General features: G+C 68.6%; 55 protein-coding genes and 2 pseudogenes (1 of these 57 only partly in view). 29 read left to right on the forward strand and 28 right to left on the reverse strand.

Annotation, left to right across the window (positions count from 1 at the left end):
• On the forward strand, nt 1-1,055 hold a 1,055-nt coding region (locus E1294_RS16745; protein WP_246083063.1), incomplete at its 5' end, for a TFIIB-type zinc ribbon-containing protein.
• Between the two features lie 9 nt (nt 1,056-1,064).
• Nucleotides 1,065-2,024, forward strand: a complete 960-nt coding sequence (locus tag E1294_RS16750; protein WP_132509450.1) for a lysylphosphatidylglycerol synthase transmembrane domain-containing protein — start codon at nt 1,065-1,067, stop codon at nt 2,022-2,024.
• Here the strand turns inward: E1294_RS16750 and E1294_RS16755 are convergent.
• The 3 genes from E1294_RS16755 to E1294_RS16765 are packed head-to-tail and all read right to left on the reverse strand — an operon-like array spanning nt 1,925 to nt 5,974.
• Nucleotides 1,925-2,986 carry a glycosyltransferase family 4 protein gene (locus tag E1294_RS16755; protein ID WP_132509451.1) on the reverse strand — a complete coding sequence of 354 codons (1,062 nt, stop codon included), beginning with the start codon at nt 2,984-2,986 and terminating at the stop codon, nt 1,925-1,927. The two genes, E1294_RS16750 and E1294_RS16755, sit on opposite strands and share 100 nt — an antisense overlap.
• A gap of 2 nt (nt 2,987-2,988) precedes the next feature.
• Complete coding sequence (locus E1294_RS16760) at nt 2,989-3,918, reverse strand: glycosyltransferase family 2 protein (protein WP_181958508.1); 930 nt, start codon at nt 3,916-3,918, stop codon at nt 2,989-2,991.
• 55 nt (nt 3,919-3,973) lie between these two features.
• On the reverse strand, nt 3,974-5,974 hold the full coding sequence (locus E1294_RS16765) for a glycosyltransferase family 39 protein (RefSeq protein WP_132509452.1): 2,001 nt from the start codon (nt 5,972-5,974) through the stop codon (nt 3,974-3,976).
• 273 nt (nt 5,975-6,247) lie between these two features.
• Here E1294_RS16765 and E1294_RS16770 point away from each other — a divergent pair, with 273 nt between their 5' ends.
• The 4 genes from E1294_RS16770 to E1294_RS16785 all read left to right on the forward strand — a co-directional run bounded on the left by E1294_RS16770 (nt 6,248) and on the right by E1294_RS16785 (nt 12,029).
• Nucleotides 6,248-7,771, forward strand: a complete 1,524-nt coding sequence (locus E1294_RS16770) for a hypothetical protein (protein WP_181958509.1) — start codon at nt 6,248-6,250, stop codon at nt 7,769-7,771.
• A 169-nt stretch (nt 7,772-7,940) separates the two neighbouring features.
• Nucleotides 7,941-9,587, forward strand: coding sequence for an LCP family protein (locus E1294_RS16775; RefSeq protein WP_132509453.1), 1,647 nt, complete (start codon nt 7,941-7,943; stop codon nt 9,585-9,587).
• A 175-nt stretch (nt 9,588-9,762) separates the two neighbouring features.
• Nucleotides 9,763-11,010, forward strand: coding sequence for an acyltransferase family protein (locus tag E1294_RS16780; protein WP_165977326.1), 1,248 nt, complete (start codon nt 9,763-9,765; stop codon nt 11,008-11,010).
• A 56-nt stretch (nt 11,011-11,066) separates the two neighbouring features.
• A complete protein-coding gene (locus E1294_RS16785) occupies nt 11,067-12,029 on the forward strand; it encodes a glycosyltransferase (RefSeq protein ID WP_132509455.1) in 963 nt (320 codons plus the stop codon).
• A 21-nt stretch (nt 12,030-12,050) separates the two neighbouring features.
• On the opposite strand, the gene E1294_RS16790 is transcribed toward E1294_RS16785, so the two are convergent.
• Nucleotides 12,051-12,968 carry a hypothetical protein gene (locus E1294_RS16790; RefSeq protein ID WP_132509456.1) on the reverse strand — a complete coding sequence of 306 codons (918 nt, stop codon included), beginning with the start codon at nt 12,966-12,968 and terminating at the stop codon, nt 12,051-12,053.
• Nucleotides 12,969-12,985: 17 nt separating this feature from the next.
• On the reverse strand, nt 12,986-13,441 hold the full coding sequence (locus E1294_RS54560) for an RNA polymerase sigma factor (protein WP_342775058.1): 456 nt from the start codon (nt 13,439-13,441) through the stop codon (nt 12,986-12,988).
• A gap of 94 nt (nt 13,442-13,535) precedes the next feature.
• Between E1294_RS54560 and E1294_RS16800 the strand changes: the two genes are divergently transcribed.
• Nucleotides 13,536-14,249 (forward strand): acetoacetate decarboxylase family protein, encoded by a 714-nt coding sequence (locus E1294_RS16800; protein WP_132509458.1) that lies wholly within the window; start codon nt 13,536-13,538, stop codon nt 14,247-14,249.
• 2 nt (nt 14,250-14,251) lie between these two features.
• On the opposite strand, the gene E1294_RS16805 is transcribed toward E1294_RS16800, so the two are convergent.
• The 6 genes from E1294_RS16805 to E1294_RS16830 form a co-directional block, all read right to left on the reverse strand.
• Nucleotides 14,252-15,136, reverse strand: coding sequence for a glycosyltransferase family 2 protein (locus E1294_RS16805; protein WP_132509459.1), 885 nt, complete (start codon nt 15,134-15,136; stop codon nt 14,252-14,254).
• A gap of 187 nt (nt 15,137-15,323) precedes the next feature.
• The gene (locus E1294_RS16810) at nt 15,324-16,091 is read right to left on the reverse strand and encodes a CDP-alcohol phosphatidyltransferase family protein (RefSeq protein WP_132509460.1); all 768 of its coding nucleotides are present in this window, start codon (nt 16,089-16,091) and stop codon (nt 15,324-15,326) included.
• The gene (locus E1294_RS16815; RefSeq protein WP_165977329.1) at nt 16,069-17,109 is read right to left on the reverse strand and encodes an iron-containing alcohol dehydrogenase family protein; all 1,041 of its coding nucleotides are present in this window, start codon (nt 17,107-17,109) and stop codon (nt 16,069-16,071) included. Before E1294_RS16815 ends, E1294_RS16810 begins: the two co-directional genes overlap by 23 nt.
• A gap of 27 nt (nt 17,110-17,136) precedes the next feature.
• The gene (locus E1294_RS16820; RefSeq protein WP_132509462.1) at nt 17,137-17,871 is read right to left on the reverse strand and encodes a phosphocholine cytidylyltransferase family protein; all 735 of its coding nucleotides are present in this window, start codon (nt 17,869-17,871) and stop codon (nt 17,137-17,139) included.
• 132 nt (nt 17,872-18,003) lie between these two features.
• A complete protein-coding gene (locus tag E1294_RS57200) occupies nt 18,004-18,612 on the reverse strand; it encodes a DUF5941 domain-containing protein (protein WP_281284443.1) in 609 nt (202 codons plus the stop codon).
• An 11-nt stretch (nt 18,613-18,623) separates the two neighbouring features.
• Nucleotides 18,624-19,997: a CDP-alcohol phosphatidyltransferase family protein gene (locus E1294_RS16830; protein WP_281284444.1), complete on the reverse strand. Its 1,374-nt coding sequence runs from the start codon at nt 19,995-19,997 to the stop codon at nt 18,624-18,626.
• 163 nt (nt 19,998-20,160) lie between these two features.
• Here E1294_RS16830 and E1294_RS16835 point away from each other — a divergent pair, with 163 nt between their 5' ends.
• Entirely contained in the window at nt 20,161-21,435 is a 1,275-nt protein-coding gene (locus E1294_RS16835; RefSeq protein ID WP_132509464.1) for a bifunctional cytidylyltransferase/SDR family oxidoreductase, read from the forward strand.
• Nucleotides 21,436-21,461: 26 nt separating this feature from the next.
• Nucleotides 21,462-23,195 (forward strand): CDP-glycerol glycerophosphotransferase family protein, encoded by a 1,734-nt coding sequence (locus E1294_RS16840; RefSeq protein ID WP_246083064.1) that lies wholly within the window; start codon nt 21,462-21,464, stop codon nt 23,193-23,195.
• A 6-nt stretch (nt 23,196-23,201) separates the two neighbouring features.
• Here the strand turns inward: E1294_RS16840 and E1294_RS16845 are convergent, their stop codons facing one another.
• Nucleotides 23,202-24,218, reverse strand: a complete 1,017-nt coding sequence (locus tag E1294_RS16845) for a glycosyltransferase family 2 protein (RefSeq protein ID WP_132509465.1) — start codon at nt 24,216-24,218, stop codon at nt 23,202-23,204.
• An 82-nt stretch (nt 24,219-24,300) separates the two neighbouring features.
• Here E1294_RS16845 and E1294_RS16850 point away from each other — a divergent pair, with 82 nt between their 5' ends.
• From E1294_RS16850 to E1294_RS16870, 5 genes are all read left to right on the forward strand, one after another.
• Nucleotides 24,301-25,740, forward strand: coding sequence for an LCP family protein (locus E1294_RS16850; RefSeq protein ID WP_132509466.1), 1,440 nt, complete (start codon nt 24,301-24,303; stop codon nt 25,738-25,740).
• A gap of 33 nt (nt 25,741-25,773) precedes the next feature.
• Complete coding sequence (locus E1294_RS16855; protein ID WP_132509467.1) at nt 25,774-26,121, forward strand: STAS domain-containing protein; 348 nt, start codon at nt 25,774-25,776, stop codon at nt 26,119-26,121.
• A 39-nt stretch (nt 26,122-26,160) separates the two neighbouring features.
• Nucleotides 26,161-27,051, forward strand: coding sequence for a GNAT family N-acetyltransferase (locus E1294_RS16860; RefSeq protein ID WP_132509468.1), 891 nt, complete (start codon nt 26,161-26,163; stop codon nt 27,049-27,051).
• Nucleotides 27,048-27,887 carry an LLM class flavin-dependent oxidoreductase gene (locus tag E1294_RS16865; RefSeq protein WP_132509469.1) on the forward strand — a complete coding sequence of 280 codons (840 nt, stop codon included), beginning with the start codon at nt 27,048-27,050 and terminating at the stop codon, nt 27,885-27,887. Before E1294_RS16860 ends, E1294_RS16865 begins: the two co-directional genes overlap by 4 nt.
• Before the next feature lie 111 nt (nt 27,888-27,998).
• Nucleotides 27,999-28,730: a hypothetical protein gene (locus E1294_RS16870; protein ID WP_132509470.1), complete on the forward strand. Its 732-nt coding sequence runs from the start codon at nt 27,999-28,001 to the stop codon at nt 28,728-28,730.
• 18 nt (nt 28,731-28,748) lie between these two features.
• On the opposite strand, the gene E1294_RS16875 is transcribed toward E1294_RS16870, so the two are convergent.
• The 6 genes from E1294_RS16875 to E1294_RS16900 all read right to left on the reverse strand — a co-directional run bounded on the left by E1294_RS16875 (nt 28,749) and on the right by E1294_RS16900 (nt 32,900).
• On the reverse strand, nt 28,749-29,573 hold the full coding sequence (locus E1294_RS16875) for a hypothetical protein (protein ID WP_132509471.1): 825 nt from the start codon (nt 29,571-29,573) through the stop codon (nt 28,749-28,751).
• Nucleotides 29,574-29,728: 155 nt separating this feature from the next.
• Nucleotides 29,729-30,868, reverse strand: coding sequence for a hypothetical protein (locus E1294_RS16880; RefSeq protein ID WP_132509472.1), 1,140 nt, complete (start codon nt 30,866-30,868; stop codon nt 29,729-29,731).
• A 132-nt stretch (nt 30,869-31,000) separates the two neighbouring features.
• Nucleotides 31,001-31,393 carry a VOC family protein gene (locus E1294_RS16885; RefSeq protein ID WP_132509473.1) on the reverse strand — a complete coding sequence of 131 codons (393 nt, stop codon included), beginning with the start codon at nt 31,391-31,393 and terminating at the stop codon, nt 31,001-31,003.
• A gap of 12 nt (nt 31,394-31,405) precedes the next feature.
• The gene (locus E1294_RS16890; protein WP_132509474.1) at nt 31,406-31,615 is read right to left on the reverse strand and encodes a hypothetical protein; all 210 of its coding nucleotides are present in this window, start codon (nt 31,613-31,615) and stop codon (nt 31,406-31,408) included.
• Nucleotides 31,616-31,642: 27 nt separating this feature from the next.
• Nucleotides 31,643-32,080, reverse strand: a complete 438-nt coding sequence (locus tag E1294_RS16895; RefSeq protein WP_132509475.1) for a cysteine peptidase family C39 domain-containing protein — start codon at nt 32,078-32,080, stop codon at nt 31,643-31,645.
• Nucleotides 32,081-32,210: 130 nt separating this feature from the next.
• Nucleotides 32,211-32,900: a C39 family peptidase gene (locus E1294_RS16900; protein WP_132509476.1), complete on the reverse strand. Its 690-nt coding sequence runs from the start codon at nt 32,898-32,900 to the stop codon at nt 32,211-32,213.
• Between the two features lie 176 nt (nt 32,901-33,076).
• Here E1294_RS16900 and E1294_RS16905 point away from each other — a divergent pair, with 176 nt between their 5' ends.
• Nucleotides 33,077-34,063 (forward strand): AraC family transcriptional regulator, encoded by a 987-nt coding sequence (locus E1294_RS16905; protein WP_132509477.1) that lies wholly within the window; start codon nt 33,077-33,079, stop codon nt 34,061-34,063.
• 39 nt (nt 34,064-34,102) lie between these two features.
• Here E1294_RS16905 and E1294_RS16910 read toward each other — a convergent pair whose 3' ends face one another.
• Nucleotides 34,103-35,623 (reverse strand): nitrilase-related carbon-nitrogen hydrolase, encoded by a 1,521-nt coding sequence (locus tag E1294_RS16910; RefSeq protein WP_132509478.1) that lies wholly within the window; start codon nt 35,621-35,623, stop codon nt 34,103-34,105.
• A gap of 456 nt (nt 35,624-36,079) precedes the next feature.
• On the opposite strand from E1294_RS16910, the gene E1294_RS16915 reads away from it, so the two are divergent.
• The 8 genes from E1294_RS16915 (at nt 36,080) to E1294_RS16950 (ending at nt 43,988) form a co-directional block, all read left to right on the forward strand.
• Nucleotides 36,080-36,886: a PDZ domain-containing protein gene (locus tag E1294_RS16915; protein ID WP_132509479.1), complete on the forward strand. Its 807-nt coding sequence runs from the start codon at nt 36,080-36,082 to the stop codon at nt 36,884-36,886.
• A 258-nt stretch (nt 36,887-37,144) separates the two neighbouring features.
• A complete protein-coding gene (locus E1294_RS16920) occupies nt 37,145-38,263 on the forward strand; it encodes a hypothetical protein (RefSeq protein ID WP_132509480.1) in 1,119 nt (372 codons plus the stop codon).
• Nucleotides 38,260-39,522: an MFS transporter gene (locus E1294_RS16925; protein ID WP_132509481.1), complete on the forward strand. Its 1,263-nt coding sequence runs from the start codon at nt 38,260-38,262 to the stop codon at nt 39,520-39,522. The genes E1294_RS16920 and E1294_RS16925 overlap by 4 nt, the downstream gene beginning before the upstream one ends.
• The gene (locus E1294_RS16930; RefSeq protein ID WP_132509482.1) at nt 39,519-40,316 is read left to right on the forward strand and encodes a multinuclear nonheme iron-dependent oxidase; all 798 of its coding nucleotides are present in this window, start codon (nt 39,519-39,521) and stop codon (nt 40,314-40,316) included. Before E1294_RS16925 ends, E1294_RS16930 begins: the two co-directional genes overlap by 4 nt.
• The gene (locus tag E1294_RS16935; protein WP_132509483.1) at nt 40,309-40,935 is read left to right on the forward strand and encodes a hypothetical protein; all 627 of its coding nucleotides are present in this window, start codon (nt 40,309-40,311) and stop codon (nt 40,933-40,935) included. Before E1294_RS16930 ends, E1294_RS16935 begins: the two co-directional genes overlap by 8 nt.
• On the forward strand, nt 40,923-42,782 hold the full coding sequence (locus tag E1294_RS16940) for a RiPP maturation radical SAM C-methyltransferase (protein ID WP_132509484.1): 1,860 nt from the start codon (nt 40,923-40,925) through the stop codon (nt 42,780-42,782). The genes E1294_RS16935 and E1294_RS16940 overlap by 13 nt, the downstream gene beginning before the upstream one ends.
• Entirely contained in the window at nt 42,779-43,411 is a 633-nt protein-coding gene (locus E1294_RS16945) for a DUF5825 family protein (RefSeq protein ID WP_132509485.1), read from the forward strand. The genes E1294_RS16940 and E1294_RS16945 overlap by 4 nt, the downstream gene beginning before the upstream one ends.
• 1 nt (nt 43,412) lies before the next feature.
• Entirely contained in the window at nt 43,413-43,988 is a 576-nt protein-coding gene (locus E1294_RS16950) for a flavin reductase family protein (RefSeq protein ID WP_132509486.1), read from the forward strand.
• Nucleotides 43,989-44,001: 13 nt separating this feature from the next.
• Here E1294_RS16950 and E1294_RS16955 read toward each other — a convergent pair whose 3' ends face one another.
• Both E1294_RS16955 and E1294_RS52755 read right to left on the reverse strand, forming a co-directional pair.
• Nucleotides 44,002-44,394 (reverse strand): VOC family protein, encoded by a 393-nt coding sequence (locus E1294_RS16955; RefSeq protein ID WP_132509487.1) that lies wholly within the window; start codon nt 44,392-44,394, stop codon nt 44,002-44,004.
• 49 nt (nt 44,395-44,443) lie between these two features.
• Complete coding sequence (locus E1294_RS52755; RefSeq protein ID WP_165977325.1) at nt 44,444-44,593, reverse strand: hypothetical protein; 150 nt, start codon at nt 44,591-44,593, stop codon at nt 44,444-44,446.
• Between the two features lie 202 nt (nt 44,594-44,795).
• Between E1294_RS52755 and E1294_RS58075 the strand changes: the two are divergent.
• The 3 genes and pseudogenes from E1294_RS58075 to E1294_RS16965 form a co-directional block, all read left to right on the forward strand.
• A pseudogene (locus E1294_RS58075) lies at nt 44,796-44,885 on the forward strand (sigma factor); the annotation flags it as partial.
• Between the two features lie 254 nt (nt 44,886-45,139).
• Nucleotides 45,140-45,598 carry a sigma-70 family RNA polymerase sigma factor family protein gene (locus tag E1294_RS58080; protein WP_425465209.1) on the forward strand — a complete coding sequence of 153 codons (459 nt, stop codon included), beginning with the start codon at nt 45,140-45,142 and terminating at the stop codon, nt 45,596-45,598.
• Nucleotides 45,599-45,633: 35 nt separating this feature from the next.
• On the forward strand, nt 45,634-46,041 hold the full coding sequence (locus tag E1294_RS16965; RefSeq protein WP_132509488.1) for a VOC family protein: 408 nt from the start codon (nt 45,634-45,636) through the stop codon (nt 46,039-46,041).
• Nucleotides 46,042-46,542: 501 nt separating this feature from the next.
• On the opposite strand, the pseudogene E1294_RS16970 reads toward E1294_RS16965, so the two are convergent.
• The 6 genes and pseudogenes from E1294_RS16970 to E1294_RS17000 form a co-directional block, all read right to left on the reverse strand.
• Nucleotides 46,543-46,623, reverse strand: a pseudogene (locus tag E1294_RS16970) (hypothetical protein); the annotation flags it as partial.
• Between the two features lie 315 nt (nt 46,624-46,938).
• Entirely contained in the window at nt 46,939-47,856 is a 918-nt protein-coding gene (locus tag E1294_RS16975) for a hypothetical protein (RefSeq protein ID WP_132509489.1), read from the reverse strand.
• Complete coding sequence (locus tag E1294_RS16980; RefSeq protein WP_132509490.1) at nt 47,853-48,950, reverse strand: DUF262 domain-containing protein; 1,098 nt, start codon at nt 48,948-48,950, stop codon at nt 47,853-47,855. Before E1294_RS16980 ends, E1294_RS16975 begins: the two co-directional genes overlap by 4 nt.
• A 1,123-nt stretch (nt 48,951-50,073) precedes the next feature.
• The gene (locus tag E1294_RS16990; RefSeq protein WP_132509492.1) at nt 50,074-51,045 is read right to left on the reverse strand and encodes a BsuBI/PstI family type II restriction endonuclease; all 972 of its coding nucleotides are present in this window, start codon (nt 51,043-51,045) and stop codon (nt 50,074-50,076) included.
• Complete coding sequence (locus tag E1294_RS16995; RefSeq protein WP_165977327.1) at nt 51,042-52,502, reverse strand: Eco57I restriction-modification methylase domain-containing protein; 1,461 nt, start codon at nt 52,500-52,502, stop codon at nt 51,042-51,044. The genes E1294_RS16990 and E1294_RS16995 overlap by 4 nt, the downstream gene beginning before the upstream one ends.
• Nucleotides 52,503-53,037: 535 nt before the next feature.
• On the reverse strand, nt 53,038-53,766 hold the full coding sequence (locus E1294_RS17000) for an XRE family transcriptional regulator (protein ID WP_181958510.1): 729 nt from the start codon (nt 53,764-53,766) through the stop codon (nt 53,038-53,040).
• Between the two features lie 154 nt (nt 53,767-53,920).
• Here E1294_RS17000 and E1294_RS17005 point away from each other — a divergent pair, with 154 nt between their 5' ends.
• From E1294_RS17005 to E1294_RS17015, 3 genes are all read left to right on the forward strand, one after another.
• Entirely contained in the window at nt 53,921-54,274 is a 354-nt protein-coding gene (locus E1294_RS17005; protein WP_132509494.1) for a hypothetical protein, read from the forward strand.
• Nucleotides 54,258-54,728, forward strand: a complete 471-nt coding sequence (locus E1294_RS17010; protein ID WP_132509495.1) for a winged helix-turn-helix domain-containing protein — start codon at nt 54,258-54,260, stop codon at nt 54,726-54,728. Before E1294_RS17005 ends, E1294_RS17010 begins: the two co-directional genes overlap by 17 nt.
• A gap of 84 nt (nt 54,729-54,812) precedes the next feature.
• Nucleotides 54,813-55,370: an HD domain-containing protein gene (locus E1294_RS17015; protein ID WP_246083065.1), complete on the forward strand. Its 558-nt coding sequence runs from the start codon at nt 54,813-54,815 to the stop codon at nt 55,368-55,370.
• Here E1294_RS17015 and E1294_RS17020 read toward each other — a convergent pair.
• Nucleotides 55,348-55,590: the 3' portion of a GNAT family N-acetyltransferase gene (locus E1294_RS17020; protein ID WP_132509497.1), read on the reverse strand. 249 nt of this gene lie beyond the right edge of the window; 243 of the gene's 492 nt are visible here — the last part of the coding sequence; its start codon lies beyond the right edge, outside the window — the gene reads right to left on this strand; the stop codon is at nt 55,348-55,350. The genes E1294_RS17015 and E1294_RS17020 overlap by 23 nt on opposite strands.

Here is a 55,590-nt window from a genome sequence, read left to right on the forward strand (position 1 = left end):
CCCCCGCCCAGCCGTGCACGGGCTGCGGCGCGAGCGTGGCCTTCGCGCCCGGGACGACCGTCCTGCGCTGCCCCTACTGCGGGCTCGAACAGCAGATCGCCCCGCCCGCGCGGCGGATCCGCGAGCACTCCTTCGACGCGTTCCTCGCCAAGCCCCGCGTCCACACCCTGGCCAGGCACCAGCTCACCTGTCCCGGCTGCGGCGCCCGCACGGAGAGCGACGCCCTGTCCAGGGCCTGCCAGTTCTGCGGCACCGCCCTGGTGGCCGACACGGCGAACGACTCCCAGATCGCCCCCGAGGCCGTGCTGCCGTTCGCCCTCGACCGCGGCGGCGCCAGGAGCTCGCTGCGCGGCTGGGTGCGGACCCGCTGGTTCGCCCCCAACCGCCTCAAGAAGGTCAGCGAGGCGGAGACCATGAAGAGCACGTACCTGCCGCACTGGACGTTCGACGCGGCCACGGTCTCCGACTACACCGGCCAGCGCGGCAAGCACTACTGGGTGACCGAGTCCTACACGTCCAACGGGCAGCGCAAGACCCGGCGGGTCCGCAAGACCCGCTGGTATCCGGCCGCCGGCCGGGTCGCGCGCGGCTTCGACGACGTCCTGGTCCCCGCCACGAGACGGCTCCCCCAGGAACGGCTCAACGCTCTGCAGCCCTGGCCGCTGGAGCGGTCGGTCGCGTTCCAGCCCGGCTACGTGACGGGGCATCACAGCCTCCGGTACGACACCGAGCCGCAGGCCGGCATGGAGCTGGCCAAAGCCGTCATGCACGAGGTCATCGTGGGCGACTGCCGCCGGCACATCGGCGGCGACGCGCAGCGCGTGCACTCCGTGAACACCTCCTACGCGAACGTCACGTTCAAGCTGGTGCTGCTGCCGGTGTGGATCGGCAACTACCTGTTCGGCGGCAGGACGTACCAGGTGCTGATCAACGGGGTGAGCGGGGAGGTCCAGGGCGACCGGCCGTACAGCGCGGTCAAGATCACGCTGGCCGTCCTCGCCGCGTTGATCGTGCTCGCGGCGACGGTCTGGCTCGTCTGGGGAAGGAACGCGTAGCCTGGCCCCATGCTCCGCCGCCTGCTGCGCGTCGTCCTCGCCCTGGTCGCGCTCGGTTTCCTGGGCTACGGCCTGGCCAGGAACTGGGAGGAGACCACCGCAGCCGTGGCCGCCATGTCGCCGTGGGCGGTGCTGGGGGCGTTCGCCGCGGTGCTGCTCGGCCAGTTCTTCATGCTCGTGGCCTGGCGCGAGATCCTGGCGGGGCTCGGCACGCGGGTGCCGCTGCGGGTGTCCGGGCGGATCATGTTCGTGGGGCAACTCGGGAAATACATCCCGGGCGCGGTGTGGGCGTACGCCGCGATGATGGACCTCGGCCGTGACCACGACAGCCCGCCGCGGCGCACGTTCGCGACGATCTCGCTGGGCCTGGTGATCAACATCGGCGTCGCGATCTCGATCGCCGCCGTCACGCTGGGCTCGCAGGAGGTGGTGCGCCAAGCCTGGTATCTCGTGCTGCTCGTGCCGGTGATCATCGTCTGCCTGCACCCAAAGGTGCTCACCTGGGGTCTCAACCTCGCGCTGCGCGTCGCCCGCAAGGAACCGCTGGAGAGCGTGCTGCCCGGCCGCACGGTCGTCGTCGCGGTGGCGTGGACGGCGCTCGGCTGGCTCGTGTACGGCGTGCACATCTGGCTGCTGGCCGGGACCACCGACCTCTACATCGTCGCCACCGGCGCCTACGCGTTCGCGTGGGCGACCGGCATCCTCACCGTCGTCGTGCCCGCGGGGGTCGGCATCAGGGAGGGCGCGCTGGTGCTGGTGCTCGGGCCGATCGTCGGCACCCCCGTCGCGCTCGCGGTGGCGATCGTGTCGCGGCTGGCGTTCACCCTGGCCGACGCGACGGCTGCGGGGGTGTCGTGGCTGCTGGGCCGTCAGGCGCCGAGCAGCGCCCCTGTGTACGCCGACCAGAAAGGCTCGGGATCGACCGCCTTGACCCCCGACCGCAACCTCTCGGGCTCGCCGGAGGCGTAGAACCGCTCGATCGCCTCGCGGAGCGCGCCGGCGTCGCCCGGCTCGACCAGGAGCCCGTCGACGCCGTCGGTGACATGGTCGGCGAGCGCCCCGACGCGAGTGGCGATCACGGGAACGCCGTGCTCGTGGCCGAGCCAGACGTTCTGGCTGGCGGTCGCGGTGCGGTACGGCAGCACGAGCGCGTCGGCGGCGGCGAACAACGCCGGCACGTCCTCGGCCGCCACGTAGCCGGGCCGCAACTCGACCCGGTCGCCGAGGCCCAGCTCGGCGATCAGCGCCCTGGTCTCGTCGAGCCCGCCCCAGAACTCGCCCGCCACCGTCAGCGCGACACCGCCGGGCAGCCCCCGCAGCAGCAGGTCGAGCCCTTTGTACGGCCGGACGATGCCGAAGAAGAGCAGCCGGCGGTGCACGGCGGTGGACCTCGCGGCGGTGGTCGAGGGCAGGTGCGGCGGCAGCCCGGCCACGCTCACCGGCCTGCCGGTCAGCCCTCTGGCCAGTGCGGCCTGCTGCTCGGAGTGGGTCAGCACGGCGTCGACCCGCCCGAGCAGCGCCCGCATCAGCGGCTGGTCGTAGGGCTTGCGCTCGTGCGGCAGCACGTTGTGGCAGAGGGCGACGGCCTTGGCCTTCCGCCCCAGGCCGAGCAGGATCCCCAGGTAGGCCGGGACCTGCACCGGGCTCAGCACCGCCAGCACGACCAGGTCCGCCGAGCGCAGCCGCCGCCCCGCAGCGACCCACCCGTCGGGCCGCCGCCAGTCGAGCCTGCGCGCGGTCTTCGGATAGGGGCTGCCCTCGGGCGCGGAGATCGTCTGCCGGCCGGGATAGAGGAACGATGGATATTGGGCCCGCCACGACTCGATCACCACGTCGTGCCCCAACGCCGCGAGCCGGTGTGCCAGCTCGGTGGTGTGCTGGGCCCCGCCCCCTTTGTACGGATAGGTCGGGCCGACGATCGCGATGCGCACGGTCAGTTCCCGCGCGAGCGCACGATCAGGTCCGCGAGCAGCGCCACCGACCCGATCAGCAACCCGGACAGGAAGATCATGACGGTGTTGGCCGGGAAGTAGAACGGCTGCTCGATCATGTCCCAGATGCCCTTCACGAGCCCGATGCCCACCAGCCACAGCGCGGGCGGCATCAGCACCTTGAGCGGGTTGAAGTACATGATCATCCGCAGCACCTGCAGGATGTAGCGGTAGGCGTCGGAGACGAAGCTGAACTTCGACTTGCCGGCCCGCTTGGCGTAGCCGATCGGCAGGTAGTAGACGTCGTGCTGGTTGGACAGGAACGACAGCGTGATCGTCGTGACGCAGGAGAATCCGGGGGGCAGCAGCCGCAGGTAGGGCTTGGCCACCGGCCTGCGGAAGGCCCGCAGGCCGGAGTTGAGGTCGGGGATCTTCTGCCCGGCCAGCTTCTCCGCCACCTTGCGGATCACCCACTTGGCGGGGACCCGCAGCAGCTTGTGCGAGCCCTCCTCGCTCGTGCGCGCGCCGACCACCATGTCGATCGTGGGATCCTTCTCCAGGAGCTGCACCAGCTCGGGGATGCGCTCGTTGGGATAGGTCATGTCGGCGTCGGTCCACACGACGATCTCGCCCCTGGCCTCCTGCGTGCCGATGCGCCGCACGGTGCCGGCGCCGCCGTTGCGGTGGAAGGCGCGGATGCGCAGGTGGGGATAGCCGGGCGCGGCCTCTTTCAGCCTGGCCAGCGTCTCGTCGCTGGAGCAGTCGTCGACGGCCACGAGCTCGTAGGTGTAGCCGCTCGAGTCCATCGCCTTGGTGATGCGCTCCACCTCGTCGATGACGTGATCCTGCTCGTTGTAGCAGGGAAGGACGATCGTGACGTATGGCGCTTCTTCCACGGCAGGTCCACTCTTGGAGGCGTCGAGCGTGCTCACGGGGATCGAGGTTACTCTGCCCAGAGGAGCAACGAGTCTACCCGACAAGATCATTTCACTCCGACACGGCCATCCAGACGTTCATCCGCAGGGTCCAGGTGCCGTTCGGGGCCTCGATCAGCGAGCGCTCGTCCTGGCGCGCGACCAGCGCCATGATCTGCGTCGCCCGCCCGTACGGCGCCACCTGGTCCTCGTCGGCGGCCAGCACGACCGGCACGCGCCCCGTGCCCCGCACCCGCTCGATCAGGCGGCGGACCTGGTCCTCCGGCGCGACGTCGGTGAGCACGCGCTTGACCGCGGCCGCCGGGCGCCCGCACGTGCCCCGCACCGCCTGCATGAACCGGTCGCCGGTGACCCGCTCCACGAACAACACCGACGCGTTCTCGGGGATCCTGCCGCACATCGCCTCGACCGCCGCCGCCTCGCCCCGCTCGATCGGCGTGAACGCCGTGCCGATCGAGGTCACGGCCGGGGGCACGAGCATCAGCACGACCGCCAGCGCCGTGCCCCAGCGCCGGACGCGTGTGCCGCGCCGGCCCGCCTGGTCGCGCAACCAGGCCAGCGCGTACGTGGCGAGCAGGATGAGCCCCGGGATGACGACGGGGACCAGGCGGCGGGCGGCCCACGGATGGTCAGGGGTGATCTCGGGCCGCAGCAGCGTGGTGACGGTCGTCCAGCCGACGACCGCGAGCGGCAGCAACCACTCGAACGGCGTGCCGTCGCGCAGCAGCCGGCGGACGAGCAGGGCCGCGGCGATCGTGGCCAGCACGACCGCGGGGAGGCCGACGTACCAGACCGCCCAGTGCAGCGAGTACTCGAAGTAGAGCCGGGTGCCGTCGGGGGCCATGCCGTTGGCCCGCTGGATCGCCTCGATCATCGTGAACGTGCGCTGGTCACCCTCATGCGTGGGCACCCGGGTGACCGTCTGCACCCACGGCCGCGCGTAGAGGCCGGCCATGAGGAGCACGGTCAGCCCGGCCCCCGCCATCGGCAGCCACCGCGGCGGCCGCAACCGCGCCAGGAGCGGCGCGGCGGCCGTGCCGGCCGCGGTGAGCACGAGCACGCCGGCGCAGATGAGCAGCAGCGGCCGGATCGAGCCCGCCAGATAGCCCAGGTACGGCCGGGCCAGCACGTATCCGCCGAGCAGCCCCAGCCCGCCACCCGCGACCAGACCGGCCAGCAGCCCCGGGCCCAGCGCCCCCTTGTTCCTCGCCGAACGCCGCATCGCGATCAGCAGCCCCGCGAACGCCAGCACCGGCAGCACATCGCGCAACCCGTCGATCCTGACCAGCACGGCCAGCCCGAACACCAGCCCCGCCGGCAGCCCGCGCCACCACCCCGGCCTGGCGAGCGCGTCGCAGACCAGCGACAGGCCGCCGAACACCAGGATCAGCGACGGGATCTCACTGAACGTGGTGCGCGAGGTGTAGAGGATCGGCAGGCTCACCGCGAGCGCCACCGCCGCGACCACCGCCCACCGCGCGCCGGCCAGCCGCGCCACCACCCCCGCCAGCGTGAGCACGGCCAGCGCGCCCAGCACGGCGGGCATGGCGAACGGCGCTCCGAACCAGTTGCCCACTGCGAACAACAGCGGCGCCCCCGGCATGAACTGCGGCACCACTCCGCCGGGGACATCGAAGAACCCGACGCCGGCGAAGATCAGCCAGGGGTCGAACCCGCCGAACGCCCCGGCCTGCCTCGGGATGGGCAGCGAGCCGTGGTCCGCGATCCAGGACGCGTAGAGTGCGTAGGTCGCCGGATCGCGCCTGACGGCGACCTGCTCGCTGTGCAACACCGTGTTGAACACGCCCGACGCCGCGGCCACCGCCACGACCCCCGCGACCTGCCAGGGTGTGGCCTCGACCAGCTTGCCGAGCCGCCGCGTGCCCGCCCAGCACAGCAGCGCGGCGGCGGGCAGCCCGAGCAGCGCGGCGGGCAGCGGCGCGAAGTGGCCGAGCAGCAACAGCGGCAGCCCGGCCAGCAGCCACCCCGCCACGGCGAGCGCGGGCAGCACCGAGAGCGCGGCGAGCGCCCGGCCTGGTCGATCGTGTCCCATCGGTGAGCGAGCGTATCCAACTGCGAGCACCGGGCACGCCCATGGCAGAGGTGTGGCGCGCCGCCGCCCGGCCGGCGGGCCTGGGCGGGCGGGCACGGCACGGCACGGCACGGGCACGGCACGGCACGGCACGGCACGGGCACGGCACGGGCACGGCACGGCACGGGCACGGCACGGCACGGCACGGCAGGGGCATGGCACGGGCTCCGCACGATCGCCGGTACCGTACGGTGGCAGACCGCCCGGGGGTGGCGGACCGCGCACCTCTGCGGCGTGCCGGAGATTCGGGAGGACGTACGGGTGATGTCGGAGGCTCGTACGGAGGAGCCCGCGCCGGCCCGCCAGGGCAGGCGGCGTCTCCCCCGCGATCTCCACCGCTTGCCACGGCGGCACGGATGGTTCCTTGCCGTGCTCGGCCTCGGCACGGCGCTGCGCGCCCTGGCCATGGCGGGTTACCGGCCGGCCCTGTGGTTCCCCGACACCTACACCTACGTCGTCACCGTCTTCCACCCGCGCCCCGACCTGGTGCGGCCGGCGGGCTACTCGATGTTCATGAAGCTTTTCGAGCCGCTGCACTCCTTCGCCGCGGTCACCGCCGTGCAGCACCTGCTCGGGCTGGCCACCGGCGTGCTCGTCTACGTGGCGGCCCGCCGCGTCGGTTACCGGGCCGGCCACCGGGTGCCCAGGTGGGCGGCCACGCTGGCCACCGTTCCCGTGCTGCTGGACGCGTACCAGATCGAGCTCGAGCACCTGCTGGTCGCCGACACGCTCTTCATGTTCCTGGTCGTGGCCGCCGTCTCGCTCAGCATGACGCGGCGGCCCGCCACCGTCGCCGCCATCGGCCTCCTGCTGGCCGCCGCCGTGCTCACCAGGACGGTCGGCCAGCCGCTGATCGTCGTGCTGGCCGGCTGGTTCGTGTTGCGCAGGCGCATCCGGCCGGCCGGAGTGCTGCTCGCCGCCGCCCTGGTGCCGCTCGTCGCGTACGGCGCCTGGTTCTACGCCACCTACCAGCGGGTCGGCCTGGTGGGCGCGAACGGCGCCTTCCTCTACGCCCGCACGATGTCGTTCGCCGACTGCGCCAGGATGGATCCGCCGCCCGATCTGAAGGTGCTGTGCGACCCGCGCCCGCCGGAGCTGCGACCGCCCTCCCAGGAGTACATCTGGGCCAAGGACGCCCCCCTGGTCCTGCGGCCGGGGATCACGTTCACCAAGGAGAACGACGAGCTCGCGGCCAGGTTCGCGGCGCTGGCGATCACCACCCAGCCGCTCGACTACGCCGCCTCCGTGCTGAGCGAACTGGGCCGCACGTTCGCCTGGGGCCGCCCGGTCTATCCTGACGCAGAGATTTACGGCTATTACGAGTTCCCGGTCACGGAGCCGGGCCCGCCTGGCCGTTATCCCGCGCAGGTCGGCGCCGAATATGCCAAGCTCTACGAGCAGGGTGCGATCGGCACGGAGATCGTCGAGCCTTACGCCGGATGGCTGCGGGCCTACCAGAGCGCAGCGCGGCTGCCCGGCCCGGTGCTCCTGGGGGTGCTGCTGGTGCCGCCGGTGGCGGCCGTCGCCGAGCTCCGGCGCAGGCGGCAGGGCCGGCCTCGCGCGGGAGCTCCGGCCTGGCTGGTGCCCTGGTCGGCGGCCGTCGTGCTGCTGGTCACACCGGCCGCAGCCGCCGAGTTCGACTATCGCTACGTGTTGCCGGCCGTACCTCTGGCCTGTTTGGCGGCGGCCCTCAGCCTCAGGCCTGATGTGCTGCGACAGTCTGGGAGTAACCGGAGGGTGAAAAGAGTTTGGCGATGATATTCCACCCAATGTCCGGCTCTGAGTATGCTTTGCCGCGAAAACGTCACACCCGGGTCACGACCGTTCCCCACGATCATGGCCACGGGCACGCCGCACGTGTCCTACTCTCGTTGCCCAGAGCGACCAAGCCGGCGCGTCAGGCGCAAGAAGTGAGGCTAGGGGGCGTATGAGCGACTACAGGGGCGCGCCGGTAGCCGATTTTCCGCACGACCATCGCGGCGCTCACTCGCAGCCCGGCAGCAGGATGGCCCGCAGAGCGGCGGGCTCCGCGCCACCTCCTCCCACGCCTCCCGACGACGGACCACCCCGCGGCCACCGCGGCGGCGGTGGCCAGGGCGGCAAGATGCGCGTGCTGGCCTGGGTCAGCATCGGCGTCACCTCGCTCATGGTCGCGGGCGCGCTGACCGGCTACGTCGTCTACCGCGACGCGTTCGGCAACATCAGGCAGAAGAGCGTCAACGACGACATCATCAACCCGCGCCCTGCCGAGACCGGCGCGCTCAACGTGCTGCTCGTGGGCTCCGACACCCGCGCGGGCGAGGGAAACGCGAGATACGGCCAGGAGGACGCCAGGAAGGCCGACGGAGGCGGCAAGCGCACCGACACGATCATCCTCATGCACATCTCCCCCGACCGCGACCAGGCCCGGCTGATCAGCTTCCCGCGCGACTCGATGGTGCAGATCCCGAAGTGCAAGAACGAGACCACCAAGCAGGAGATGGCCCCGCGCCGTGACATGATCAACTCGGCGTACAACTCGGGCGGCATCGCCTGCACGATCTCCACGCTCGAGACCCTCACCGGCATCCGCATCAACCACTTCGTCGAGGTCGACTTCAGCGGCTTCAAGAACATCGTCGACGCCCTGGGCGGCATCGAGATCTGCCTGAAGTCCGGCGTCAACGACAAAGCCTCCAAGCTGGTGCTGCCGCCGGGCAAGAGCCTGCTCAACGGCGAGAAGGCCCTGGGCTACGTGCGCCTGCGCAAATATGGCGACGGCAGCGACATCCAGCGCATCAAGCGGCAGCAGATCTTCCTGAGCAAGGTCGTCGCCAAGGCCACCAGCAGCGAGCTGCTGACCGACGTGGGCAAGCTCAGAGACTTCATCGCGGCCGCGGCCGGCTCGGTCACCATGGACCCCTCGCTGGCCAACGACACAGAGAAGCTCATCTCGATCGCCATGAGCGCCAAGGAGCTGACGGCCGGCGGGGTCAAGTTCATCACGGTGCCGTGGGTTCCCGACCCCGAGAACCCCGAAGCCCGCGTCGTCTGGAAGGAGCCCGACGCCGGCAAGCTGTTCACCGCGATCAAGACCGACACCCAGATCGCCGAGGCGTCGCCGTCCGCCAGCGCCAGCGCCAAGCCCAAGATCACGGTCAAGCCCGAGCAGGTGCGGGTCCAGGTGCTCAACGGCACCAAGACCTTCGGCAAGGCCCGCGAGGTCGCCGACCAGCTCGCCGAGCAGGGCTTCAAGGTGGTCGGGCTGGGCAACTACGAGGCCCCGGGCGGCGCCAGCCTGCCCAAGAGCGAGATCCACTACGCCAAGTCGATCGACACGGCGCCCGACTACGCCGACGCGCTGGCCAAGTCCGTCCTGCCCAAGCCCTCGCCGGCGTCGGGCAAGGTCAAGGCGACGGGCGCGCAGCCGTACACGTCCACGACCACCAGCACGGGGGCGTCCAAGCTCAAGGGCACCCCGGTGATCCAGTTCGTCATCGGCGAGGACTTCGACTCGGTCAAGGTCAGCAAGCTGCCCGACAGTGTCGAGAAGAGCGCCATCACCGCGTCCGAGCAGAAGAACGTGTGCACCTGAGGCTCCAAGTTCCCTGTGTAATCGGGTCATATCTCCCGCGTGAGGGACAGCACCCTTGAGGGCGGGATAGTGTGTTGCGGGTCGGCGACGCAGCGCGACACGGGGGCCGGAAGGTCGTCCGAGTCGTGCTGCCGTCGTGTTCCCCGGCCCCCGAGCGAAGCTGAGCGACTCCCCCGTGTCTGACACCAGATGGTCCCCACAGGTCACGACCCCGCGGAGCCCCGACGGCGAGGGCGGGCCCGCCGACACGGGAGCCCGATGGCCGCTGCCGGAGGAGACCTTCTGGAGCGAGGCCACCGACCCGCACGGCGTCCCGCCTGGCGAGCGCACCGCGCCGCAGCCGGCGGTGCCGGCCGATCGTCCCGTGATCACGGCGCCCGCCGCGCAACCCCAGCCGCAACCCAAGCAGCAGGCCGAGCAGCCGCCCAAGCGCAAGCGCGACCCGTTCCTCGACAACGTCAAGTTCGTCCTGATCGCGCTCGTGCCGCTGGGCCACTCCCTGGTCCCGACCCTCTCTGCCGACTCCTCCAGGTCGCTGTACATCTTCATCTACACGTTCCACATGCCACTGTTCGTGCTGATCAGCGGCTACCTGTCCAGAAATTTCTGGAATTCCAACGCGAAGACCAACAAGCTGGTCGACACGTTCCTCGTCCCCTACGTGATCGTCGAGGTCGGCTACGCCGCGCTCCGCTTCGCGCTGGGCCAGAAGTGGAGCCTGACGATCATCGACCCGGCGTGGCTCAACTGGTATCTCCTGGCGTTGTTGTTCTGGCGCCTGTCCACGCCGGTGTGGAAGCGGATGAAATATCCCGTCCCCGTGGCGATCGCGATCTACTTGTTCGCCGGGTTCTCGCAGATCTCGGGCGACTTCAGCATGGACCGCTTCTTCGGCCTCATGCCGTTCTTCGTCATCGGCCTCGTGATGCAGCCCGAGCACTTCGAACTGCTCAACCGGCGCTGGATCAAGATCGTCTCGGCGGTCACGGTCCTCGGCGCGGCGGCGGTGGCCATCTACATCGCGCCCAAGGCCCCGCTCGGCCCCTTCTACTACAAGAACAGCTACCAAGACCTCGACCTGTCCTGGTACATGGGGCTCGGGCTGCGCATCGGCCTGCTGGTGTGCGCGCTGGCCATGTGCTTCGCCGTGCTGGCGCTGGTGCCCAGGAAGGAGACCTGGTACACCGACCTCGGCACCCGCACCCTCTACTGCTACCTGCTGCACGGCATCCCCGTCCTGATCGCCAAGGACCAGGGGTGGCTCGAGTTCCCGTGGCTGCACGGGCCGCTCGGCGTGCTGGCGATCAGCTTCAGCTCCTTCGCGCTCGCGATCGTGTTGTGCCTGCCGGAGACCCGCACGGTCTTCAAGTGGGTGCTTGAGCCCCGCCTTACGTGGCTCTACCGGCGGCCATCCCGAAGTTAAGCAGCCGTTCGGCCCGCATTAACGCCATTGACCTGGTTAGCGCCGAGCATCGACACATGCGCGCATGTGTCGCCACGACCGTCCATCATCCCGAGGACGCCCGGATCATGCACCGGCAGATCCGGGCGCTGCTCGACGCGGGCCACGAGGTGACCTACGTCGCGCCGTTCACCTACTTCAACGTGACGCCGGCCATGGGGCTCAGGGCCGTCGACGTGGCGTACCACGCGTCGTCGGGGCGGGCCCGCGCGGCGCTCAGGCGCGGCGTCAAGGACGCGGACCTTCTGCTCGTCCACGACCACCGGCTGCTGCGCACGCTCCCCCACCGGCGTCCCCCTGTCGTCTGGGACGTACGCGAGCAGGTGACCCCGGCGCAGTTCGCCCGGGCGGGACGCCGGCACCGGGTGATCACGCCCGCGGTGGTCCCGGAGGCGACCCTGGTGTCGGCCGGACCACCTCCGCCCGGCGACACCAGGGTCGTGCACATCGGCCGCCTGTCGGCCGAGCGCGGCGTGACGGAGCTGATCGGCTTGGCCGAGCGGCTGGTCCCGCACGGGGTCAGGCTGGACCTGATCGGCGCGGCGGCCCGCGACGTGCGGCCGCTGCTGCGCGACGCGCAGCGCGTCGGCCTGCTCGACTGGTACGGGTACGTGCCCAACCGGCACGCGCTGCGCATGGCGGAGGGCGCGCTGGCGGGCCTGTCGCTGGCCGGCGACACGGTGCCGACGGTCCCCACCAAGGTCATGGACTACATGGGCCGCGCGCTGCCCGTGATCGCCACCCCTCAGGCCGCCTCGCTGGTCGAGATGGCCGGCTGCGGCCTCGTGGTGCCCCTCGACGTGGACGCCGTCATGAACGCCGTCCTGGACCTCAAGGAGGACCCGGTACGCCGGCTCAAGCTGGGCGCGCTGGGCCACGCCGAGGCGCGCCTGCGCCACCACTGGCCGGACCACGCGCAGGACTTCGTGCGCCGCGCCGAGTCGTGGGCCGGCCTGACGGCGCACGCGCTCGCGGTCTAGGGTCCCGGGCCTGGTGGCGAACTAGGGTTTGTCCAGGTCGAAGGCGACGTCAGCCAGGCGAACCGTGCGGACGTGCGGATCTTTGAGGATCCCTCGGAGCTTCTCGATCGAGCTGAGCTGGTCGACGTAGGCATGGGCGAGGCCGCCGTCCGCCGCTCTACGCAGCCGGTCAAGGGACAGGTCGAAGGCACGCAGGTTGGCGTCGTCATGCTCGCGGAGCAGCCCGGCCCAGGAGCGGAAGTCACGCAGCCCGCCGCCGCACGACTCCTCGGTCATATCGCCGCCCTTCTTGCCGGCGCTGCCGGGGTTCCTCCGCGGATCGCCCCAGTAGTCGAAGCCCCAGGTGATGGGGAGGGCGCCCGGCCGGCGCTCGTAGGCGACCCGGTCGGCACAGGTGCCATGTCTCTTCACAAAGGCGTTCATGGCACTCTCGGTCAGCGGCGTGGCGAACTCCACCACCGCCAGTGCCCGGAGGTCACCGGGCAGCCGGTCGAGCACCCTGCGCACCTCCTCCTTCGGGGCGAGGGTGGTGCCGACGTCGTACAGCGCCGTGGAGAGCCTGGTGTTGGCCGTGCTGCCCAGCGGCAGGCGCCCCACCCGGCCGAAGAGGTCCTGGCTGATCGTGTACGCGGCGCCGCCCGCGGGCCAGAAGTCGCCGGCAGGACGCAGGGGGGCCGCGTTCACCTCCATGGACATCGACACGGGAGTGGTCTCGCAGCAGGCCTCCACGCTCACGGCGTAGGCCGGGCTGTAGATCTTGAACGCGGTGCCGAGCACAGCCACCATGCGCTGCTCGCGGTCGCCGCGGGTCTGCACCAGAGCCGACCCCCACATGACCGCGGCGGCGAGGAGGACGAGTACGGTCAGGACGATCGCGGCCGTCCTGAAGACACCTCGCCGGACAGCGTTCCGGGTGACCTTCAGGTCAAAGTCCGGCATTTCTGGAAAATCGTTGGTCATTCCGGGACTCCGTAGATGTCGGCGAAGGCGTTCCTGGCCCGCCACACGGCGGTCTTGATCGAGGCGGGCTTCCTGCCGGTCATCGCGGCCACCTCCACGAGCGAGAACCCTTCGAAGTAGACCAGCGTGAGCAGCCTGCGGTGCTGCTCGGAGAGCCGGTCCAGGGCGTCGCGCACGTCGAGCGCGGCCACGTGGAGCGGGGGAACACCCAGCTCGCCGGGGTCCGGCAGGGCCACCTCGATCCGGCGGCGGCGTACGTGGTCGATGAGGACGTTGCGGGCGATGGTGAGCAGCCAGGCGGCCGGGTTCTCGCCGCGCCAGCCCAGCAGGGCCCTGGTCGCCTTGACGAACGTCTCCTGTGCCAGGTCTTCCGCGAGATGGGGGTCACGGGTCCTGCGCAGGAGGAACCCGCACACGAGCGGCCAGTGCTCGCGATACAGCTCCTCGATGATGACGCCCCCCGTGTCGGTTGGAAACTCACATCACACCTAGACGGGACCGGGGCGGGAATGGTCACACGGCTTGCCGGTTGATGTACTGGGAGCCATGGCATCGCATCTGATCCAGGGCCGGACGGTCGGCATGCCGGTGCGGGTGCGGGACGCGGAGATCTGCGGCGCCTTCTATCCGGTGCGCGCCGACGCCGCCCGGGCGGTCATCGCGTACTCCGGGCTCGACGTCGCCGAGGTCCTGCCCGGCAAGGCCGTCTGCGTGCTGTTGTTCGTCGACTACCGCGACGGCGATCTCGACACCTACCACGAGTTCGGCATGGCGTTCCTGGTGCGCCCTCCAGGCGTGTCGGGGCCCATGAGACCGGCGGACCTGTCGCGGACCGGGGTGTTCGTGCACTGGCTGCCCGTCGACCAGCAGTTCACGCTGGAAGCCGGGCGGACGTTGTGGGGGTTCCCGAAGGAGCTGGCCGACATCGAGTTGCGGCTCGGCTCGCCGTACAAGCGGTGTGTGTTGCGCAAGGACGACCGGCTCGTGCTCGACATGCTGGTCAAGCCGGGCGTGCCGGTGCCGGGCGCCACCGTCATGGCGCCGCTGGACGCGTACACGCACCGGGAGGGCGTGACGCGGCGCGTGCCCTGGTCGGTGCGGGCGCGCGGCGCCAGGGTCCGCCCCGCCGGCGCGCTGATCCGCCTGGGCAACCATCCCATCGCCAAGGAGCTGAGCGAGCTGGGGCTGCCGAAGCGGGCGTTGTTCAGCATGAACGTCTCACGCGCCGAGATGGTCTTCGGCGCGGCCGAGGAGGCCTGAGCTCAGACGATCGGCGGGCGGCCCAGCTTGACCATGCGCCAGGCCGTGCGCCAGGCCATGGGGCGGCGCTCGCCGGCGGCGGTGCGCAGGCCCTCGAAGAAGCCGGCGAACCAGGCTTTGAGCGCGCCGCCCGAGCCGCGCTCGCGCACGATGGTGAGGACGACCCAGTTGGTGAGGTAGAGGAACGCCAGCGGCCACGGCAGGTTGCGCCGGGCCAGCCAGACCCGGTTGCGGGCGTTGAGCCGGTAGAACTCGGTGTGCCGCGTCGGCGGCACCTGCGGGTGGTACATCACCGTCTCGGCGTCATATTCGATGCGGTAGCCCTCGCCGAGCAGCCGCCAGGCCAGGTCGGTCTCCTCGTGCGCGTAGAAGAACCGCTCGGGCAGGCCACCCACCTGCAGGAAGGCCGAGCGCCTGATGGCCGAGGCGCCGCCGAGGAACGTCGTGACGGGCGAAGAGCGCTGCGGATCGCCCGCGCGCAGGCGGGGGACGTGACGCCGCTGCCCGATGCCGCCGTCGGGGTCCATCACCCGGAAGGAGATCACCGCGAGGTCGGGCTCGGTGGCGAAACGGTCGCGCACGTGGGCGACCACCTTCTGGCTGGCATACCAGCCGTCGTCGTCGAGGAACAGCACGACGTCGCCCGAGCACTCCTCCACGCCGCGGTTTCGGCCTGCGGGGATGCCGGTGTTCTGGTCGAGCCGGATCGCTTTCACGATCGCGGACGACCCCTCGGGTGGCGTCGCCGACACCTCGGGCACGTCGGCGCCGTTGCCTACGATCACCACCTCGACGTCGCCGTCGACCTGGTTGAGCGCGGACTCGACCGCCCGGTTCAGCTCCGCGACCCGGTTGCCCATGGTGAGGATGACGCACGAGATCTTCAACGAATCATCGTCCTGACGCGTCGAGAGCACGGGCGGAGCATTCTTTCATGATCACCGAGTCTGCTGGTCTGCATCGTTTGGGATATGGGTGGAGCTAAGCGTATCGGAACCGTCAGTGAACCCCCACCGAACGGCGGACGTCCGATCAATACGACGGACGAGGGGCCCTTCCGGTTCCGACATGAGATCACGCAAGTCGCCTCGATGCCAGGATGCTGACCAGATGCAGGACAACCTGCAGGCAGGCGGCGACGAAACAGGCGACGAGCAACACCCTGGTGGAGGTGAGATCGCCGATCGCCAGATCGATCACCGCGGCCGCCAGCGCGAGCAGCGACAGCTCCACCGGCTGCACGATGCGGTGGAACTTCGTCGCCGACAGCACCCGCCTGCCCAGCCCCAGCAGCCCGGAGCGGAACTGGCCCACGGACGCCTCGGTCGCGGCCGTCAGCCCGCCCTTGGCCCGCGCCACGTCCACGAGGTCGGTCTCGGCCTTGATGAGGATCGCGCCCAGCGCGGCGCCGACCCCCAGCACGGTGTACCAGTCGGGCAGGACGGCCGAGGCCCGCCAGCCCAGCCCGGCCAGCAGGGCCGCCTCGGTGAAGTAGGCGCCGACGCGGTCGAGATAGACGCCCACCAGCGAGGTCCTGCCCGTCCAGCGGGCCAGCTCGCCGTCGGAGCAGTCGAGCAGGAGGTAGACCTGGACGAGCAGCGCGGCGAACACGGCCGCCCAGAGCCCTGGCAGGGCCAGCACGACGCCGGCCACGATGCCGGCCAGCGTCATCACCCACGTGAGCTGGTTGGGCGTGACCGACGTCTTGGCCATCAGCCACGTGACGTAGATGGACATCCTGCGCATGTAGAGGACGCCCGCCCAGTGCTCGCCGTTCTTGCGCTGGAGGTGGCCCTCGGGCTGGGCGACCCGCCGCAGCTCAGCGACCGAAGGCCCGGACATAGTCCTCCACCCGATCGTGGATCTCGGAGTCCTGCATGCGCAGGTGCTCCAGGATCGTGTAGCGGCCGGGACGGGTGGCCGGCGCCAGCGCGACGGCCTCGGCGAACTGCTCGCTGGACAGCCCGATGTCGGCGGGGACGACCGGCAGCTGGTGCTGGCGCAGGCAGTCGGTCACCTGCGTCACGCGAGCGTCGTCCTCTCTGAGGAAGAAGCAGAAGGCGGCACCGATGCCGGCGAGCTCGCCGTGGTTGGAGGTGCCGGGGAAGAGCTGATCCACGGCATGAAGGATCTCATGGTCGCCACCGCTCGCGGGCCGGGATGACCCGGCGATCACCATCGACATGCCCGACAGGATCAGCGATTCGGCCAGCACGGTGAGGAACGCGTCGGACTCGATGGAGTCGGCCCGCCCGATCAGCGCCTCCGCGGCCGTGCGGGCCATGGAGCAGGCCAGCCCGTCGATCGGCTCGCCGCGCTCGACGTTGCCGAGCTGCCAGTCCTCGATCGCCGACAGGTTGCTCACCACGTCGCCCACGCCCGCCCGGACGAGCTGCTGCGGCGCGTTGTGCACGAAGTCGAGGTCGACGAGGATCGCCAGCGGCATCGGCACCCCGAACGTGCCCTTGCCGCCGTCGTAGACCAGGGAGGCGGTGGGCGAGCAGATGCCGTCGTGGGCGAGGTTGGTGGCCACGGCCACCATCGGGATGCCGGCGAGCGACGCGGCGTATTTCGTCGCGTCGATCGTCTTGCCGCCCCCGACGCCGACCACGACTTCGTAGGCGCCCTTGCGCAGGTCGGCGCCGAGCGAGACGGCCGCGTCGACCGAGCCGTCGGCCACCCTGAAGACCTCGGCCTCACCCAGCGTGGGCGCGATCAGGCTCTCGATGTGGTCGCCCTGGCCGGGCCCGACGGCCACGGCGACCCTTCCGGAGGTGGCCACGCGGCTGTCGGCCAGCAGCGCGCCGAGCTCCGCCACCGCGCCCCGCCTGACCTGCATGGTCAGCGGCGTCGGCAACATTCTCGCTAGAAGCGGCATCGCGCCCCCTCAGTAGCGCACGGCTATGGTGCGGGCCTTCGCCAGGTCGTCGTGGTTGTCCACCTCGACCCAGTCGACCTCGCCGATGGGCGCGGCGTGGATCAGCTCGCCGCGCCCGACCATCTCCTGGTAACCGTCCTCGTAGTAGAGCTGCGGGTCGCGCTCGAACGTCGCCTTGAGCGCGTCGGCCAGCCGCTCGGCCGCGCCCGGCCGGATGAGGGTGGCGCCGATGTACTCGCCGTAGGCCTCAGCCGGGTCCATCAGCTTGGTGATGCGGCGCAGCGCGCCCTCTGGCGAGAGCGTGACCTTCATCTCCTCGTCGGCGAGCTTTTTCACGTTGTCGACGGCCAGCAGGATGTCGCTCGTCCCGGGGGCCGACAGCAACGTCTTCTCGACCGAGACGGGATGCACGGTGTCACCGTTGACCAGCAGCGCGCCCTGGGTGAAGTAGTCGCGCGCGCACCACAGGGAGTAGGCGTTGTTCCACTCCTCGGCCTTGTCGTTGTGCACGAGGGTGAGCTTGACGCCGTGCCTGTCCTCCAGCTCCTCCTTGCGGTCGTGGACGGCCTGTGCCGCGTACCCGACGACGACCACGACCTCCCGCAGGTCCACCTCGGCCAGGTTGCGCAGCGAGATGTCCATGATCGTGGTCTCGCCGTCGACCGGCACGAGCGCCTTGGGCAGCGTGTCGGTGTACGGCCGCAGGCGTCGTCCGGCCCCAGCGGCCAGAACCATTCCCAGCAACGTGCACTCCTCAGTCGTAACGTGCGGCGGGGCACTGGACGTGACCCGCGTAAGGGGTGGGGCGGGTCGTTGGACGCGCCACCGTAGGCCCAAAGGTTAGTTCCCTTTCGGCCACCGGTGGGCAATCTGGCATCAGTCTTGTGTTCCCGTTTCCGCCGCTTCCGCCCCCGCCTGGGGTGCGGCCAGCCAGCACGTGAGGCTCTCCCAGCCGAACAACGCCCACAGGTAGAGCGCGAACACCACATAGCCGCCGGTCAGCCAGCCCGTGAGGGCGACCAGCGAGACCACCATCATCCGCCCGTCCCAGCCGAGCCCGAACGTGGACAGCCAGGCGGGCGCGTAGACGCGCTGGCGCAGCCGGTGGACGAGGTCGTAGTGGTGGAAGGCCAGCGCGCCGAGCAGCAGCATGATCAGCACGGGGTGCACCCCGTGGGCGAAGCCGCACGCCGCGATGAAGGTGTACTCGATGACCCGCAGGATCGGCGGCACGAGCCAGTCGAGCCGGCCGTCGTGCGCGTGGCTGCTGCCTGGCCCGGCCAGCAGCAGCGTCACGGCGGGTGCGAACACGGCGAGCCCGTCGGACCCGGCCACGCCGAGCACCAGCAGCACCCCGGTGACGAACGTGCCTGCGATCACCGGCGGCAGCGGCGGGAGCTGCCCGGCCACGAGCAGGCCCATGGCGCGCGAGAGCGGCCCGTCGTCGCGGTAGGCCACGACCGTGCCGCTGGGGACGGGTGCCATGTGAACCGATGTCACCGTGCCGACCTCGCGATCCGTCCGCAGAGCTGGTAGAGGGCCGCCACGCCGCCCCAGCACAGCAGCGACAGGAACGTGACCCTGGCGTTCCAGCCGGCGGCGGTGATGGCGATCAGGGCGGTGCGCTCGCCGATGGGCAGCACGATGATCTTCTTGAGCCAGCGCGCCGCGGTGTCGCGTTCGAGCCGCTGGGCGAGGCCGAGCACGCCCCTGGCGCGGCGGGCGTCCTCCGACTCCAGCAGGGAGCGGGCGGGCCGGCCCCACAGGGCGCCGACGCGGGCGGCGTCGGCCGCGGCTCCCGCGTACGTGTAGTCGACGGCGTGCCGGACGATCTGGAGGATCATCGCGGCGACGGCGAGATACCAGATGCCGGACCCGCCGAACCCGGCGGCCAGGCCGATGTAGACCACGTATTCCTTGAGCCGGTCGGCCATGCCGTCGGCCCACGCGCCGAGCGGGGAGAACGTGCGGGTGTAGCGGGCGAGCTGTCCGTCGAGGCAGTCGAGCGCGAAGGACAGGTAGAGCAGCCCCGCCGCGGCCAGCCGCGCGCCCGGGGTGCCGGCGGAGAACCAGACGGCCGACAGCAGCGCCAGGCCGACGGAGACGCCAGTGACGGTGTTGGGCGTCAGCTTGAGCGTGGCGGCCGGCTTGATCAGGTGGCGGGTCCAGGTGGAGACGAAGTAGGTGGCGAAGAAGCCGTCGTCGTGCTTGACGGCGGTCTCGACCTTGACCTTGGCCTCGTCGACCTCGGCCAGCTTGGCCAGGGCGTTGTCCGCGGAAATCTGGCCGGTCACCCGGTCGGCGTGCAGCGGCCCGAGCGTCGCCGCGCGCACGGCCACGCCCGATCTGACCAGCCCGACGAGCAGCAGGTCGACGGCCTCGACCGGGGTGACGGGGCCGAGGCGGCCGGTGTCGGCCAGCTCGGCCAGCTCCTCCGCGATGTCGGCCAGCACGCCGAGGTCGGCCTCGGCCGCCTGGAGCAGGCCCCTGAACGTGGCGTTCGCCTCGGGGACCAGGTGGAACGAGCTGCCCGCGGCGACGACCTTGGCGCCTTCGACGCGTACGGGCGGCCGGAGCGGAGCAGCGGCCGTGTCGCGGCAGACCAGCGCGCCGGTGTCGTGGGCCGGGTGTTCGAGCAGCAGCGACAGCGCCTCGGTGTGGAGCACGAGGTCGCCGGGCAGCACGGCGACGGCGCCGGTGGCGGTGCGGGCGATCTTGGCCACCCCTCGCAGGTCGGCGCCGAGGCCGCCGCTGGGGGTCACCACCTGCACCTCGCGCACCGGCAGCGTGGCGAGCTGGTCGCTGAGCCGGTCGAGCAGCGTGCCGTCGGTGCAGGAGAGCCCGCATGCCGGGGTCGTGGCGAGGACCACGACCCCGGTATGAGGGCTGGTCGTGCCACCTCGCGTCATTGAGTCGGGCAAGGCACAGGTCTCCTCCCGGTCGGGTCGGGAGCGCGTGGGCACGTGGGTGCGTAGCCACAGCGTAGCGACAGGTCAGCGCGATATCACGGAACAGGACCGTTAGGCTCGCGGTATGACGTCACGGCTGCGGTCGGTTGGGGTGCTCCTCGCGGGCGGCGTGGGGCAGCGGTTCGGGCACGACACGCCCAAACAGCTCGTCGAGGTCGCCGGGCGGACGATCATCGAGCACTCGCTGGCGGCGTTCGAGCGCGCCCCCGAGATCGACGAGATCGTGGTGCTGATGACGCCGGGACACGCCGACCGGGTGCGCGAGATCGTCGCGCGGGGCGGCTACGGCAAGGTCAGCCAGGTCGTCGACGGCGGCGCGAGCCGCACCGAGAGCACCTGGCGAGCGCTGCGGGCGCTGGGCACGCAGGAGTGCAACGTGCTGCTGCACGACGCCGTGCGCCCGCTCGTGGAGCCGCGGATCATCGCCGCGTGCGTCAGGGCGCTGCGCGAGCATCCCGCCGTCAATGTGGCGATCCCTAGCTCCGACACGGTCCTGGTCGCCGAGCCGGTGCCCGGCGGCGAGGTGATCGGCGACGTGCTCGACCGGTCGCGGTTGCGGCGCAGCCAGACGCCTCAGTGCTTCCGGCTCTCGCTGATCCGCGAGGCCTACGAGCGGGCGATGGCCGATCCCGGCTTCGGCAAGCGGCCCGCCACCGACGACTGCGGCGTGGTGCTGCGCTACCTGCCCGGCGTCCCGATCCATCTGGTGCCGGGCAGCGAGCACAACATCAAGGTCACCCATCCGGCCGACCTGCACATCGCCGAGCGGCTCTTCCAGCTCGCCGCCAGGGTGCCGGCGGGCGGTCCGGGAGGGCTCGGCGGGCAGAGCGTGGCGGTCTTCGGCTCCGCGGAGATCGCGGAACTGGCCGCCGCCCGCGGCGCCCGGGTGCACGCCTTCTCCGAGGCTGGCGGGGTGCGCGTCGACGACGCCGACGCGGTGGCCAAGGCCCTCGACGGCGTGGGAGACGTCGACCACGTGGTGAACGCGGCGGTCGCCGGCCACGCGGGCGGGCTCGCCGAGGCCACCGCCGGAAGCGTCGCCGACGCGGTCAGCGTCAACCATCTGGGAGCGCTCAACGTGGCCCGCGCCGCCCGCCCGCACCTACGCGGCAGCCTGCTGCTGCACAGCCCGCCCGGTTCCGGGGCGCTGCACGCGGCCTCACGGTCCGCGGTCGCCGGGCTCACCCGGGCGCTGGCCCGCGAATGGGCTACCGACGGCATCCGGGTCAACTGCGTCAATACCGGCACGTCTCCGCACCTCATCGCGCAGACCTCGCTGGACATCCTCATCTCCGACCTATCAGGGCAAGTCATAGAGCCAGGCGTGGACGGCGCTTGACCTGAGGCTTGTTACCGTGCGATCACATGAGGAGACTCATCGTGATCGCGGCGCTGCTCGGCTGCTACCCCGTCCTGCTGGCGTCGGCCCTGTGGCCGGCGCCGGTGTTGTTCGGGGCCGTCGCCGCGGCCTCCTACCTGGTGGAGCGGGTGGCTCCGCGGGCCGGCAGGCCGCTGCCCGACCTGCTGTGCAAGATGCACCTCGGGCTCACGCTGCGCTTCGCGGCCCGGGAGACCATGGCGCTGCTGCTGGTGGCGCGGACGACCGGGCCCGACTCACCGTGGTTCCTGGGGATGGCAGCCGGCGTGTTCGCGATCCACGTCGTACGCGCCGGGCACGCGGGGCTGGCCCTGCGGCTCAAGCAGATGCTCAGCCGGATGCCGGTGACGACCCGCAACCTCGACGTCTCCGCGCTGCGCATCCCCAAGCTGCCGCCCCGCTTCCTGCGTGACGACCGCAGCGTGCGCTTCCTCTATCTCGACGCGCTGCCGGTGCTCGGCGCGGCGTTCGACGCCAGGATGGCGGCCCTGGGCGCGGGTCTGGCCGTCGTGCTCGGCGCCGCCGGCACGCTCGCGCTCATCCCGTACGTACGGCGCGCCGCCCCGCTCACCGACGGGGCGAGGGTCATGGAGGTCGTGGGCGAGCAGGTCGAGAGGTACCGCCCCGAGGTCATCCTGTACTTCTCCGGCGCCCCCGCGGCCGCCTACCAGGCCCGCATGTGGCTACCCGTGCTCGAACGCATCGACAGGCGCGCCATCGTCGTGCTCCGCGAGCGCGGCATGGCCGCCCATCTGGAGCCGACCACCCTGCCGATGGTGTGCTTCCCGTCGTCGGCCGACCTGATGAGCTTCCGCGCCCTGGCCGGCGCCAAACTGTGCCTGTACGTCTCCAACGCCGGCCGCAACGTCCACATGCTGCGCATCCCGACCCTGCGCAGCGCGTTCCTCAACCACGGCGACAGCGACAAGGAGGCGTCGTTCAACCCGTTCTCCCGGGTCTACGACGAGGTGTGGGTGGCCGGACCGGCCGGCCGCGACCGTTACCGGCGCGCCAGGGTCGGGGTCAGGGACGAGAACATCCACGAGGTCGGCAGGCCGCAGCTCGAGGGCATCGCGACGGAGGGGCCCGGGCTGCCGTACCGGACCGTGTTGTACGCCCCCACCTGGGAGGGCTGGAGCGACGACCTGCTGCACACGTCGCTGGTCAGCATGGGCCCGCGCATCGTGCGGGCGCTGCTCGACCACCGTCCGCGCCTGCGCGTGATCTACAAGCCGCACCCGCTGACCGGCCACCGCGACAAGAGCGCCATCCGGGCGCACCGGAAGATCGTCGCCATGATCGAGGAGGCCGAGCTGGCCACGTCGAAGGCCAGGCACCCGTCGGCGGCGGCCGGTGAGGCGCCGGCGATCAGGCATCTGATCGTCACCGGCTCCGAGCCGCATCTCTATGACTGCTTCAACGAGTGCGACATGCTCGTCACCGACATCTCCAGCGTCGTGGCCGACTTCCTGGCCAGCGAGAAGCCGTACGCGGTGACGAACGTGGCGGGCCTGCCGGAGCAGGCCTTCCACGAGCGTTACCCGAGCACCGAGGCGGGCGAGCTGCTCGGCCAGGACCTGGCCGGGCTGGCGGACTTCCTCAACGGGAAGGACACGCTGGCCCGGGCCAGGGTCAAGCTCAGGAGCTATCTGCTCGGGCCGGAATATCCCGATGCGCTGGCCCGCTTCAACGCCGCCATCGAGCGGGTGCTCGCGGGCTGAGCGGGGTCACCGCGGCGGCCTGGCCAGCTTCCTGGGGCTGGTGAGAAAGCCCCAGCCCCAGGAGCAGTGCATGCTGGCGTACACGATCGGCAGGCGCAGCTTCGCGGCGGCCGGCAGCCCGCTGCCCGTCAGCGCCGAGCCGGCCACGATGGCGAGCGCGTAGCCGCCGGGGACGACCAGCGCGAGCGGGAGGAACGGCGAGGCGGCCAGCGCGAGCAGCATGGCCAGCACCGCGGCGGGCGGCGCGAGATAGCGCAGGTTGATCGTGCCCTCGTGGGTGCGCGCGACCACGCGGCGCCAGCGGCCGTAGTGGAAATACTGCCGGGCCAGCGCCCTGACGTTGGGCCGCGGCCGGTAGGTGACCCGCATGCGCGGCTGGAACCACACCAGGCCGCCGCTCTGGCGGATGCGGTGGTTCATCTCCCAGTCCTGGGCGCGCTGGAAGTGCTCGTCGTAGCCGCCCACCCGGTCGAGCGCCGAGCGCCGGAACACGCCGAGGTAGACGGTGTCGGCCGGGCCCGCCGTGCCGCCCACGTGGAAGGCGGCGGCGCCCACGCCGATCTTGGAGGTCATGGCGCAGGCCACGGCCTGCTCGAACGGCGTGACGCCCTCGGCCGCCATCACTCCGCCGACGTTGTCGGCGCCGGTCTCCACCAGCGTCTCGACCGCCACGCGCAGGTAGTCGGAGGGCAGCATGGCGTGCCCGTCGACCCTGGCGATGATGCCGTTGCGCGATGCGGCGATGGCGGCGTTGAGCGCGTTGGGAGTGCGGCCCGTGGGGTTGGGCACGACGGTCACCCGTGGATCGGCCGCCGCGATGGCCTCGGCGACCTCCTGGGTGCGGTCTTGGGACGGACCCACGGCGAGGACGACCTCGATCTCACCGGGGTAGCTCTGGGCGAGGACCTGGTCGACGGCCTCGCGGAGATGCCGCTCCTCGTTGAGGACCGGCATGACGACGGAGATGGGGGGCCAGGCACGCGTCTCCGCGGGGGCGTGCGGCGAGTCGGGGAACTGCTTCATGGCGGGGCTCACGCTACTGTACGGGCAGGGGAGGAGGGCAATCGAAAGCCCGATCCTCCGGCGTGAACAGAGGGGGACTTGCATGCGCGAGCCGGGCGAGGAGGACGCCGGTGTGCTCGTGGGCGGAGACGCCTATGGCGGTGTCAAGCTCGCACCCGTCCGCACCCGCAGGCCGCTCAGGAGCGCCAAGGCCCGCCGCCGCAACGTGCTGATCGCGGGTTTCCTGTCCACGTGCGTGCTGGTCACGACCGGCGTGGTGTGGGCGACCCCGCGCCAGATCGGCACGGTCGACGCGGGCGTGACCGCGCCCTCCTCCCGCGGCGCCGAGAACATCCTGCTGGTGGGAGTCGACAAGCGCGACGACCTGACGCGCCAGCAGCAGAACCGGCTCAAGCTGGGCCGCGAGGCCGGGCAGCGCACCGACACCATGATGGTCATCCATCTGTCGGAAGACCACCGCAAGGTCACGGTGGTGAGCCTGCCGCGCGACACCTGGGCGACGATCCCCGGCAAGGGCAACCACAAGATCAACTCGGCCTACCAGTTCGGCGGGCCCAAGCTCGCCAGGCAGACCGTCGAGTCCGTCACCGGGCTGCAGATCAACCGCTACATCGAGGTCAACATCCTCGGCTTCATCGACGTCGTCGACTCCCTCGGCGGGGTCACCGTCTGCACGCCGGTGCCGATCAACGACCAGCGGATCGCGCTCGACCTGCCCGCCGGCACCCACAAGCTCGACGGCGTCCAGGCGCTCGGCTACGCCCGCACCCGCGCCACCGCCCGTTCCGACCTCGATCGCATCGACCGGCAGCAGCAGGTCATCTCCGCGCTGCTCAGCCGGGCGCTGAGCGCGGGCACGCTGGCCAACCCCGGCACGCTGGCCTCGTTCGTCAACTCGACGCTGAGCACGGTCAAGGTCGACCCCGACGACGGGCTGATCGGCCTGGCCACCCAGCTCAGGGACGTCTCGCTGGAGGACGTGAAGTTCGCCGAGGTGCCGCTGGCCGACGTCGACTTCGAGACGCCCACCGGAGAGTCCGCGGTGTTGTGGGACAAGGGGGCGGCCCGCGACATGTTCGCCAGGATCGACGCCGACCGCGACCTGGCCGCGCCCACCCCTTCGGCCGACGCCACGCCGTCGGCCAAGCCGTCTCCCATCCCGCCGGAGAGCGTCTCGCTCAGGATCAAGAACGGCACGCTGATCAACGGTCTCGGCGCGCGCACCAAGGAGGCGCTGGTCGCGTACGGGTTCAAGGTGCCCGGCCAGCCGGGCAACACCAGGCAGCACGACTACGAGAAGACCGTCGTGCGCCACGGCAAGGGCCAGGAGGACGCCGCGCGGGTGGTGGCCGACGCCATCCCCGGGTCCGAGTTGCGCGAGGTGGACATCAACGGCATCGAGCTGATTCTCGGCAGCGATCAGCCGAAGGTCCGGCAGAAGGGCTCGAAATCCATGCCGACCGCGAAGCCGAGCGTTACACCATCCACCAAAACGGCAATGCAGAACATATGTAAGAAATAGGCATATCTTTCTGCAGGTGGACGGGTGAGGCCCATGGTGGTCAGAAAGTGGCGGGAGGACCGCTGCACGGTCGTTCACATCGTGGGCGACCTTGACATGGCAGGGGCTCCAAGGCTGCAGGCCGAGCTGGAGCAGGCGATGGCCGCCGCCGACCCGCTCAATCTCGTCATCGACCTGACCGAGGCCCCCTTCTGCGACTCCGTCGGCCTGGGCGTGCTGGTCTCCACGTTCAACCAGGTCCATCAGCGGCACGGCCGCCTGATCCTCGTGGTCGGCCCCGGCATGATCCGCCACCTGCTGACGATCACCAACCTGGACCGCCATTTCGAGACCACAGAGTCGCTCGGCGAGGCGCGCACGGCCCTGGACGACGCCGCCTGACCCGCAGGCGGGCTTGATCCGCGGGAGGTGTGCGAGAAGATGTCATCGTGGGCACACCTGCGGGAGCCCCCCTTCGTGCGCATGGAGGCTTTCACGTTGTTCGACCAGTTCCCCGAGCCTGCCCGCTCCCAGCTGGTGTCCGCCTTCGACGAGGGCAAGACGCGGCCCGAGTGGTGCTTCACGGAAGGGCAGGCCCGCCTCGCTTACTGGGCGCCTTTTCCCGGCTCGGAACCGGTGATCACCTGGCAGTTCGACCCTGGGCCCGACCCCGTCGCCGCCGCCGGCCTGTTGCGCCGCAGCCTTGCGGAGATGGGGCTGAGCAAGATAATCCACGACATCCCCCTCAAACCCGGGCTATCCCCCGTCGTCGACCGCGCCGTCGAGCACGAGGCCCTGGCCCTGGCCGGCTTCACCATGGAAGTCGAGCGGCTCATGCTCGAATGGGCGGCGGGCACCGACCTGCCCGACGACCCCGGCCGGCTGGTCTACCACCCCGCGCGCCGCATGAACCCGTCATACGTGCTCGACATCCTCATCCGCGTGTCCGAGGGCTCGCTCGACCACGACACCCGGGTCGAGGTGGCCACCGTGGGAGCCGAGCGCGAGGCCCGATGGATGTACGACGACCTGATCAACCGCAAGGCCAAGCCCGACTGGTTCGTCATCGGCTACCTGGGCGGCACACCCGTCGGGCTGGTGGCCCCCGACGACCACTCCATCGCCTACATCGGGGTGCTCCCGGAGCACCGCGGCCACGGCTACGTCAACGACCTGCTGGCCAAGGGCACCCGCACGCTCGCCGAGGCCGGCGTGCCGCGCATTGTCGCGGCCACCGACGCCGCCAACGTCCCGACGGCCGGCGCGTTCCTGCGCGCCGGATACTCGGAGGTCGGCCGGCTCTACCGCTACTACTGGAGAACATCATCATGAGGCTTGGAGTCGTGTTCGACCGGGACCTGCCGCCCGAGCAGCTGATCCCGTTCGCCGGAGAGCTCGACGGCACCGCCGTCGACGACCTGTGGGTGGTGGAGGACCTCGGCTGGACGGGCGGCGTCTCGGCGGCGGCCACCGCGCTCGCCGTCACGTCCCGGCTGCGCGTCGGCATCGGCATCACCCCCGCTCCCCTGCGCAACCCGATGGTGCTGGCGATGGAGCTGGCCAACCTGGCCCGCATGCATCCCGGGCGGCTGGCGGCCGGCATCGGGCACGGCGTAACCGGCTGGATGCGCCAGGTGGGCGCCGCCGTTCCCTCGCCGCTGTCACTGCTGGAGGAGACGATCACGTCCGTACGCGCGCTGCTGCGCGGCGAGACGGTCACCCTGCACGGCCGGTCCGTGCGTCTCGACGGCGTGTCGCTGGTGCACCCGCCGGCCGAGCCGCCGCCCGTGCTCGCCGGGGTGAAGGGCCCGCGCTCGCTGGCGTTGTCGGGACGGGTCGCGCAGGGCACGATCGTGCCCGAAGGCATCGGTCCCGCGCAGTTGCCCGGCGTCCGGTCGCAGATCGGCGGCGGCCCGGATCACGAGCTCGTGGTCTTCACCTACCTGCACACGGGGGCCGGCATCGCCGAGGCGGTCGAGGAGACGGTGGCCGGGCAGGCGGAGTTCCTGGGGGTCTCGCCCGCGGACGTGGTGATGGCGACCGGGACACCCGAGGAGGCGGCGGCACAGGTCAAGAGCCTGTGGGCGGCCGGCGCCGACACGGTCGCGGTGCGCCCGCTGGGGTCCGGCCCGCTGCGCCACGTCAACGGGCTGTTGTCGGCCCTTTGACGCGGCCGGTGAGCCGCTTCGGCCGAACTGGCCGAATGGCCGATGGGCCGCCGACCATGGTCGCTCCTACGGCCGATGGCGGGCGAGTGGCGCTCGGCCACCATCGTCCCTATGAGACAGATCACCTTGTCAGCGGCCTGCGCGGCGGCTGTGGCCCTGGCCGTGACGGGCTGCGGCGTGGAGCTCGACGCCGCGGAGGCACACTCCGCGGAGTCGTTCGCCTTCACCGGGGCCGAGTTGAGGATCCGGTCGTCCCTGGGTGGCGTGCGCGTGCTCCAGGGAGCCGGAGGGCGGGTCGAGGTGGAGCGGTGGGTGCGCGGCAAGGCCGCTGACGAGGGCAACGCCACCTGGTCGCTGCGCGACGGCACGCTCCGCCTCAGCGCCGACTGCACCATGATCATGGGCGACTGCGGCGCCCGCCACCACGTCCGCGTCCCGCCCGGCGTGAAACTGTCGGTCGAAGCGGCCGACGGCGTCATCCTCCAGGGTCTCACCCAGGACGTGGACGTGGTGAGCCGCGACAACATCCAGGTGACGGGCGCCTCCGGACGGCTGCGGCTGCGCAGTGAGGGCCCGATCACGGCCGAGGGCCTGACGTCGGACGCGGTCAGGTGCCGGACGCGTGACGGGCAGATCGACGTGGCGTTCGACCGCCCGCCCACCGACCTCGACCTGCTCTCACACGAGGGCAGGGTGACCGCGAAGGTGCCCCACGGCTCGTACGCGGTCACGGCCGCGAGCAAGGAGGGCCGCGAACGCACCACGGTCAAGCGCGCGGCCGGGAGCCCTCGCACCATCGTCGCCCGCAGCGGGTCGGGAGACGTCCGCGTGCTCGCCAAGTGAGCGCGGCGGGCCCCTGTCCTACTCCCAGATGGCGGCGTACTTGCCGTTCTCGGCGTTCACCTGAACGGGGCGCAGCCCCCGCTCCTTGAAGGTGTTGAACCGCTGCTGGTAGCCGGCCGCGGACATGTCGATGTAGTGGGCCCAGGACTTGCGCCCGTCCTTACGCCACACGGCCGCGTACGTGCCATCGGGCGCCACCGACACCTTGACCGGCCGGAAACCCTGGCTCTTCTTCTCGGCGAAGTGCTCCTCGTGGCGCTCCCGCGACATGCCGAAGGTGTACTTCCAGGTCCCGCCGGGATTGGCGGTCCACACGCCCACGTAGCGGATGTCGCCGGGGGTGCCGTAGGCGTCGACGGAGGAGAGCGCGAGCCCCTGGGCGGCGGCCTGCTTGTTGGCGGCGCTGAACCGGGCGGGCGTGAGGTTCGACTTGGTGAGGAACTTCGTGTTCCTCTTCTCCCAGATGGCGGTGAACACGGCAGAGGAGCCCGAGCCCGTGGCGGAGACGGAGACCGGCTGCGCTCCCTGCCTCAAGGCCGCATCGAACTTCGCCTGGAACTCAGCGTGCGACATGCCCTGCCAGATGCCCCACTCCGGGGCCGAACCGCCCTTGATCCACACGGCCGCGTAGCGCTCTCCGTCGGAGACGTTCACCGTGATCGGCCGGTATCCGCGGCTCTTGAGCGTTTTCACATGCGCCACGCTCTGTGCCGGGGTGACACCGTGGTAGGCGTACCACGCCGGCGCCGCCTGGGCTCCGGCCGCGGGAGCCACGGCCACGGCCGGAGCGGCGAGCCCGGCTACCACGGATGCGACGACTGCGATCTTCCTCTTGGTCCGCATGACCCTCCCCAGACAAGGTTTTTTACCAGATCTTTAAGACGAGGAGAGACCATAACAGGGGATAGGTGCGGACCGCCGCCGAATGCGGCGAGCTGCGCACAAGAGTGGACGCAGGGTTAAGTGTCGGGTCATCCTCGGGCAAGAGTGCGGCGGGCTCAGCCGGCCTTGGTGAAGGGCGTCGGCACCTGGCCCGTCCAGCGGTAGAGCTCGGCGTGCCCGGTGTGCTTGGTCTCGCCGTCCTCCGTGATCGTGCCGGCCCTGGACGCGTAGTAGCGGCCCCGGCCGAGCGAGATCAGGCCGTACTCGCCGGTGAACTCCCACCCGCGCACGCCCGACTCCTCGTGCTCCAGCCCGCCCGGCGCCAGGGCGAGCAGGTTGCCCTGCTCGGGCTCCGGCTGGCCGACGATCTCACCCTTCCTGGGCTGCTCGTCGCCCTTCACCATGAAGAAGGAGTAGTTGGGGAACTGCGGCTTCTTACCCTTGTACACGGCCATCATCCAGTTGCCGGTGTGGTCGTCGTACTCCAGGTTCTGCACGCCGTAGGTGGTGTTGCCGGTGTGGACGAAGTATTTCCCGTCCACCTTCTCGGGGCCGCTGGTGTGCGGGTCGCTCTCGGTGAGCGGCTTCTCGTACTTCTTCCACTGGCTGATGTCGTACTGGAGGAGGACCTGGTGGTCGTTGTCCTCCCGGCCGACGTGGGAGTAGATGCCGTACGCGACGGTCAGCCGCTCCTTGCCGTGTTTCCTGCCGAACTCCGGCCCGAACGACACACCGTCGATGCCGCTGCACCCGTACCTGTGGTCGGGGGTCTCGGCGATGTTGCCGTCGAACTTGCCGTCGCCGTTCATGTCGGCGACATAGTCGTCGACGACCTCCTTGAGGTAGACGGTCTTGACCACGTCGTTGGTCTGCGCGTCCATGTTCATGCTGGTGATGCGGTCGGCGTCGAAGATCGCGATGTAGAACGACTCCTGCTCCTTGTACTCCAGGGAGCCGTACACCCGCCCGTCCTTGGCGTTGAAGTCAAGGTCGCCGAGATGCCCCGTGAATCCCGTCACCGAGCCGACCGGGTTGCCCTTGAGGTCGGTCTTGACGAGCAGGTTGGTGAAGGAGAAGTACATGTACCCCTTGCGCTGGTCGATGGCGATGCCCTGGACGTGGCCGGCGGTCCAGGCGCCACCGTAGATCTCCTTCGGGAGGTCCCGGGGACGGTCGGCGGGGGTGGCGGAGACCGCGGAGGAGAGCAGGCCGAAGGTGGTGGCGGCGGCGAGGGTGAGTGTCAGGACCTTGCGCATGATGCAGTACCCGTTTCCGGTTTAAGGATCAGACCGAAATCAGACGGTATACCGACCGGGTGCTGTTGTCTGACATTTACCTGAACCAGCCGTGAAGGGCTGACAAACTGCGCATTCATCGCCAAAGGCGAGCTATGCGGGCGTATCGGAGGCGACGAGTTCGACTTCGAACCCGTCGCGGTCCTCCAGGTAGGCGGCGTAGTGGTCGTTCCCGCCGGCATGGGGATGGCGGTCGGGGAACAGCAGGGTCCAGCCGTACGCCGACGCCTCCCCCACCAGCTCGTCGAGCCGGGACCGGCCGTCCACGTGGAAGGCCAGGTGGTTCAGGCCCGGGCGGCAGCGGTCGTGCCGGCCGGCGGTGAGCGCCGGCGACTGCTCCAGCACCACGTACGTACGCCCCGACCGCCAGCTACGGCCGTCGCTCCACTCCTGGTAGGGGGTGTAGCCGAGGGCCTGCAGCAGCCACTGCCAGCTCTCGGCGGCACGCCCCAGGTCGGGCACCCATATCTCAACGTGATGCAGCACCCGGGCATTAGATCAGAGCTTCTCGATGGAGTACATGTTCCAGCCCGGCTGCAGGGCCCTGGCCAGGGTGAAGGCGTTGACGGTGTGGGAGCCGCCGGTCGACCTGCTCGGGTCGTAGACGGTGATGGTGTTCGCCGGCTTGTCGTAGCCGTACGCGATGATCCTGTGGGGATCCTGGTGCCCTTGGCCTTGCCCTTGTTCCAGGGCAGGCGCTCCATCCACACCCCGGGCATCGGCGCCTTGCGGAAGTCACCCACGTTGGTGGAGACCCGGTTCATGAGCACCAGCGCGTTGCCGTCCCCGCTCCTCGGGACCGTGAACTTGTCGCCCTTGGACTTGACGTACGCATTGAGCCGGCGCGACGGCGTTGCCCCTGGTGCCGGAGGAGGTGGTCTTCATCTTCTTGGCCAGCGTCGACTGGCTGACCTTGATACCGAAGGTCGACAGGCTCATCGACGACGAAGCGGGTACGCCGTAATAGCCGTTCTGCTGCCGCTGGCCCTTGAGGCTGAGTACGCACCTCAGCGGGCTGAGCAGCCCCTTGGGCGCGGCGGTCGCGGTGGAGGTGGCGACCGGCGTGGGAGTGCCGCTCGGAGGCGGGGCGGTGGGGGATGCGTGGGCCGGCGCCAGAGAGGTGAAGCACAGAGCGCCCACGGTCACGGCGAAACCGGCGACGGTCCCTGTCATGCGGTTGATCACGTGATCCCTCCGCGTGTGCATGCAGAAAGCCGACAACGAGTAGGGACCGCAGCTTAGGTACCACAGGCGTGCGAACAGTTACCATTGCCAACGATTGGCCGAAACCGTGGGGTTCAGGTCAGCGCTTCGAGATGTAGTACATGTTGCCGCCCGGCTGGAGGACCTTGGCCAGGGTGGAGGCCTTGATGGTGTGGGAGCCGCCGGTCGGCTTCCAGGGGTCGTAGACGGTGATGGTGTTCGCCAGCTTGTCGTAGCCGTACGCGATGATCGCGTGGCCGACCTTCGAGCCCTTGACCTTGCCCTTGTTCCAGGGCAGCTGCTCCATCCACACCGCGAGCACCGGCGCCTTGCGCATCTCCCCCACATTGGTGGAGACCCGGTTCATGAGCGCCAGCGCGTTGCCGTCGGCGTCGGTCGGGCTCGTGACCTTGTATCCCTTCGACTTGAGGTACGTGTTGATCACAGGCAGGGCGTACTTGCCCTTGGTGCCGCCGGAGGCGGTGGTCTTCATCTTCTTCGCCAGGGTCGACTGGCTGACCTTGACGCCGAAGGTCGACAGGCTCATCGACGACGAAGCGGGCACACAGTAGTAGTTGGTCTTCTGATACTGGCCTTTCAGGCTGACCTTGTACTTGAGCGGGCTGAGCAGGCCCTTGGTGCTGGCGGTCGGAGTCGGGCTTGCCGTGGGGATGGAGGTGGGGCTGGGCGTGGGGGTCGCGGGAGAGGCGTGAGCCGGCGTCAGAGAGGTGAAGCACAGAGCGCCCACGGTCACGGTGAGGCCGACGGCGGTCCCTGTCCTGCGGTTCATCACTTGATCGCTCCATGTGTGCACACATACGACTGACAGTGGTCAAGGACCGTAGTTGAGTTGTCAAAAGAGTGCAAACAGTGACGGTTGGTGACGATGAGGCGAAGTGCCAACGAGTCTCCGCTGTCCGGCGGGCCGTCTGTTAGCGTCGTTCGTGCAGCGAGAGGGTGGTGCACATGTCGGCGAACGGCGTGGCGATCCAGTTCGTCCGTGCGGCCGTCGCCTCCGCGGAGACGACCGATCTCGACATCAGGCGCGCGCTGCCCGCGCTGACGCGGCCCGGCGTCACCCACGTCGGCTGCGCCCAGACGGTCGAGGTGATGCGGGACCTGTGGCGGCACAGCGACGACGAACTGCTCAGGCTCGGGCCGCGGCCGATCCCGCCCGGCACCTTCCGGATGATCTCGCTGGGGCTGATCCACGCGCCCGACCTGCGGGCCGCGCTCGAGCGCATGACCGAGTTCGCGTCGATCACCACGGGCTTCTCACGCAGCCGCCTCGTCGTCGACGGCGCCACCTGCCGGATCGAGATCGCCGCCGAGCCTGGCGGCCGCGTCCCGCCGTTCGCCGCCGAGATCATGCTCGCCCTCGTGCACCGCTTCCCGGCGTGGCTCGTCGCGCGGCGGATCGCGCCGTCCCGGCTGGAGTTGCCCTTCCCCGAACCGGAGTATAGCGACGAATACCTGCCGGTCTTCGGCCGGATGCCGGTCTTCGACGCCCCTGCGGTCTCGATCAGCTTCGACGCCCGGCACCTCACGGCCCCCGTCGTACGGAAGGAAGCCGACCTGCTGCGCTACCTCCGCCGATGGCCGGCCGACCTGATCCTTCACCGCGACTACGGCACGACGACCTCCGCCCGCGTACGCACCGTCCTCGAACGCGGCGACACCACCGAATGGACGCGCGCCGACGACGTGGCCGCCAGGCTGTCGATCAGCCCTCAGCACATGCGCCGGCTCCTGCGGCAGGAGGGCACGTCGTTCCAGCGGATCCGGGAGGAGGTGCTGCGGGACATGGCCGTCGCGAGCCTGGAGCGCGGCAGGGAGTCGATCGAGGAGATCTCCTCCCGGCTCGGGTTCTCCGAGCCCAGCGCGTTCCGGCGGGCCTTCACGCGCTGGGTCGGCAGCCCGCCGGGCGAATACCGCGCCCGGCACACCGTCTGACCCTGGTTCGCGGCGCCCGGCACGCCGCCTGACCCGGGCCTACCACGTGCGGCGGCGGACGGCCAGGCCGGTCGCGACGGCCGTCCCGGCCAGGCACAACCAGGCGAAGGCGTCGCCGATCATCCGGTAGACGGTGGCGGTGCCGCGCACGGGCACGTCGGAGAAGACCACGTGCCGGTCGCCGCCCGCGTAGTCGTGCGCGGCGAGCACCCTGCCCTGCGGGTCGAACGCCCCCGACACTCCGAACTCGGCCTGCCGCACCATCGCGTACCCGTTCTCGATCGAGCGCAGGCCCGCCTTCTGGCTGTGCACCGGGCCGATCTCCGCCCAGTCACGTGCGGGCACGAGCATGATGTCGGCGTCCACGCGCATCAACTCGGGGAAGTCGGCGTCGAAGCAGATCACCGTGGCCAGCCGCCCGTACGGCGTCCGCGCGACCGGCACCACGCCGTCGCCTGGCGGGTAGAACTCCAGGCCGGGAATGGGATGAGCCTTGTTGTAGACCCAGACCTGCGTGCCCGCCGGGTCGTACAGGTAGGTGCGGTTGGCCGCGTACGGCGCCTGCGGCAGGACGACGGACACGGCGGCCTGCAGGTAGATCCCGCTCTCCCGGGCCACGGCGGCCACCTGGCTCAGGAACGCCTTCTCGTCGGCGGCCAGGACGCCGGCCGCCTGCTCGGACCACATCACGATCTTCGCGCCCGCCTGCCCCGCCTCCCGCGTCCTGGCCAGCAGGTTGGCGTTGACCTTGCCGAAGGCCGCCCGTACGGTCGCCTGGTCCTGTCCCGCCACCTGCTGCGGGGTGAGGTCCGCGCTGAGCGTGGCGCGCAGTTCGCGGGTGACCGACGTGTCCGGGCTGATGCCGGCGACCCGCACGGTGCCGCCGTCCGGCGGAAGGAACGCGAGCCGGGCCCCGCCGGCGAGCAGGGCGAGCAGGAGCACGACGGCGTGCGCGACCGCACCGCGGACCGCGTTCACCCGCAGACGGTTCTCCCAGAGGTGGTTCACCGTCGTCGCGAACCAGCCGATGAGGAAACCCACGCCGTACGGGCCGGTCACCGACACGACCTGGAGCAGCGCCAGGTCGTCGTGCTGGGTGGCGGCCGGCACGCCGAACGCGGTGCCGAAGGGGCTGAGCAGCGTCATCAGGAACTCGCAGGCCGCCAGCGCCGCCGGGAACAACAGCAGGGACGTGACGGTAGCCGCCCTCGGGGAGACGAGCCGGTCCACCACGTACGGCACGACGGTCAGGGTGCCCAGAGCGAGGATCCCCGCCACGACGATCACGGTCATCGGCACGGCGGTCTCGACCAACCAGAACACGCCCGCCAGCGCCGACGCCGCCCACACCACCGCGAGCCCGCTGAGGGCCGGGCCGGTCCGTACGAACCTCAGGAGGAAGACCGGGGACAACCAGGCCGCCACCGCGATGTCGAACCGGCCGTGGACGGCGAAGAGCCACAGCAGCGTCCCCGCTCCCAGCCAGGCCCACCGCCACCGATGTCCGTCAGGGACCGCCGGCACGGCATCGCTCCGCCGGTCGATCTGCTCTGTCCGCATCTGATCCTTCCCCGCCCTCGAAGCCTCCGGCCCGCGAACGCGCGGGACGGAGGTTCGACCAGTGCCTTGCGCGACGGGCCGATCCGGTCGCGGACCGACGCTAACCGCGGCACCCGCCCGAGGACTGTGACCCTGCCTCTCCACATTCATGACCGAACCGCTCCTCACCCGGCCAGGAATCGGGAAAGCCTCGCCAAAAGGGGATTTCGCGAAGATCTGGCAGGGGCCGGTCTACGACTGAGACTCACCGCCGGCTTCGCGGCCCGGCGCTTTCCGTCAAGGCGCTTTCAGCGGACCAGCGTGCCGTTCGACGTGCGCGAATGCGGTTTCCGGCGCCGGAATTAACGGGGCCTGAAGGAGACGTAAATCGACATTGAAGCGACCACTCTTAGCGTGTCGGCCACATCGGTTGAGCACCGCAGCAAGCATCGTACGCAACGGAAGAGGGCGTGCTTCATGGACCTGCATCCATGGGATCGTCGCGGCCGGACGATCGACTTCATCAGAAGTATTCGCGCTTCCCAGGAAGACCTCTGGGAACGGCTGTCGACACCAGCGGGCATCAAATCCTGGTTGCGAATGTCAGAGGTCGAGCTCGAACTGAAGGAAGGCGGTGCGTTCCGCTTCGCGTTGGAGACCCAGGGCCGGGCGAACGCCGCGGTGAGCCACGAGATCGCCGGCCGGGTCAAGGAGGCGATCCCCGGGTGGCTGCTGGCCCTGGAGTATCCCCTGCCCGCGAGCGGCGTCTGGACGGACCTGAGCTTCCAACTCCGGCCCTCCTACCCGGTTTTCCACCAGCACTATCCGGTCGAGTGCGATCTCTGGTTGATTCATTCCGGCTTTCCGCACGAGGGATTGGGCCTTTTCGAGTTCGACGGTCACCACCGGCACTGGCGCCAGCGTGTGCTCGATCTCGCGGTGGACATCGAGGGACGCCCGCCCCTGCCGCGACCGTCCTGCCTGTCGGGCCTCCAGTTCGTCGGCGGCGCCACCGGCATCGGCCTGCTGGTTTCGCAGGCCATCAAGGGTTCACCGGCGGATGTCGCCGGCATTCGCGAGGGCGACATCCTGGTCAGTGTCAACGGGATCCGGATGAACGCCCTGGACGACTTCCATGACTGGATCGACGAATGCGAACCGGGCGACGTCGGTGAGGTCCGGCTCCAGGACCGTACGGTGCGGCTGGCGACCGAAGACTACGAAACCGCTCGCCGGCGATTCCTGTTGCGGGCGGATGAGGACTGGGTGCCGGCCCGGCGATGACGGCGGGCGGGGCTCAATGAAAAGGGCGAAATCCATCGCTCGACATAGCGAATTCCGAGAGGAGGTGCACCATGAACAAGTCGACCGAGGCGAAGACGATTCAGCCTAAGCCGGTGGTCTTCACCAAGAAGTCGGTGGGGGCCGCGAAGAACCTCGCAATTGCGGGTTGCATGATGAATTACTGATTCCCGGGCACCCGGCGCCTGCGTTCCCGGCGGCGCCGGGTGCTCATCCAAACGCACCGAAGGACACTTTCCGATGACCGATGTCGGCGGCGCCTACGCCCTCCGACGCTGGCTGCCGCTGATAGCGCCTGCGCCGGGCCGGGACGCGCCTGTTCATCTCCAGCATGCGATCCACCTGGCCTCGGGCGATCTCGGTGAACACCGGTTGCCCTGGTCCTCGATCATGTATCCGGCGAATGTGCGCTACAACGCCTGCCGGTCGTTCGGCCTCGACCCGGATTTCGGCGCCTGCGCCGAAGAATTCGATGCAGCGCCGTTGCGGACGTTGCAGGCCGATCTCGACCGTCTCGGCGAGCTTCCTCCGTCCCGGATCGCGGCCGTGATCGCCACCCTCAACTGCCTTTCCGAGCAGCGCCTGCTGCCGGACATCATCGAGCGGCTGCCAGACGGCTACGCCGACCGCGACGGCGGCATGATGTGGTATCAGGCCACGCGAGGCCTGCGGCAACTCGGCGGATACGACGAGTTCGTCGAGGACCGGCTCGCCCGGGTCGGCCTGGAGTCCACCCCCGACGTCGGCCTCAACTCGCTCATCCAACTGACCTCCACCTACCTGCGGGTCGCCCGGGATGCCGACCGCGCCCGCTGGTCTCTGGAAGCGGCGGAGAAGGCGCTGGCGAGCCTGGGCTCCGACACGCTGTTCCTCAACGCGCTGCTGGAGTCCCGATTCCACCGCGTCCGGGCGCTGCTGCAGATCCGGATGGGTGAGCCGGTGTCGGCCATTTCGACCATGGCGGACTGCGTGCGGGCCGCGGAGGTCGCGACCACGCTGTCGGCGGAAATGTCGCCGTATTCAGGCCTGCTGGCGGCCGAGAACTACAAGATCGTCTGCGAGTCGCAGATGAAGCTCGCGGGGATCCTACGGAATGCGGATGATCTGTACCGCTGGGCCACCGAACTGATCAGAGTCGATCCCCTTGAGGTCATGACGTGGCGCCACGTGGGCGAGTCGTTGATCTCGATCGGTGCGACCGCGGCCGCGGGCCGGGTGACGCTGCTGTTCGCCGCGATGGGCGGGCACGGCATCGAGCGACTGACCGGGCGACTGCGCGAGACGACGGCTGCGGTCGTCAGCACGCCCCCCTCCTTTGACGAGACGCTCGACCGGGCCGCGCTCGCCCTGCTGCCATGACAAGGACCGGAACGAAGGGCGACACGAGGACCGGCACTGAGACCGGCACTGAGACCCACGTCGCCGGCACCCGGGTGGTCCACATCGGCACCTGCGTGACGATGCTGGCGGCCATCACGGTGGGCGGGCGGATCGCGGACGCGGCCGTCCTGATGGCGGCAGCGGTGCCCGGATCGGCGATCAGCCTGAGCGTGATAGGCCTCGCCGCCGGGGTCCCGTTCCTGCTCGCCGGCGGAATCGGGCGGCTGCTCCTGCTGGCGCGGCTCAGCCCGCGAGCGGCCATCCTGCTGGGCTCCGCGCTCGGCGCACTGGCGGGCGTGGCCCTGGCCACCGGGCTCGCCGACGCCGGCGCTCGCCCGTTCTTCGTGTACGCCCCACTCACTGTGGTGACCGTCGCGAACATCATCGTCAACGCGACGTGGATGAGCAGCCTGCCGGAAATCCTTCCTGACCTCACCCGCCGGCGCAGGACGATCGGCATCAGCGCGACCGTGACCTCCGCCGGCGCCGCGGCCGGTCCGGCCATCGCCGGCCTGTCCTTCGGCTTCCTCGATCTGAGCGGCCTGTGCCTGGTGTACGCGTCGGCCAGCGCGGCCGGCGGCATCGCCATGGCCGTCGCGATCGGCGCGCTCTCGCCCGCGGACGGACCGGAAACGACCGGCGCCGGCCGGCCTGGCAGGTTCGGCGGTGTCCGCGACATCGTGCGCTCGCGACGGGCCCGCGGTCCGGTTCTCGTTCAGGTCTCGACCAATCTCATCGTCTTCGGCGTGATCTACAGCCTGCCGGTCCGAGCCGTCCAGGAGACGTGGCCGCCTTCCTGGGTCGCGATCGGCATGGCCGCCCTGATGTCCGGAACCATCGCGGGGTCGCTTCTCGCCACCGTGGCGCCGAGCCACCGCCTCTATGCCACGGCACTTCGCCTGGAACCCCTCTTCCGGGCGATCATGTTGCTGCTGTTCGCGTTCGCAGCCGACGGATATCCGGCGTGGCTGTGTCTGTTCCTCTTCTCGCTCCCGCAGGGCTTCGGCCGGGTCGCCCGCCAATCGATGATGACCGAGGAGTTCGGCGCGACGAACCGGTTGCAGGTGATGGCGACCTATCGCGGCATGCTGGGGGCATCGATGGTCATCGCCCCCTTCGTCATGGAACGCGGTGTCGATCTCATCGGCACGTTCGGCTACACCCTGAGCTGTGCCGTGGCTCTGACGACGCTGTTCATCCTGCAGGTCGTCGACGCCCCGAAGGGAGAAAGGCTATGACCGCCGGCTTGAACGTGACCTGCCCGGAGAGCTGGAAGATCGCCCATGGTGCCGGCGTCGAGCTGCGACCGGCCGTCGGGTTCTTCGAACTCCTGCTGGACAACTTCCTCCATCTCGAACCACGCGACGTCCGCGCCGAGATCGGCGACGTACCGATCAGCATCCACATCATGAACTCTGGCTGGGCCAACCGCGATCCGCGCGGGCTCGCCGACCTCGCCGCCCGTGTCCGGGACTGGTGCGCGAGCTTCGAGGTGCTCTACGTCTCGGATCACCTTCTGGTCACCGCCGACGAACACGGGCGCAGGCTGCCGATCGTGCGTGAGATCGACTACGCCGACCCGTCTGTCGCCGGCCGGGCGGCCCGGTGGCAGGAGCTGCTCGGCACGACCCTGCTGCTGGAGAACTTCGCCTCGGAGTCCCCGCGCGGGGACGGGCAGGTGTCGTACTTCCGGGAACTCTGCGAGCAGCACGGCATCCGGATCCTCTTCGACGCGAGCAATGCGTTGATCGCCGAGCAGAACGGCGGTGACCGTTGGGACCTTTGGGGCGAGCCCGGGGTGCGCGCGTTCGTGGCGGCCGGACACGTCAGCGGGTTCAGGCCCTCCGACCTCGACCCGGCCATGCTGGTCGACACCCACGACTGCCCGCTGGACGAACGCTCACGGTCGCATGTGCACACGATGAAACAGCAGGGCTGGTTGCCGCCCACGATGGTGGTCGAACGCGAGAGCGTGCTCGATGCCGCATCCTGGCTGGCGGACGTGCGATGGGTCGGTGAGCTCTATGCCTGACCCCCGGTCCGCTTCCGATCCCCGGTTCCGTACGTTCTGGGGCGGCGTTCCCGACACCGGCACGCCGTCCGTCCGGCGACGCGCCCGGGTGATCGCGGCACTGACGCTCCGGAGCCTGCGCCGTGACGTCGAGCTCGCGATGCCGAGCCTCCCCCAGGTCCGTGACGCGAGGTGGGAACGGGACTTCGGCAAATTCCTGGACGCGGCGCTGGCCGAGGGGATGGAGCTCGGCTGGCGGCTGCCGCTGGAGCTCTGCGGCTACCTGCGCCTCGACGATCCGGCGGTGTGGGCGGAGGCAGCCTCCTGCGCGATGCTCCGGTGGTTCACGATGGGCGATCCGTACCAGCGCTGGATGATGCTCTCCTGCCGCGACGCCGGGGCCGAACTGTGCATGGGGCTTCGACGCGGCGGGCTCGCCGACGACAACGACATCTACACCGCACCGTACGAACACCTCTGGCCGGCCCCGTTCGCGATGGCCACGGGCACCTCGACCACCCCGGAGGTCCCCGGCTCGTCCGACGGCTGGCGGACCTTCGGCTACGGCCTGACGGCCCGGCTCCCCCTGTCACGGAACACCACACGACCCGAAGGAGGTGCCCCACGATGCCCAAGATGAAGGTGTGCCTGGTGTCCATGCCATGGGCGCAACTGGACCTGCCCTCTCTGGCGCTCGGCGTCCTCACGTCCGTCTGCGAACGGACCGCCTGCGTCGAGCGGGTGGACGTCGAGTACGCGAACATCGCCTGGTACGAGTTCCTCGCCGAGCGACTGGAGTACGACCCGGACCGGTATGAGGTCCATTCGCTGCATTCCTACTTCTCGGGCGCGGGTGACTGGATCTTCTCGTCGGCGCTCAACGGCGTGGACTGGAACACGCCGGATTTCGCGACCTATGCCGAGAACTGGGGTCTCGACGTCGATGAATGCGTGACGCTGCATCGCCTGGCGCCGGAGTTCATCGACCCGCTCGCCGAGCGGATCGCCCGCACCTGCCCGGACGTGGTCGCAATCTCGAGCGTCTTCCAGCAGAACATCGCGAGCCTGGCTCTCGCCAAGGCACTCAAGCGGCTGAAGCCGGATCTGATCACCGTGTTCGGCGGGGCGAACTGCGACGGCGTCATGGGTGAGGCGGTGGCCAGGAACTTCGACTTCGTGGACTATGTCGTCCGGGGTGAGGGCGAGGATGCCCTTCCGCGGCTCCTGGAGGGCCTGCACCGCTCGGATCTTTCCGCGGTGAGGGCCGTCCCCGGCCTGGTCGGCCGGCACGACGGCGAGCTGTTCGCCAATCCGATGCGATCGGGGTTCGTGCCGCCGGGGCGGATCCCGAGGCCGGACTTCGATGCCTTCTTCGAGCGTTTCGCCCGCAGCCGGGTCGCCGAACACCACTCGCCGAAACTCGTGCTTGAGGCCAGCCGGGGCTGCTGGTGGGGCGAGCGGCACCACTGCACCTTCTGCGGCCTCAACGGCTCGATGATGACCTTTCGCAGCAAGTCTCCCGGATCCTTCGTCGACGAGCTTGTGGAGCTCGCGGAGCGACACCAGTGCCTGAATGTCTACGCCGTGGACAACATCCTGGACCAGGGCTACATCGGCACCGCGATGACCGATCTGGCCGCTCGCGATCTGGACCTGCACGTGATGTTCGAGGTCAAGGCGAATCTCCGGCACGATGACCTGCGGACGCTCAAGGACGCCGGCGTGGTCTGCGTGCAACCCGGAATCGAGAACCTCTCCTCCCGCGTGCTGCGTCTGATGGACAAGGGCGTGTCGGGCGCGCAGTGCGTACGGTTCCTCCGCGACGCGGACGAGTTGGGGATGACGGTGTTGTGGAACTATCTCTACGGCTTCCCCGGGGAGCGGGATCGCGACTACACCGACGTGCTGGAGTCGGCCGAGTCCCTGGTCCACCTGCCTCCTCCCGGATATGTCGGGCGGATCCTGCTGGAACGCTTCAGCCCCTACTTCAACGATCCGGCGTTGGGACTGCCGAATCGCGGGCCGCACTCCCGCTATCGGATCTCCTATGACCTGCCGCTCACAGAGCTCGACGATCTCGCGTACGTCTTCCGGTCGCAGGCGCAGGGCATCGCCGCGAAACCGGATGTCGCCGGGCGCGTATCCGGCTTCGCCGACTACTGGCGGAAGGTGTTCCCCGAGTCCTCCCTCGTGCACTATTCGAGGATCGACGGCTCCTACCTGATCGCCAACAGCAGACCGAATTTCGCGTGGAGCACGCACATCCTGACGGATCCGCTGGAGAGAGCGCTGTACGCGGCGCTGGAAGCACCACGCCGACGCGGGGAGATCGCCAGGCGCGTCGGAGCGCCCGAGGCCGAGGTCGAGAGCCTGCTCTCCGACTGGACCGAACGGGGGCTCTGCTTCACCGACGACAGCGGTCTGATCGTCCGCCTCTCGACCGCGGGCGTCGATCCGGCCACCAGCAGAGTCGAGGTGCCCTCATGATCAGTGCGACCTACGCGGTGCGGCCAGAGCAGCTGACGACGGACGGCCCGGACCTGGGGCTGCCACCTCCCAATACCGTCCCGCAGGACGTCCCCGACGTGGCGGCGTTGTGGAAGGCGGGCTATCGTGCGGTGTTCGTCGACGGCCGCGATGGCACCGCGGCGGCCGATCTCTGCCGCCTCCTGGCCTCGCTCCGTGACCTCGAATCCGCGGGGTTCCGGGTCCGCTGGGCCGCGCCTGCGACGCTGCTCGACCGGGTCCCCGACTGGACGCTGCTGACCCACCTGCCGGCTCCCGAGTCGGGACTGGACGACAGGACCCAGGCCGAGTGGCGCGCCCTGTATCGCTTCGGCCGGCTGCGCTGGTTCAAGGGACCGGGCTTCATCAAGATCCACGACCAGCGGTGCGACGCCGGCCTGGTGCTGACCCTCACCGATCACGTGCATCTCCACTTCGTCGAGCGGGCATCGGGCACCAGCGTGTTCCGTCCCGACGTGTCGTGGTACGCCGACGAGGCGATCGAGGTGTTCCACGACGCGGGCCTCGTGTTGTCCCTCGACGACGATCACGTCTGGCTGGCCGGACGTGTCCGGCGATGGTCCAACCCCTCGCAACTGATGGCGCCTTGAGATGACCGCCGACCTCGCGCCCGCGGACGTCGACTTCCGCCGTACGATGGGCTGCTTCGCCACCGGTGTCGCCGTCGTGACCGTCGGCGGTCCTGAGCCCCACGGCATGACCGCCAACTCGATCACCTCCGTGTCCCTGCACCCCCCGACGATCCTCGTATGCGTCGGACGCAACGCGTCGATGCACGCCCGGCTCATGACGGCCGGCTGCTTCGGCGTCTCCGTGCTCGCGGGAGATCAGGAGCGGTACGCGCGCGCCTTCGCGGACCGCTCGCGGCCGCGCGGGCGCGCGCAGTTCGCCGGGGTGCCGCACCGGCAAGGCCCGCGCACCGGCGCACCGGTGCTCGACGGGACGGCCGCCTGGGTGGAGTGCCAGCTCATCGGCACCCACGCCGTCGGAGACCACTCCATCTTCATCGGCTCGGTGCTCGACCTCGGATTCTCGCGCCGGCCGCCGCTGGTCTTCTGGTCCGGAGGATTCGTACGGCTGCCGGTGGCCATGAACGCGGGCGAGGACACGGACGCAGGCGGGGACACGGACGCAGGCGGGGACACGCCCGGTCCACCGCCTGCGTGAGCCGGCTCGACCGTCAGGAGCCGTACGTGGTGACCTTCCACAGATAGCCGTCCGGGTCGCTGAAGTAGCCGAAGTACCCGCCCCACTCGGCGGGAGCCGCCTCCCTGACCACGCTCCCGCCGGCGGCCACCGCGTTGCGCATCATCTCGTCCACCACTTTCCTGGAGTCGGGGTTGATGTGGAATGAGGCACCGCGGAATCCGGATCCCTCCGGGGAGACGCCGGCGTCCTGTGCCGCCGCCTCCCATTCGTAGAGAGCCAGCTGCGGGGATCCCTCGCCCAGGCTGAGCAGGGCGAATCCCTGGGCGTCCTTGTCGATCTCGCAGCCCAGGCCTTCGGCGTAGAACTTCTTGGCGCGGGCCAGGTCCTTGACGCCGAGCATGATGGCGCTCACCTGTAGTGACATGGTTCTCTCCTGATGGTTGCGAAGGGTTGGTCAGAGGCGTTCCCGGCGGCTACTCCGCGTAGGACTGGCCCGTTCCCTGGGCCGTTCCTTGGGCGCTGTAGCCGAGACTCCAGATGGAGCCGTCCGGGCCCGCGAAGGAGCCGCCGTACCCGCCCCACGGCAAGACGCCCAGGAGGATCGAGCTGACGTACGCTTTCATGCCTTGTCTCCCTGGTCCTCCCTGGCCGAGGTGCGGGCGGGCGGGGACATCCGGGCCGGGCCCGGATGTCACATCGGCGTGGGTTCGCCGGTCAATTGGTATGACAGGCCGCGGCGGAGGAATGTGACCGATGGTTGAGCAGGACTGGCTGAGCGAGCGGTTCGCCGAGCACCAGGACCGTCTGAAGGCGGTGGCGTACCGGATGCTCGGCTCACCCGCCGAGGCCGAGGACGCGGTGCAGGAGGCGTGGCTGCGGGTCAGTCGCGCCGACACCGGCCAGGTGGAGAATCCGGCCGGGTGGCTGACCACGGTCGTCGCCCGGGTCTGCCTGAACATGCTCGAGGCACGCCGGTCCCGGCGTGAGGAGGCGGCCGGCGCGCTGCCGCCCGAGCCGGCCGCGCCGCACGCGGGCATCCACCCGGCAGGCCAGGCCGACCCCGAGGACGAGGCGCTGCTGGCCGATTCCGTCGGTGTCGCGCTGATGGTGGTGCTGGACACGCTGACTCCCGCGAGCGGCTCGCGTTCGTCCTGCACGACATCTTCGCTGTGCCGTTCGCCGAGATCGGCGCCATCATGGACCGCTCCCCGGCGGCGGCCCGGCAACTCGCCAGCCGGGCCCGGCGCCGGGTGCGAGGAGCCACCGGGGCATCCGACACCGCACGATCCCAGAAGCGGGAAATCGTCGACGCCTTCCGGGCGGCCTCCCGGAACGGGGACTTCGCCGCCCTGCTCGAACTCCTCGATCCGGACGTCGTGGTCGGCGAGATCCGCGGCGGCCACGCGGTGGCGGCCTTCTTCACCAGACGAGCTCAGGCCGCCCGGCCGGCACTGGTCGACGGCGTCCCCTCGGCCGTCTGGTCGCACCGCGGCCGGCCGAAGGCCGTCTTCACGTTCACCGTCGGCGACGGGGATGATCACCCGCATCACCATCGACACCGACCCGGACCGGCTCCGCGACCTCGACATCGTCTTTCTCCGAGCCAACGACAAGGGCAGCAGCGATGACCCGTACTCCCCGGCCGGTCCGCAGCGTGAGCAGCATGAATCTCAAGGTCTCGTCTTGCGCTCTCGCCGTCCGCGACCTTGACGAGGCGCTCGGCTTCTACCGTGATCTGCTCGGCTTCGAGGTACGCGATGACGTCGGATCCGGGCGAACGCGGGCGGTGAGCGTCGGGCCGCCGTCGCAGCCGGACGTGCAGATCCTCCTCGAGTCGCCCGGCGCGCACCCGGGTGTCTCGCCGGCCGACCGGCAGGCGATCGAGGACCTGATGGGCAATGGCATGCTGGGCCACCTCGTCTTCGTGACCGACGACTGCGACGCCACCTTCGAGCTCATCGCGGCCGCGGGCGCCGAGGTGATGCAAGAACCGATCAACCGGCCCGACGGCGTCCGCGACTGCGCCTTCCTCGATCCCTCCGGCAACATGCTCCGCTTCACCCAGCCGTGACGGGCGGTCCCGGCACTCGCGCAGGCACGTGCGGGCACCCTCGCGCGCGCGACCAACGTGGCCACCCGGCGGAAGCCCTGGGGCGAACCCGCCGTCCTGAGGCGTATCCCGCCCTTAGGTGAATCCCGCCCTTGGACATATCCGCCGCCCTTGGGCGAACCCCCCGCGGCTGATCGCCCGCTCACGGGCACCACCTCTGGAGGGCCGATATGGCAATACGCCCGCCCGGACGGACAAGATAGGCAAGGCCGGATGCGTGTGATCCGGTACGGGCTCGCCAAGAAGCCCGCGATCACGCCGAGGGCCGCCAGCTCCCCCAGCAAACCGTCCATGAGGGCCAGCAGGTCACCGCGCACGCCCGGTTCCTGCCCGGTCACCCGCTCAGAACTCCAGCCGTCGCACAACGATACGAACGGCTGCATCCCTAAAGGAGAGCCCTTTCCGAAACCAGGAAACCCCGCCTGCCCACCATGGGAGGCGGCGTTCCCACACCTCAACTGCCTACTTCAACAGCTGCCGGGCCATCACCATGCGCTGGATCTGGTTGGTGCCCTCGTAGATCTGGGTGATCTCCGACCCGCGATGTGATCACCTGCGACTACAGCCTGATCATGCTGATGAGCAGCAGTTACTCTTGTGGGCGTCTCGCGTCAGTTCTCGCTGGTGCTGGTCCTCTCACGGAACAGCGACGGAACGAAAGCAAAGCTTGGCGACGGCCGGCGCTGCTTCCTCTGTGCTGCCGACATGGGCGGTGAGACCATGCGAGGCTCAAAAGCGCGTCTCTGCTTGAGCGATCTTGTGCTCCGTCGGACGATCATCCGGCAAACGTGTGGGTGGAGCGCTTCAGCCATGAGAACTCAGGGTCAATCGTGGTTGGTTACTAGGAATCGTTCGGCTCTATGGAAGATCTGGATAGACCCAGTCAATGACCTGCATAGATGAGTTCTGTACTATTACTACTTCAAACTTGCCCTTCGAAGCTAGAATCGCGTTCCTTATGGCGAGTTCTCTATCTTGATTAACATGTGCCGCCCTGTTTTTTCCTTCAAGTATTTCGGCCCAAGTTGCCACGCGTTCTCTCACAAATCGAAACGACAGTCTGCTTGGAGTGATCCATTTGTCGTCGCCAAAAAATGCGGAGTTTGCTAGGTTGATCTGATTGGCTGCTATCGAAATCAAGATATCGAAACTCATCCCGAGTGTCTGTAGCTGATTGGGGACGGCTCTGATCCAGAGATTGGAGACTGGATATGAGGAGCTGTGCGCACTCAGATTCCTTTCGCGCAGCAACCCCACTAGAGTGGTTTTCGGGTCAGGTATGTGAAATCCGGTGCGGCGAGTGACCTCTCTAATTGTCTCCCATGGCTTCTCAACATGAAATAAGCGGAGGGCCCGCTGAACGTCCTCCGCATTCATATTGCTCCCTTCCCATTCCCACATCAATGGCGAAAGGCGAATAGGGCCGGAGTTGGCCGCTAGACTCGCGCCTACCGATCCGGCGAACGCCACGGCCGCCTGAACATCCATCCGGGCCCGCCTGGCTTTCGAATTGGCTACGCTAAGCAAATCCAGCGCAGACGCCCTTTGCAGGTTTTCGGGTAGATCGGAGAAGTGGGCAATACCACTATTGATGTGATCTGCGATCTCAACAAGTCGACTCGAAACGAATGCCTCGAGCAGGTTATAGCTGACGATAGCAAGCCCTCGGCGTAGGAATTCTCCAACTGCATCGCCTCCGCTAACCAGTGGTGTGCCTAGGGATTTCTGTAGTGCCTCAACCCCGCTCAAAAACTCTCGCCGGGCGTCACCGCTCATGACGCACCGTCCAGAAATCGGTTCAACTGCTGAGACATCTCGGTTACCCTAGAATACAGCCGACCTGGGGTGTTGGTGCCGATCCTAACTGCTTCGTCAAAAGACGGCTTGTTAAAAAGAGCATCGGTGGCGCGTACTACTTCAGATCTTCTCCTGACAAGGATCTCGTGGTTAGCGTGGCCAACCTCATGGAGAGCAATCATCTGTGCATCATAAAGGCCTGCAAGTGCTTGATCCCTTCCGGGCCTCTTGAACGCCCTCTCCTGCCAGATTGCCTCGGCTGCGATAATGCAGCTATTGAACTGCTGCTTGTATGACTCTATCTTCTCCGGGGTCGCGAATCTATTATTGGACATGAATTCATCCATGGCGCCTCGCAGATCTCCACGAAATGACTTCCATGAATTGGCGAGGGCGAGAAATCTCAGCACATACTCGGCATCGACCATTTGTCGATACCCTGGAGAACTTGGAGGAATAACTTTGAACTGTTGCCTAAGGAATTCGCTCTGGCCCAGTTCGTAGACGAGGTCGTTAAGCGGACCTCTGTAGGCTACATTGCGGATCTCCTGAGTGTTGAGAATCTCGCCGCCTGTGTTGAGGCGCAAGAAAACTTCATGCTTTAGATCTGGATTGGATTGGCGGAGCAGTGTGGTTGTTCGGAGAGACTTCATGCCGAGCGCATTGCGGATCTCGATTGGAAGCTGGCTATACTTTAGGCCGTTTAGTAGCGGCAGTCGCTCGAGCCCGCGTAGGACGAGATCATCCTGAAAGAATAAGGCGATCGAAGTTAGGCGCTGCTTGCCATCGATGACCGCGTAAGTGCCTGGTTTGGCGGAATCTTCGGCCAGAAAGACCGGGGGCACGGGGATGTTCGACAGGAATGACTCGATCAGGAGGGACTGCTTCTCTGGATTCCACCTGTCGCGACGCTGGAAGTTCGGCGATATATCAATCGCCCCGCCTTCTACAAGATTTGCTAGCGTTAGCAATCCCTGATCGGCGACCTCAAGAACGGAGGCTGACTGGGCCTTTCGGAAATCCTCGATGGCCTTATTTCGATTTGATTCACTGAGCTTCTCGAAGTCAGCCATGAAGCAATCCAATCCATACGGCTAAGCGCATCCTAGAGGCAAACAGTGTAGCCAGGTTGGCAGGTGGAGTCCATCGGTGTTGTGCATGGTTCGTCGAGCTTCGTGCAACGCGTTCGTGGAGCGTGCAGCGGCGAGATTCGGGGTGTGTAATTAGGCATCATTTTCGACCGGACTGGGCGGAAGCGACTGCAGGGCCTGGTCCGACCAACCCATCCGCGTAGCAACCATCTCTGCGTCAGCTCAGGCCCTAGGGGTTCTTGTCGGCGCTCCAGACGAGGGGTTGTGCGGTCAGCCGGCAAGATACGGCTCCGCTTAGAGAACTGCTTATTGACGAACACAGGAACCCTCTCCGGGATGTCCAGTTCCTTCCGCTCTTCAGGCGAAGGCATACGAGCGGTTATCTCCGCTGCGTGCCGTCACAGATACCGCTGTGCCCAGTGCCGAGGCCCGACGAAGGAGGGCCTTGGCGGCGATCGCCCCAGCCCGTGAGATGGGCAACGAAGTCCGCGATCGTCACGGCCTCAGCCCCGTTGCGACGGGGCTGTCATAATCCCGCGCTGCGTCGGTCCCACTGAAACCTTCTCGTAGCCGCGGACCCAGGCCGGAGCGGGTTCAGGTTCGGCGCAGCCGATCGCGTGTGACCCCGAAGGATCGCTGATATCCGCCCGCGCCGGATCTGGGCACCGGCCGCGGTGGTTCAGAGTGCCCGATCCCGTGTGGCCTGTGGGAGGAGTAGTTCGCCGAGGCTGCCCTGACCCTCGTGCTCGCGTTTTGTCGACCCCCTCCGCTACGGTGCGGGCGGGCCGGGATCATCATGAACGGCTCGCCGCTCTTGAACGGGGCCGCGGAGTCCGGCCCGTCCAACATCCGCAAGTGGCCGCTGGAGAACGACCCGTCGAGGGTGGGGCTTGGCGGCGATCGCCACGGCCTCGACCGCACCGGCCCCGTAGCCAGAGGGCGACCGCCGCCGAGCCTCACCAACGCGAAGTCGACATATTCACCCGACAGCGTGCCTAGCGCCGCGTCGATCGTGTCCCTCCTCGATGCCTGCGACACCAACATCGCGCCCATACCAGCCCTGTCACGCGCCGCCGCTCCGACGTCACAAAGACCGGCTGTCGTACTAGCGTTCATAAGGTCCGAGGAAGCGTAAGCCGTTTAGGTGAATCAGATGATCAGGATCGTCCGCCACCCAAGCCTCAGTCTCCCACGCAAGTTCGGGGAGCCATTGGCGCATCGCCTCACGGTTCTCGAAGCAATTTACGAAGACGAGTCCCGCTACAGGCGTTGCGAATAGTTCTCGTAGGCTACGGTGGCGCTCGTCATCGAACGGACCCTTGCTTTTTACGGCCTCCATAAGGAAGAGCCACCCACGGGCTTCGTCGTATAGGACAAGGTCCGGCATTCGCCCGTGGGGATCGAAAGCCAGCCCAAGCGTCTCCTCAAAAATTCTATCCTCGAAGAGAGACTGTTTTCCGCGGGTATCTCCGAGATAGAGCACCTTCGCGTCGGGCGCAAAGCGTGGCACAAACTCCTCGACCATCTTCTTTAGCAGCGGATTCTGCCCGGAGGGAGAGAGTAGGAACGCCTCCCTGTCAGGCAAATCAACAGAGATCATCGCGGCATGGAGGGCTTCCGCCCGCGCTTTAACTGCCTCCGACGCTTCATTGAGAAAGCTAACAAGAGCATTCTCGAAAGCGTCCGTACCATATGACCTGACTGCTCCAACTGCCTCGTCGGACAGGCAGTACTCGTTGAGTTGCGAATTTGTGGCGATATTTTGGTTATCCGGATTGAGGACCGCGAATCCGGTATCAACCCACTGACGCAGGGTTTTCTTGCGGAAATCTTCCCGGCTACCAGTGGCGTAGGGCTTGGCCCAGTGCTCGCCAGACCAGTCCATGATCTTCTGCACGCCGAGACGTGGGGTGGTCGAGTCGGCCCAGCGGTCTCCCGGCTTCAGGCCAGCAAGCGCGAGCAGCGTCACGCCACTGCGGACATTGTATCGCTGTGCGTCGAACCCGAAGCTCTTCAGCAGCGCCCGTGCGGTGTCGATGGTCGCTACCGTCTCGTCGATGTCGTTGCTAGCGGTCACGCGGTGGAGTCTGGCACTTCCGGGAAGAGTTTGGCTACCACGGCGTCCAACGTCTCCTGGTCGGGCAAGCCGTCGGGCGCGGCCTTAGCGAGAAGAACGAGGTCCTCGCGACAGGGGAACGGGAGGCGGCGTAGGTCGCCCGCGTTGACCTGGGTGTGGCCCGAGAATGCTCGGAAGTATCGATCCAATACGGTCGAGTTAAGCCAGAGCATGAGACCGCGGGCAAGGTTTCTCTCGAGCGGACTATTCGATTCATGCAGATAGTTCGTCTTGTTGTCAAATGCAACTCTACTAGGTCCATCCCAGAGTGCAGCTACGATACGTCGGGGATCCTCCTTCGCAGTTTGCCGTTTCACGACAACATACGGACCTTGAGGGAGGAGTTGGCGGATTGCAGCATCGTCGCGGGCAACGAATCCCTGCGGCTTTCTCGCGTTCACTTGTGGCCAATCGATCCCGCCCGATCGAATGTTTGACTGATAAATCATTGGGGTGACGCCGGGGGCGTTGAGGTTATCGGTCAGGTATTGGCGATTGCGAAAATCGACCACCTTTCCTGTGCTGACGTCGATGCCGAGGTCGGACAAAGTGAATCTCGCAGCCGAGGGTACTGATGCTCCTTCGATGAAGTGTACAACTTTGTCATCGTCTTCATCTTGGACAATCGCAGAGAACGGAACAGAGCGTGCGATGGGGACCTCGTCGTGCGCAACCGATTTTGAGAGGGTCACATTGGAAGCTTGGGGTCTCAAACTGAAAACGACAATTACATTTTCTTGCTTTACCTTCGTGTCCGCGAAAACTTTGGTGCGGCTTTCGAATTCGTGGAGAACGTCGAGACTTGCGGTCGATAGTAGCCAGCGGCGGAACGGGCGATAGTAAGTACCGTTTGCCCATGAGCGGGGAACGATAAACACTCCCTGCCCGTCCTCCTTGAGTGAAGCGACTGCTCGTGCCCAAAAGGCCACGTAGACGTTGGGGGTGTCGACGGCGCGCGCTGTCGTTGCAAGCCGTGCGGGCGAATCTGCGGCAAGCTTTCCGTACGGCGGATTGGCGATCACGAAGTCGAAAGGGCCATCCAACTGGGCGCTCTCGTCGAGCAAGTAGTCACCCTCGACCAGGTCGTAGGAGATGCCGTAGACAGCCTGGCATTCCTCCAGAGTGGCGCGTAGGTAGGGCGTGATGAAGGGGTCGGTTTCCACGGCCACGACGTGGACCGCAACGTCGGGGCACTCGGTATGCAGTCGATCAACGAGGGCGGCGGTCAGAGACCCGGCGCCAGCTCCTGGATCGAGTACCCGGACTGTGTCACTGAGATCTTCGACTCGAAGCAATGAGGCCATCAGCGTGGCAGCCTTCACGGGAGTGAAGAACTGCCCGAGCACCGCTTGGGTACTCGGGTCTAGTTTGCCGAGAGCAGCTTGGCGCCGGGTCTCAGTGCTGGTGATCGGATCCACGCGTAGAGCGTAACGGCTCAAGTGAGGAGTGCGCTGACGGGCGACACAAGACAGCGAGGCTCATCGAAGGCCCCACTGGCGGGGCGAAAGTGTCGTCGCTAGCCACGCGAATACTCGATGTCCCACGCCAACTGGCCGGGTCGACTTGGTGCCGACGGCCGAGTTCGTCCACATCGCGCACAGGACGATCTACCGAGTCAGTGGCCGCGGGTCCAGAGGGCTATTGACCGTTGCGGATACGCCGGTAGGTTATGGATGTCTTGCCCCTTCCGCTGGGTCGAGGCTTGGCGGGCCTGGAGTAGAGGGATCTCCTTCGGGCCTGCCAGTGATCTTCCGATTGGAGTCGGTTGCTCGGTGCCCCTCGCGCGTGGGCGGTGCTGGCCGCGACCGGCCGGAGAGCCGCAGCGCGGCCAGCAGACCGTCCGGACGCGCCGCCGACCGCCGCAGGCGGGCGGCCTTGATGACGTGGAGAGAAGTTGCTTTCTGGTCGGATCGTAGCTGTGTCGGGTCGTAGCTGTGTCTGTGGAGGCTTGAGCTACGTGCCGTGAGACTGGGCGCTGTTCCAGATGTGGTTGAAGCTAGTGATGTAGGTGGCTGCGGGCCCTTGGTGGTCGCTGCGGGTGAGGTGCATGACGGGGGCATTGGCTGCTGGTGAGCCGTAGGCGTGAGCGTTGACGAGCAGTTCGTCGTCGGCACGGTAGATGGAGTTGTAGAGGACGGTGCGGTGCAACCGGATCTCGACGCCGTTGACGTTCGCAAGTGGCCGATACAGCATCAGGGCCTTCTTAACCCTGGCTGTCATCACCTCGGCACCGATCCCCTCGTCGGTCCCCCGTACGGCCACTTCCGGCCCCTCGGGGTCGCCCAGGAGGATGCGGACCTTGACGCCAGCCTCGGCTCCTTCAAGGAGAGTGTTGAGGATCGCCGCGTCTTCGGCCAGGAATAGAGCGCTGTAGGCGAGGATGTCGATCTCCTCGCGCGCATTGTCGAAGTGGTTTCGCCAGACGGTCTGGGGGACGGCCCAGCGGTGAGGGTATATCGCGTGGATGCCGTCGGCGAGTGCTTGGTGGCGTGGTGCGGCTTCGGGCCAGAGGTCGGCTTCGTTGACGTGGAGGAGGTCGGCGACGGCCCAGCGGTGGCGGGGGTAGGGGACGCGTCCCTGGAGCCATCGGGTGACGGTTTTGGGGTCGACGGCGAGGGCGGCGGCGACGTCGGTGGAGTTGAGCCGGGCGGCGGCCAGTGCGTAGCGGAGGTTGTTGTTCATGACCGGTCTGTTCCTCTCGCAGAACGACCCTGCTCTGCGACGTTAGCATCAGACGTCCCTAGACGTCCCTAAGTTGTGGTGTTCCTGCCCCCGGCTGCGGGGCGAACCTCGACGCACACGAGGAACCCGCAAGAGGACGTCAGGGAGGCCGAGGGTGCAGACGAGCAAGTCCATCAAGGAGCAGCAACGGGTCTACGCGGAGCGGCTGCTGGTCGCGTTGGGCGAGCAGTTGGACGTGCGGGGTGTCACGCATGTGCTGGTAATCACGCAGGATGGGCGGCCGGCCTTGGACGTGACCGACTGCCGGTGCAGGATGCGGCGGGTGTTCGTGCACCTGCCGTTCTGCTGGTTTTACTGGGGCGATCAGCAAGACGAGCGGGTCTCGTTCCTGCAGATGGCCCCTGCGGTGGACCGGATCGAGCAGGCCGCGCGCAAGGGGTGGCGCGAGGGCGAGCAGGGCGATCTGAGCGTCGACCTGAACAAGATGCTTGATGCCTACCGCGGCTGAGTCGGTGGCGGCGGGGCGGTGGCTGACCGGCGGGCGGGTTTATACCCAGGTTGCTGATCGGCTGCGGGAGCGGATCCGGGCGGGTGAGTTCGCGCCGGGTGATGTGTTGCCGTCGGAGGCGGAGCTGTGCCGGGTGTTCGGGGTGGCGCGGAACACGGTCCGGCGTGGCCTGGCCCTGCTGGAGGAGGAGGGCTTGCTGGTCACGGTCCCGTCCAAGGGGCGGGTGGTGGTCGGGGACAGCCCGGCGGCTCCGTACCGGTATCAGGTGATCGCCGCGCGGTTGCGTGAGCAGATCGAGCGCGGGGACCTCGCGCCTGGTGCGGCGCTGCCCAGTGAGGCGGAGTTGCAGCGGCAGTTCGAGGTGTCGCGGACCACCGTGCGGCAGGCGCTGGCCGTGCTGGAGGTCGAAGGGCTGGTGGTGGTGGAGCATGGCCGGGGGCGGTTCGTCCGGTAGGGAACGCCGGTGAGGCAGGACGTCCCAGGACGTCCAGCCTTGCCCTCTGCTCCGCTTATGTCCCTGATGCCTATCGTGAGCCCTGTGGGACATAGCGAATGGGCATATGGCCTGGCCAAGGACCTGCTGGAGACGGCGTTGCCCCGGCGATGGGCACACACGCAGGGGGTTGCCGAGCGGGCCGAATCCCTGGCCCCGGTCCTGGGCGCGGATGCTGACACGTTGCTGGCGGCATGTCTGTTGCATGACATCGGCTACGCGCCGGACCTGGTCGACACCGGCATGCATCAGCTCGACGGCGCCCGCTATCTGCGCGACGTGGCGGGGGCTGACGAGCGGTTGTGCCGCCTGGTCGCGTACCACTCGTGCGCGGACAACGAGGCCCGGCAGAGGGACCTGTTCGACGTGCTGGCCAAGGAGTTCGACCAGGAACGGCCGGACCTGGCGCGGGCGCTGACGTACTGCGACATGACCACCGATCCGGACGGCCGGCACCTCGATGTGCTTGACCGGCTGGCCGAGATCCATTCCCGGTACGGGCCTGAGCATGTGGTGAGCCGGTCGATCACCGACGCGACCCCGTGCATCGTGTCGTCGGTCCGCACGGTGGAGGCGGCACTCAGCAGTACGCCGCATACATGACTTGCGGTGCGTCGAACTGCATGAACTCATCGACCTTCACCATGTTCAGCGCCTTGAGGAGGCGGATGGAGCGCAGGTTGGCCGCTTGGGTGATGGCGACGATCCGCTCAGTTCCGGCGACGTTGGCGAAGCCCCAGCCGAGCACGGCTGCGCACGCCTCACGCGCGTAGCCGTGTCCCCAGTGCTCGGGCAGGAAGCTGTAGGACAGTTCGAGGTCACC

Origin of the sequence: Nonomuraea diastatica, from assembly GCF_004349015.1 — a bacterium.
GTDB classification, from domain to species: Bacteria; Actinomycetota; Actinomycetes; order Streptosporangiales; family Streptosporangiaceae; genus Nonomuraea; species Nonomuraea diastatica.

Excerpts from the sequence above, each read along its gene's own strand:
- E1294_RS16750 (WP_132509450.1), top strand. The coding sequence starts at position 1,065 with ATGCTCCGCCGCCTGCTGCGCGTCGTCCTCGCCCTGGTCGCGCTCGGT.
- E1294_RS16765 (WP_132509452.1), bottom strand. The coding sequence starts at position 5,974 with ATGGGACACGATCGACCAGGCCGGGCGCTCGCCGCGCTCTCGGTGCTG.
- E1294_RS16775 (WP_132509453.1), top strand. The coding sequence starts at position 7,941 with ATGAGCGACTACAGGGGCGCGCCGGTAGCCGATTTTCCGCACGACCAT.
- E1294_RS16785 (WP_132509455.1), top strand. The coding sequence starts at position 11,067 with ATGCGCGCATGTGTCGCCACGACCGTCCATCATCCCGAGGACGCCCGG.
- E1294_RS16790 (WP_132509456.1), bottom strand. The coding sequence starts at position 12,968 with ATGCCGGACTTTGACCTGAAGGTCACCCGGAACGCTGTCCGGCGAGGT.
- E1294_RS16800 (WP_132509458.1), top strand. The coding sequence starts at position 13,536 with ATGGCATCGCATCTGATCCAGGGCCGGACGGTCGGCATGCCGGTGCGG.
- E1294_RS16810 (WP_132509460.1), bottom strand. The coding sequence starts at position 16,091 with ATGTCCGGGCCTTCGGTCGCTGAGCTGCGGCGGGTCGCCCAGCCCGAG.
- E1294_RS16815 (WP_165977329.1), bottom strand. The coding sequence starts at position 17,109 with ATGTTGCCGACGCCGCTGACCATGCAGGTCAGGCGGGGCGCGGTGGCG.
- E1294_RS57200 (WP_281284443.1), bottom strand. The coding sequence starts at position 18,612 with ATGGCACCCGTCCCCAGCGGCACGGTCGTGGCCTACCGCGACGACGGG.
- E1294_RS16835 (WP_132509464.1), top strand. The coding sequence starts at position 20,161 with ATGACGTCACGGCTGCGGTCGGTTGGGGTGCTCCTCGCGGGCGGCGTG.
- E1294_RS16840 (WP_246083064.1), top strand. The coding sequence starts at position 21,462 with ATGAGGAGACTCATCGTGATCGCGGCGCTGCTCGGCTGCTACCCCGTC.
- E1294_RS16845 (WP_132509465.1), bottom strand. The coding sequence starts at position 24,218 with ATGAAGCAGTTCCCCGACTCGCCGCACGCCCCCGCGGAGACGCGTGCC.
- E1294_RS16850 (WP_132509466.1), top strand. The coding sequence starts at position 24,301 with ATGCGCGAGCCGGGCGAGGAGGACGCCGGTGTGCTCGTGGGCGGAGAC.
- E1294_RS16855 (WP_132509467.1), top strand. The coding sequence starts at position 25,774 with ATGGTGGTCAGAAAGTGGCGGGAGGACCGCTGCACGGTCGTTCACATC.
- E1294_RS16860 (WP_132509468.1), top strand. The coding sequence starts at position 26,161 with ATGTCATCGTGGGCACACCTGCGGGAGCCCCCCTTCGTGCGCATGGAG.
- E1294_RS16865 (WP_132509469.1), top strand. The coding sequence starts at position 27,048 with ATGAGGCTTGGAGTCGTGTTCGACCGGGACCTGCCGCCCGAGCAGCTG.
- E1294_RS16870 (WP_132509470.1), top strand. The coding sequence starts at position 27,999 with ATGAGACAGATCACCTTGTCAGCGGCCTGCGCGGCGGCTGTGGCCCTG.
- E1294_RS16875 (WP_132509471.1), bottom strand. The coding sequence starts at position 29,573 with ATGCGGACCAAGAGGAAGATCGCAGTCGTCGCATCCGTGGTAGCCGGG.
- E1294_RS16880 (WP_132509472.1), bottom strand. The coding sequence starts at position 30,868 with ATGCGCAAGGTCCTGACACTCACCCTCGCCGCCGCCACCACCTTCGGC.
- E1294_RS16895 (WP_132509475.1), bottom strand. The coding sequence starts at position 32,080 with ATGACAGGGACCGTCGCCGGTTTCGCCGTGACCGTGGGCGCTCTGTGC.
- E1294_RS16900 (WP_132509476.1), bottom strand. The coding sequence starts at position 32,900 with ATGAACCGCAGGACAGGGACCGCCGTCGGCCTCACCGTGACCGTGGGC.
- E1294_RS16905 (WP_132509477.1), top strand. The coding sequence starts at position 33,077 with ATGTCGGCGAACGGCGTGGCGATCCAGTTCGTCCGTGCGGCCGTCGCC.
- E1294_RS16910 (WP_132509478.1), bottom strand. The coding sequence starts at position 35,623 with ATGCGGACAGAGCAGATCGACCGGCGGAGCGATGCCGTGCCGGCGGTC.
- E1294_RS16915 (WP_132509479.1), top strand. The coding sequence starts at position 36,080 with ATGGACCTGCATCCATGGGATCGTCGCGGCCGGACGATCGACTTCATC.
- E1294_RS16920 (WP_132509480.1), top strand. The coding sequence starts at position 37,145 with ATGACCGATGTCGGCGGCGCCTACGCCCTCCGACGCTGGCTGCCGCTG.
- E1294_RS16925 (WP_132509481.1), top strand. The coding sequence starts at position 38,260 with ATGACAAGGACCGGAACGAAGGGCGACACGAGGACCGGCACTGAGACC.
- E1294_RS16930 (WP_132509482.1), top strand. The coding sequence starts at position 39,519 with ATGACCGCCGGCTTGAACGTGACCTGCCCGGAGAGCTGGAAGATCGCC.
- E1294_RS16935 (WP_132509483.1), top strand. The coding sequence starts at position 40,309 with ATGCCTGACCCCCGGTCCGCTTCCGATCCCCGGTTCCGTACGTTCTGG.
- E1294_RS16940 (WP_132509484.1), top strand. The coding sequence starts at position 40,923 with ATGCCCAAGATGAAGGTGTGCCTGGTGTCCATGCCATGGGCGCAACTG.
- E1294_RS16945 (WP_132509485.1), top strand. The coding sequence starts at position 42,779 with ATGATCAGTGCGACCTACGCGGTGCGGCCAGAGCAGCTGACGACGGAC.
- E1294_RS16950 (WP_132509486.1), top strand. The coding sequence starts at position 43,413 with ATGACCGCCGACCTCGCGCCCGCGGACGTCGACTTCCGCCGTACGATG.
- E1294_RS16955 (WP_132509487.1), bottom strand. The coding sequence starts at position 44,394 with ATGTCACTACAGGTGAGCGCCATCATGCTCGGCGTCAAGGACCTGGCC.
- E1294_RS52755 (WP_165977325.1), bottom strand. The coding sequence starts at position 44,593 with ATGAAAGCGTACGTCAGCTCGATCCTCCTGGGCGTCTTGCCGTGGGGC.
- E1294_RS16965 (WP_132509488.1), top strand. The coding sequence starts at position 45,634 with ATGAATCTCAAGGTCTCGTCTTGCGCTCTCGCCGTCCGCGACCTTGAC.
- E1294_RS16975 (WP_132509489.1), bottom strand. The coding sequence starts at position 47,856 with ATGAGCGGTGACGCCCGGCGAGAGTTTTTGAGCGGGGTTGAGGCACTA.
- E1294_RS16980 (WP_132509490.1), bottom strand. The coding sequence starts at position 48,950 with ATGGCTGACTTCGAGAAGCTCAGTGAATCAAATCGAAATAAGGCCATC.
- E1294_RS17000 (WP_181958510.1), bottom strand. The coding sequence starts at position 53,766 with ATGAACAACAACCTCCGCTACGCACTGGCCGCCGCCCGGCTCAACTCC.
- E1294_RS17010 (WP_132509495.1), top strand. The coding sequence starts at position 54,258 with ATGCCTACCGCGGCTGAGTCGGTGGCGGCGGGGCGGTGGCTGACCGGC.